The following is a 47824-nucleotide window of genomic DNA, read 5'->3' on the forward strand; positions in this document are numbered from 1 at the left end:
GAGCTGCGTCCAAAGCGCCGAAAATACCCTCACCGTGTCGTCAAATTGGTCATTCCGAAACCAGAAAGCCTCCGCCCGTGCTCCAGGCGCGTCTATCGGCTCGCTGGTGACGGATCCGGGCTAAAGCCGCGCCATGATCCGCACTCTGTGCATGACCGCCACCGCCCTCTTCGCGACCGCCTGTGCCAGCACGGATCGCGCGCCGGCACCGCCCGGTTCCGACGCAGCGCCGGTCGTCGCCGCCGATCCGCATTCCTACGCCAATACCTCGGCCTTCGCCACGCAGCATTTCGTACTCGATCTGAGCGTGGACTTCGAGCGGCGCGTGCTCGCCGGGCATGTGGTGCTGCAGCTCGAACGCCGCGACGCGAGCGCGCGCACCCTGGTGCTCGACACACGCGATCTCGACATCCGCGCGGTCTCGGTAGGGCCGCGCGGCGCGGCGCTGACGCCGACGGCGTTCTCGCTCGATGCGCGCGACCCGATACTCGGCTCGGCGCTGCGCATCGAGCTGCCGCCGTCGGCCGACACCGTGCGCATCGACTACGCGACGCGGCCCGAGGCCTCGGGCCTGCAGTGGCTGAGCGCCGAGCAGACCACCGACAAGCGGCACCCGTTCCTGTTCACGCAGTCGCAGGCGATCCATGCACGCAGTTGGATTCCGCTGCAGGACACGCCGCAGATCCGCAGCAGCTTCGAGGCGCGCATCCGCACGCCGGCACCGCTGCTCGCGGTGATGGCGGCGCAGATGGAGCTCGATCCTACGCGCGACGGCGATTACCACTTCACCATGCCGCAGCCGATTCCGTCATACCTCGTCGCACTCGCCGTCGGCGATCTGCGCTTTCGTCCGATGAGCGCGCGCACCGGAATCTATGCCGAGCCTTCGGTGGTCGAGCGCGCCGCCCAAGAGTTCGAGGACACCGAGGCGATGATGCAGCGCGCGGAGGCGATTTACGGCCCCTATCGCTGGGGCCGCTACGACTTGCTGATCCTGCCGCCGGCGTTCCCCTACGGCGGCATGGAGAACCCGCGGCTGACCTTTGCGACGCCGACGGTGATCGCCGGCGACAAGTCGCTGGTGTCGCTGGTCGCACACGAGCTGGCGCATTCTTGGTCCGGCAACCTGGTGACCAATGCGAGCTGGAACGACTTCTGGCTCAACGAGGGTTTCACCAATCACCTGACCTACCGGATCATGGAGGAGGTCTACGGCGCCGACCGCGGCGCGCAGGAACGCGCGCTCGGTGCCAACGACCTCAAGGAAACGCTCGCGCGGCTGACGCGCGACGACGACAAGACCCTGCTGCCGGATCTCACCGGGCGCGATCCCGACGACAACGTCACCGACGTCCCCTATGAGCGCGGGGCGCTGTTCCTCGCCTATCTCGAAAACCGCTTCGGTCGCGAGACCTTCGATGCCTTCCTGCGCAAGTGGTTCGATGCGCATGCCTTCCAGAGCGTGACCACACCGCAGTTCATCGCCTTTCTCGAACGCGAGCTGCTGCAGCCGAATCCCGGCGTCGTGACCGCGGCGCAGATCGACGCCTGGCTGCGCTCGCCGACGATGCCGGCCGACACGCTGTGGCCGCAGTCGCAGGCTTTCGCGCAGGTGGATGCCGCACGCGGCGTGTTTCTCGCCGGCGGCGATCCGGCGCAACTCGCAGTCGGCGGCTGGAGCACGCGCCAGTGGCAGTACTTCCTCGACGGCATGCCCGAGCGGCTCGACGCCGCGCAGTTGCAGGCCCTCGATGCGGCTTTCGATCTGTCGAACGGCCGCAACGCGGCGATCGCGGCGCGCTGGTTCTGCATCGTCGCGCGCAATGCCTATGCGCCGGCGTATGCGGCGATGGAGCGGCACCTCAAGTCGATCGGGCGCATGCTGTTGATCGTGCCGGTGTACCGCGAGCTGGCGAAGACGCCTTCTGGCAGCGCGTTGGCGCGGCGCATCTATGACGAGGCGCGCGCCGGCTACCACCCGATCGCACGCGACGCGATCGCCCAAGTGCTGTCACTTTGAGATCTGTCTCACAGCGTCCCCCGCATCGGGGGGTGCGCGCGCACGGCTCGCCGGTTCATGCTGGCGGCGTCCCTCTTTCCGGCTTGACCCATGGACGACGCGGCGCGGCACCGAAACGAAGTGTTGACCCACGTGCGCGAGCTGGTGGCCGCCATCGAGCGGGCGACGACCGGGCTTGCGCCCGGTCCGCGCCGGCTGCTCATCGGTGTCGAAGCGTTCTGGGAAGCCAGCTATCGCCGGCGTGAGGCGCTTCGCGGCCTGATCGAACGGGCCGACGCGCTCCAGGCGCGCGAGCGCCTCGCGCGCTGCGGCCACGTGCTCGAACGCATGTTTGCGCTCGAGCTGCGCGCCTGCGGGCTGGCGCGCGCGGAGTCGCTGGCCGCGGACCTGGCGCCGGAGATCGGCGCCGTCGTCCGCGCCGAGCGCCTCGCCGGTCAGCGTCTGCCGGCGCTGCGGCGGCGGCTGATCGGCTTCATCGAGAGCCGGACCGGTCTGCCGGCGCTGTGGTCGGCGTGGACGGTGGCTTGCGCGCCGGCACGACCGCGAACGGCTGCGCCAGCACCGGCGTGCGCACGCGCAGCGCCGGACGGCGTGCGAGCGCATCGAGCAGCGGCTTCAGGTTGACCGCGATCGGCATCGGCCGTAGCGGCTCATCCAATGGCCGGGTGAAATCGTCCCAGTGCGTGAGCACGACCTCGCGCGCTTCGAGCGGATCGACCACGGCGCGCACATAGGCCTCGGCATCGCCGACCAGCGCCGCGCCGAGCAGCACCGTATCGGCGCGCACGGCGTCGAGCGCCCCGGCCACGTAGCCTGCACTGCCGTGATGTAGCACGCTGCCCAGGCGATGCTCGACCAGAATCGAGTAGGTGCCGCCCTGGCGGTAGTCGAGATAGCGCGCCGGCGGACGCAGCGGCGCGTCGATCTCGCCGGTGGGCGCACCCCCGGTGGCACCGGCGTGGCGGCTTTCGATGAAGCGCACAAAAAACGGCCCCAGCGACAGCGCGGCGCCGTCGCTGGCGTCGCGCAGCTGCGCCGCTGCCAGCCCGGCGCCGCGACCGATCTGCAGCGTGCTCGGCGAGCCGGCGAGCACGGCGCCCGTGCGGCGCGCGACCACGCCGGCGTCCATCGCATGGTCGTAGTGCGAGTGCGAGACCAGCACGGCGTGCAGGCGGTCGATGCCAGCGCGCGCGAGCCACTGCGCGATGCGCGCCTCGTCCGGTGCGATCGACGCGTTCTGCACGAGCGGCCAGTAACCCGGCGGCCGGGTGAAGAAGGGGTCGATCATCAAGGCATCATCGCCGTGGCGGATCAAGACCGCGGTGACGCCGAACCAGGTCACGCTCAGCGTATCGATACCCGCTGCGACTTCAGCCTCGACCGGTTGCACGTGCTCGGCGAGACGCCGCGCGTCCGCGGCCGGTCGCCACAGCAGCAGCCAGACGCAAAGGCCGGCGGCGCCGAGCAGCAGCGCCGCCAGCATGGCGGCAGTGAGGCGGCGCGCGCGCACGTCGTCGTGTCTAGAAATCGCCCCAGCGGCGACGGCGATGGCTGCGCAGGATCCACGGCAGGATCAGCCCGAACAGCGTGCCGACGCCGACCAGCCCCGCGCCGGTGAGCATGGTGCGGCGCCGCGCCTTGTGTTCGTTGAAGCGCCGCTCGGCGTCTTCGGCACTGCGCTGCAGCGCCTCGATCTGCGCACGCAGCCTATCGTTCTCGCCCGCCAATTCGAGCGCCGGACGCGCCTCGGCGAGTGCGGACTGGGCGTCGCCGAGCTGGCTTTCGAGTTCGCGAATGCGCTGGCGCGCCGTGGTGAGTTCGCGACGCACCTGGTCGAGCACATCGCGCGCCGCTGGCTCCTCGGTGAGGTAGCGCGCGGTGACCCAGGCCTCGCGGCCATCTTCGGTGCGGATGCGCGCGAAGCTCTGCTCCCCGAGCGATTCGAGCAGGGTGACGCGATCGCCGCTCTTGATCGTGCCGAGATAGGTGGCGTCGTTGCGCGGACCGTCACGCAGCGTGAGGGTGATCTCGTCGCTGACGTACCGCGTGCGTTCCTGGGCGTGCGCGGATGTGACCAGGACCGACAGACAAAGCAAAGCGCAAGGGATGGGGGATTTCATGGCCGGGGGAGTCTAGCAACGCATCCCCGTGCGCAAAACCCGCCACGCGCACATCGGCTTCAGCAGCGATTCAGGCGCTCTGCGCGTGATGCCAGCCAGCGTGGTCGATCTGCGCGTCGATACCCGCGAGGATCGCGGCACGGATCGCGGGCGGCACCGGCGTCTTGCCGTGCGCATCGATCATCACGTAAACGGTCTCCGAACGTGCGAGCAGGGCGTCCGCGCCGGCGCGGCGGAATTCGCAGGCGATCGAGAACGAACTGTTGCCGACGTGCAGACCGCGCACCGTCACTTCGAGCACATCGTCGAAGCGCGCCGGCGATTTCCATTCGGTGGTCTGCTTGACGAGCTGATAGTCGAAACTGCCGTCGACCAGGGCCTCGCCGAAACCAAGCGCGCGCAGGTATTCGGTGACGGCCAGATCGGTGTAGTCACCGTAGCGCGCGTTGAACACGACCTTCTGCGCGTCGCATTCACCGTAGCGCACGCGCAGGTAGTAGCGGAAGGCCACGACTCAGTGCACCTTGCGCGACTTGCCGGCGAGACGTTCGGCGTCGGCTCTGGCCTTGACCCCGCCGGCGTGGGTATCGCGCGGACCGCGGCCGCCGAAGCGCCACGGCTGCGGCTTGCTCAGCGGCTGTTTGAACGCGCTCTTCTTCGGCGCCGGCTTGGTCGATTGCGGCGGCTCGTTCTTCGTGCTCATGCGAAGATCCTCGATGGACGGCGCATTCTAGAGCAGCAGCAGCCGCACGTCGGCGAGCAAGCGGCTCAAGTGCACGATGAAGCGCGCCGCATAGGCGCCGTCGATCACACGATGATCGTAGGACAGCGACAGGGGGCACAGCAGGCGCGGCTGGAAGGTCTTGCCGTCCCACACCGGTTTGATTTCGGCTTTCGACACACCGAGGATGCCCACTTCCGGCGCATTGACGATCGGCGTGAAGTAGCCGCCGCCGATGCCGCCGAGCGAGGAGATCGAAAAGCAGCCGCCCTTCATCTCGTCGGGCTTGAGTTTTCCGTCGCGCGCCTTCTTGGCGAGCGCGGCGCATTCGGCGGACAGCTCGGCGATGCCCTTACCCCAGACATCGCGCACCACCGGCACGACCAAGCCATTGGGCGTGTCGGCGGCAAAACCGATATGACAGTACTGCTTCATCACCAGGCTCTCGCCGTCGGCCGAGAGCGAAGCGTTGAACTCGGGGAAGGCTTTGAGCGCGCAGGCGACCGCTTTCATCAGGATCGGCAGCAGGGTCAGCTTGGGCCCGCCCGATGCGGCGAGCTCCGCGCTCTGCTGCTTGCGAAAGGCCTCGAGCTCGGTGATGTCGGCGTCGATCGTCTGGGTGACGTGCGGGATGTTGAGCCAGGCGCGCGACAGATGCGCGGCCGATAGCTTGCGGATGCGTGCCAGCGGCTTGGTCTCGACGGCGCCGAACAGCGCGAAGTCCACCGCCGGAATCGGCGGAATGCCCGTGCCGCCGGTGCTGCTTGGCGCAGCGCCCTTGGCGGATGAAGCCAGGCGCGTCTTGACGAAGGCCTGCACGTCCTCGATGAGGATGCGTCCGCGCGGACCGCTGCCTTTGAGCTGCGCGAGATCGACACCGAGTTCGCGGGCGAACTTGCGCGTCGCCGGGCCGGCGTACGGGGGCGCGGGATCCGGGAGGGCATCCGCCGGGCTCATGCCTGCGCGACCGCTCGACGATGACGCGTTCGCCAGGGCCAGCGATGACGCGCGGTCGGCGCGAGTCTCGCGAGCGCCGGGCCGCGGGCCGGACGACGAACTCGGCTGCACCAGGGGCGGCACAGCTTGGGTCCGTTCAGGAACCGGTCGTGCGTTGTCTCCCGCGTCCTCCCCGCTCGCCGAGGTTTCCAGCACACACACCGCATCGCCTTGCGACACCTTGTCGCCGAGCTTGAGCCTGAGGTCACGCACGGTGCCGGATGCCGGCGACGGAACTTCCATCGTCGCCTTGTCGGATTCGAGCACCAAGAGCGGTTGGTCTTTCTCGACCGCATCGCCATCGGCGACGAGCACGTCGATCACCGGAACGCCGGTGTAGTCGCCGATGTCCGGAATCTTCACCTCGACGCGGACGCTGCTCATCGGTGTCGCGGACGATGCCGGCGGCGCGCCGCGCTGCGCGTTGCGCTCGGCTTGCGCTGGCGTTGACGGGGGCTGCGCTGCGGATGGGGCCTGTGGCGCGGCTGCCCGCGTCTCTTCGCCCTCGAGTTCGCAGATCACGGTGCCCTTCGACACCTTGTCGCCGACTTTGAGTCTGAGACCACGGACCGTGCCCGCCGCCGGCGAGGGCACTTCCATCGTCGCCTTGTCGGATTCGAGCACCAAGAGCGGTTGATCCTTTTGGACGTGCTCACCGTCGGCGACGAGCACGTCGATGACCGGCACGTCGTCATAACCGCCGATGTCCGGAACCTTCACCTCGGTTTTGTTCATGCCTGATACCCCCGCAAAGGCTTGCGTGCCGGAAGCTCGTGTGTCATCGGCAGGCGCCGTTCAGCTCACCCAGGGCGCGCTGCGGTTCGGCTTGATGCCGTAGATCTTGATTGCCTGGGTCACGCGCTCGGCCGGCACGCGCCCGAGCTCGGCAAGGGCCTTGAGCGCCTTGACGACGATCCAGCGGCGGTCGATCTCGAAGAAGTCGCGCAGCGCCGGGCGGTTATCGGAGCGGCCGAAGCCGTCGGTGCCGAGCACGTGGTAGGGCATGGGCACGTAGGGCCGGATCTGTTCGGCATGGGCGCGGATCCAATCGGTCGATGCGATCGCCGGCCCGGTCATGCCGCCGAGGCATTCCTGCACATAGCTCTTGCGCGGCTCGTCCTCGGGGTGCAGCAGATTCCAGCGTTCCACGTCGCGGCCGTCGCGCGCCAGTTCGCTGAAGCTCGGCACGCTCCAGACATCGCTGGTCACGCCCCATTCCTCCTTGAGCAGATCGGCGGCGGCGATGACCTCGCGCAGGATCGAGCCGGAGCCGAGCAGTTGCACATGCGCCACGGCCGCCCGTGCTTCCGAGCGCAGCAGGTACATGCCGCGGAGGATGCCCTTCTCGACGCCCGGCGGCATCGATGGATGTGCGTAATTCTCGTTATAAAGCGTGATGTAGTAGTAATGATCACGATGCTCGACATACATCTCGCGCATGCCGTGCTGCAGGATCACCGCGAGCTCGTAGGCATAGGCCGGGTCATAGGCGCGGCAGTTCGGCACCATCGCCGCCATCACCTGCGAATGCCCGTCCTGGTGCTGCAGGCCCTCGCCGTTGAGCGTGGTGCGGCCGGCGGTCGCGCCGAGCAGAAAGCCGCGTGCGCGCATGTCGCCGGCGGCGTAGGCCAGGTCGGCGACGCGCTGGAAGCCGAACATCGAGTAGTAGATGTAGAACGGCAGCAGCGAGATGCCATGGTTGGCATAGCTCGTCGCCGCGGCGATCCATGACGACATCGCGCCGGCCTCGGTGATACCCTCCTCCAGCACCTGGCCCTTGATGTCCTCCTTGTAGAACGCGAGCTGGTCGGCGTCTTCCGGGTTGTACTTCTGGCCGACGACCGAGTAGATGCCGAGCGAGCGGAACATGCCTTCCATGCCAAAGGTGCGCGCCTCATCCGGCACGATCGGCACCACGCGCTGACCGATGGCTTTGTCGCGGCACAGCATCTGCAACAGTTGCACGAAGGCCATCGTCGTCGAGATCTCGCGCTCGCCGGAGCCCTGCAGGATCTTGTCGAAGGCCGACAGCGGCGGAATCTCCAGCGTCTCGTTGTTGGGCCGACGCTGCGGCAGAAAACCGCCGAGCTGTGCGCGACGTTCTTTCAGATAGCGGATTTCCGGAGAATCCTCCGGTGGGCGGTAGAACGGCGTGTTGGCGATCTGGTCGTCGGAGATCGGAATGCGGAAACGGTCGCGGAAGGCCTTGAGCGCTTCCTCGCCCATTTTCTTTTGTTGGTGCGTGATGTTCTGGCCTTCGCCGGCCTCGCCCATGCCGTAGCCCTTCACGGTCTTGGCCAGAATCACCGTCGGTGAGCCGGTGTGTTTCGACGCTGCCGCGTAGGCCGCGTAGATCTTGTGCGGGTCGTGGCCGCCGCGATTCAGGCGCGCGATGTCCTCGTCGGACATCGTGCTGACCAGCCGCTGCAGCTCGGGGTACTTGCCGAAGAAATGTTCGCGCGTGTACTTGCCGCCCTTGGCCTTGTAGCTCTGGTACTCGCCGTCCACGGTCTCGTTGAAGGCCTGCAGCAGCTTGCCGGAGCCGTCCTGGGCGATCAGCGCGTCCCACAATCCGCCCCAGATCACCTTGATGACGTTCCAGCCGGCGCCGCGGAATACGCCTTCGAGTTCCTGGATGATCTTGCCGTTGCCGCGCACCGGACCGTCCAGGCGCTGCAGATTGCAATTGACGACGAAGATCAGATTGTCGAGCTGCTCGCGGGCGGCGATGTCGATCGCGCCCAGCGACTCGGGCTCGTCCATTTCACCGTCGCCGCAGAAGCACCAGACCTTGCGGCCGCTCATGTCTTTGATGCCGCGGTTGTGCAGGTACTTCATCAGGCGAGCCTGGTAGATCGCCATGATCGGTCCGAGGCCCATCGACACGGTCGCGAACTGCCAGAAATCCGGCATCAGCCACGGGTGCGGATAGCTCGACAGTCCCGGCTGCAGCGCCTCCATGCGAAAACGCTGCAACTGCGCCTCGCTCAGGCGCCCTTCGAGAAACGCGCGCGCATAGATACCCGGGGTGCAATGCCCCTGGATGTAGACCAGATCGGCACCCAGCGGGTGGTCCGGTCCTTTCCAGAAATGATTGAAGCCGACGTCGTAGAGCGTCGCCGCCGACGCGAAGCTGGCGATGTGGCCGCCGATGCCGGCGTGCTCGCGGTTGGCGTTGACCACCATCGCCATCGCGTTCCAGCGAATGATCGAGCGGATCTTCCATTCGAGCGCGTGATCGCCCGGCGAGCGTTCTTCGAGGTGCGGCGGAATGGTGTTGATGTACGCAGTGTTGGCCGAGTACGGAATGTGCATGCCGCTGCGGCGCGCCTTCTCGGTCAAGGTCTCCAGCAAGTAGTGCACGCGCTCGGGGCCGGCGTGCTCCAGCACGGCCTGCAGCGCATCGAGCCACTCTCGGGTTTCTTGCGGATCGGCGTCCGGCAACGCCGTCGTCGGTAAGGCTTGATTCACGGCGGACTCCTCCACGCGGCACGCTAACGGCATGACTGTAGACCTGCGTCCATTCATACGTCCAATATATGAATAATGATCAATTCATCTGTTTAAGATATCGATCATGGAGCTGCGGCATCTGCGCTACTTCGTCGCCGTCGCCGAAACGCGCCATTTCACGCGCGCGGCGCGTGCGCTGGGCATCGGCCAGCCGCCGCTGTCGCAACAGATCCAGGCGCTGGAGCGCGAGCTCGGCACGCCGCTGTTCTTGCGCAAGCCGCGGGCCGTCACGCTGACCGCCGCCGGCGAGGCCCTGCTGGTGGATGCGCGTCGCATCCTGCGCGATGCCGAACGCGCCGCCGAACACGTGCGCCGCGTCGCACGCGGCGAGTCCGGGCGCCTGCGCGTCGGCATGATCAACTCCGCGCCCTTCCACCCGCTGATTCCGCGCGTGATCCGCGAGTACCGCCGGACCTACCCGCAGGTCGCACTGACCCTCGACGAGGGCCCGACGCCGACGCTGGCCGCAGCGGTGCGCGACGACGTGCTCGACGTCGCCTTCGTCCGGCCGCTGCTCGACAGCGAGCCCGACCTTGCGAGCGAAGTCGTCGCCGACGAGGACATGGTCGTCGCCCTGCCGAGCGGCCATCCGCTGGCGCGGCGTGCGGTGGTGCCGCTGCTGGCGCTGTCGATCGAACCTTTCGTGCTGTTCCCGCGCGCCGTCGGCGCCGGGCTGCACGACGAGATCCTCGGCGCCTGCCGTGCCGCGGGCTTTTCTCCGCGCATCGTGCAGGAGGCTTCGCAGGTGACCTCGATCGTCAATCTCGTCGCTGCCGGCCTGGGCGTGTCGATCGTGCCGGCGTCGATGCAGCAGATCCACGGCGACGGCGTCGCCTATCGGCCGATCCGCAAGCCGACGCCCAAAGCCCGGCTGTCGCTGATCTTTCGCGACGGCGACCGCCATGCGGTGCAGCTCGCGCAACTGCTCGCATTGACGCGCAGGCTGGCGCGCGGCTGATCTGCGGATAAGCTGTGCGTCGCATCCGCTGCGGGAGTACGACGCATGGCGAGCAAACCCGAGCGCGTCGACGACGTCGAACGCGCCGTCGATCGCATCCTCGAGACCGTCGGCCGAAAGATCGTGCTGGGGCTGCCGCTGGGCTTGGGTAAACCGGTCGAGCTGGTCAATGCGCTGTACCGGCGGGCGCAGCGGGATGCGTCGATCAGCTTGCGCATCCTCACCGCCTTGTCGCTGGAAAAGCCGTTCGGCTCCAGCCGCATCGAACAGGCCTTCCTCGATCCTTTCGTCGCGCGCGTGTTCGCCGGCGTGCCGGATTTGCTCTATGTGCGGGATCTGCGTGAGAACAAGCTGCCCGCGAACGTCGAGATCTGCGAGTTCTACTTTCGGCCGGGCTCCATGCTCGGCAACCCTCATGCGCAGATGCGCTACGTCAGCAGCAACTACACGCACGCGGCGCGCGACGTGTTCGAACAGGGCTGCAATGTCGTCGCGCAGCTGGTGTGCAGGCGTGGCGAGAACGCGGACGAACGGTTGAGCCTGTCGTGCAATCCCGACACCGGGCCCGAGCTGTTGCGGATGCTGCGGGCGAGCGGGCGCGAGCACATGGCGATCGCGCTGGTGAACCAGAACCTGCCGTACATGGCGCACGATGCCGAAGTCGCTCCGGCGGAATTCGATCTCATCATCGACGATCCGCGCTACAGCAGCGCGCTGTTCCCGACACCGAAGATGGCGGTGACCACGCCCGACTATCACATCGGCCTGTACGCGAGCAGCCTGGTGCGGGACGGTGGCACGCTGCAGCTCGGCATCGGCAGCCTGGGCGATGCCATCGTCTACGCACTGATCCAGCGTCACGCGCGCAACGCGAGCTATCGCGCCGCACTCGATGCGATCGGCGCCTTGCAGCGGCATGGCGCGCTGATCGAGCGCATCGGCGGCGCCTCTGGCTTCGAGCAGGGTCTGTACGGCGCCACCGAGATGTTCGTCGACGGCTTCTGGCAGCTCATGCGCGCCGGCATCCTCAAGCGTCGCGTCTACGACTTTTGGTCGCTGCAGGAATTGATCAACGGCGGCGACTGCGATCCCAACGCACTGACGCCGGCGGTGCTCGACGGCTTCGAGCGCCTCGGCGTGCGCGTGCTCCGCGGCAAGGATTTCGACGTGCTGCAGCACCACGGCCTGTTCCGCGACGACACGCGCTACGACGAGGGTCACTTGATCGCCCCCGATGGCGAACGCGTGATCGCCAACGTCGCCGATCCGGCCGCGCGCGCGGTGATGGCGCGCTGCCTCGGCCGGCGCCTGCGCAACGGCATCGTGCTGCACGCTGGTTTCTTCCTGGGACCCTCCGACTTCTACGCGGGCCTGCGCGAGATGAGCCAGGCCGAGCGCGACACGATCTGCATGACCGGCGTCGACAAGACCAACCAGCTCGATTTCAATCCTCGCCTGTACCGCGCGCAGCGCCGCGACGCGCGATTCATCAACAGCGGCATGATGGCGACGTTGTCCGGCGCCGTGTGCTCGGACGGTCTCGACAACGGCCAGGTCGTCTCCGGCGTCGGCGGCCAGTACAACTTCATCGCGCAGGCGCACCAGATTCCGGGCGGGCGCTCGATCCTGATGGTGCGCTCGACACGCGAAGACAGCGCCGGCCGCGTCACCAGCAACATCGTCTTCAACTACGGCCACCTGACGATTCCGCGCCACCTGCGCGACATCGTCATCACCGAGTACGGCATCGCCGATCTGCGCTCGCGGACCGACGCCGAGGTCGCCAAGGCCATGATCGGCATCGCCGATTCACGCTTCCAGCGCGAGCTGCTCGCACAGGCGCAGCGTGCGGGCAAGATCGAGCGCGGCTGGACGATTCCCGAGCCCTTTTGCGACAACACGCCGGAGCGACTGGAGCGTCAGCTCGGCGCGCTGCGCTCCGCATCGGCGGATCACGATCCGTATCCCGCGTTCCCGTTCGGCTGCGACTTCACCGACGAGGAACTCGTGCTCGGCAAGGCGCTGAAAACCATCGCGCGTCAGGCCAAGACTACGCCGAAGTGGAAGCTGCTGACGACAGCGCTCATGCGCTCGCTCCGCGGCACGCCGGAGGCGATGCGACCCTATCTCAGACGCGTCGGCCTCGACCAGCCGGCGTCAATGCAGGATCGCGTGGCGCGTGCGCTGCTGTTCGACGCGCTGCGGGCCGAGGGTTCGTTTTGAATCAAGCCTTGCGTCTCGCCGGCATCTCGATCGGCTGCGGGTCGAAGCCACGCGAGAGAAGCCAGTCGCGCAGTGCGAAGCCAGTCGCGGCCGGCCAGTAGCGCGCCTTCTCGGGTGGCACGCGGATGTATTCGGCGAGTTCTTCGCCGAGGCGGATCTCGCCGCGCGCGGGCACGTGGTAGGCGATGATCAACTGGTTCATGCGCTCGAAGCTGTAGTGGCCGATCAGCGTCGCGGTCTCGCCCTTGAGCCCGAGTTCTTCCTCGACCTCGCGCAGCACCGCTTCGTGCGGAAGCTCGTTGCGTTCGAGAAAGCCGGTGACCAGGCCGAAGAAACGGTGGGTCCACAGCTTGTTACGCGCCAGCACCACCTCGCCGTCGTGCTCGACCACGGCGGCGACGACCGGCGTCGGGTTGTCCCACCAGACGAAGCCGCATTGCGCATCGGCGCAGGCCTGGCGCGCGAAGCCGCCTTCGGTGCGGGTCTGCAGGGGTTGGGCGCAACGCGGGCAGTAGCGGTAGATCGTGGTCATGCGGCGGTCTCGATGTCGCCGGCATGTTAGCCGCGTTGGCCCGCTCAGCGCAGGTCGTTGCGCTGCATCCAGTCCATGGCCACGGCGACCAGTTCACCGATGCGTGGATCGGACGTACCCTGCAGGTGACCGCCGGGCTCGTCGATGCGCTCGACGCGCGCATCGGAGGCCTGCAAGGCCGACCACAGGGTCTCGGTCGCGTGTGCCGGAATCAGCTCGTCGTCGCCGGCGACGATCATGAGCGCGCGCTGGTGCGCCCCGAGCCGCGGCGCGTAACGCTCCGGCGCCGGCAGCCGCAAGCCCCAGGTCAGCAGATTGGCGAAGCCCTGGGCCGGCCAACGCATCCAGGCATGGCCGGCACGTCCCGCAGCCCGCGCGAGCTGATGTCCGATCACCCGCCGGATCTCGCCGAAGCCGTGCACGATCACCAGGCCCGGCAAATCCAGCTCCACCGCCGAGATCGTCGCGAATGGCGCGCCGAGACTGGCACCGACGATGGTGATGCGCGCACCATCGATGTCGGCGCGCGCGCGAAGATGCGCGCTCAGATGACGGATGCCCTCGAAGGTCTCGTCGATGCCGCGCGCCATCGCCGGGATGTGGCGCAGCGTGCCGGGAAACTCGAAATCGCGCGGTGGATCGAAAGGGTAGTCGAAACTCGCCGCGGCGATCGGCAAGTCCTGCGGTACCGCGTCGAGCACCGTCGCCGCGCCACGCAAACCGCCGAACAGCATCACCGCCGGCAGTGGGCCGTCCGGGTGCATCGGCCGCCGGATCTCGATGCGGATCTCGCGACCACTGGCGAGCGCGAGGTCGATGCGCTCGACCACGCGCGCGGATACCGCCGGCGCCGACATCAAGAGCGCCAGCGTCAGTACGACGTCAGCCCGGCGGCGCCACATCGCTCGCCTGCGCACGCACGTCGAGCGCCCGCGCCCGCGCAATGCTGCGGGGAAGAAGGTCGGTGAGTTCTCCGGCACGCATGCAGGCGAGCTTACTTGCCGATGCAAAAGCGCGAGAACACGGCGCCGAGCAGATCCTCGCTGGTCACCCGGCCGGTGATTTCGCCGAGCGCCTCGTGGGCCAGCCGCAGTTCCTCGGCGGCGAGCTCGGCGTTCGCGCCTTCGCCGAGTCGCGCTTTTGCAGCGGAAACGAAGCCGAGCGTGCGCCGCAGCGCATCGACATGACGGGCACGCGCCGAGAAGGCGGTCTCGGTGCGCTCATCGAATCCGGCGAGGCGGTGCAGTTCGCGGATCAGGAGCTCGATGCCGGCACCGGTGGCTGCCGACAGATGCAGATGGACCAGCCCGTCGCGCTCGGCGCGTGCCGGGACAAGACCATGCAGATCGCATTTGTTGTGTACGACGATGCGCAGCAGGTCCGCGCGCAGGTCCCGCAGCAGGGCCTCGTCGGCCGCATCGAGGCACTCTCCGGCATCGCTGACGAACAACACCAGCTCGGCGCGATCCTGCGCCGCGCGCGCGCGCCGCACACCTTCACGCTCGACCGCGTCTTCGGTCTCGCGCAGCCCGGCCGTGTCGATCAGCGTCAGCGGCAGGCCATCGAGATCGATGTGCTCGCGCAGCACGTCGCGCGTCGTGCCGGCGATGTCCGTGACGATCGCGACCTCGGCGCCGGCGAGGCGGTTGAGCAGTGTCGACTTGCCGACGTTGGGCCGGCCGGCGAGGGCGACGACGAAACCGTCGCGCAGGCGTCGACCGCGACCGCTGTCGGCGAGCAATCGTTGCAGGTCCTCGCACAGCGCTTGGATGCGCGCGTGCAGGGTCGCGTCGGCGAGCCAGTCGATGTCTTCGTCCGCGAAGTCGAGTGCGCCTTCGACGTGAACCCTGAGCTCGAGCAGCGTATCCGCGAGCGCTCGCACGCGTTGCGACAGCGCGCCGTCGAGCGAGCGCTGCGCGGCGCGCACCGCGGCGCGGCTGCCGGCATCGATCAGATCGGCAATCGCCTCGGCTTGTGCGAGGTCGATGCGGTCGTTGAGAAACGCGCGCTCGGAGAACTCGCCCGGGCGGGCGACGCGGGCGCCGTGGCCACAGGCGGCATCGACCAGCCATTGCAGGACGACGGGACCGCCGTGGGCATGCAGTTCGACCACATCCTCGCCAGTGAATGAGGCGGGTGCGGGAAAACACAGCACCAGTCCCTGGTCGATGGTTGCGCCTTGGGCGTCGCGCAGGCGCCGCAGCGCGGCCATCCGTGGCGCCGGCAGGCGGCCGGCGATGCGCGCGGCGATCGCAAACGCCTGCGGACCGGACAAGCGCACGACACCGATGCCGCCGCGACCGGCCGCGGTGGCGATGGCGACGATCGTGTCGGTGGTGTTCACCCGGATATCGTTTGCCCGCCGTCCATGGCGCGACAGTGTGCCATCGCGTCCGCAGACGATGACGTCCATCATCGTCTAGACGCTACTGCTCACCGCTTGGCCGTCTTCGCCGCTTCTTCGCGGTCCAGCTTGCGCATGATGTACCACTGCTGCGCGATGCCGATCAGATTCGACGTGAACCAGTAGAGCACGAGGCCCGACTGAAAGAACGCGAAGAAGGCCGTGAGCATGATCGGCATGATGTTCATGATCTTCTGCTGCATCGGGTCCATGACCTGCTGGCCCGAGAGCTTCTGCTGCACGAACATCGACACGCCGAACAGCACCGGCAGCACGAAGTACGGATCCGGCGAAGTCAGGTCCTGCAGCCACAGCGCGAACGGCGCCTGGCGCAGCTCCACCGATTCGAGCAGCACCCAGTACAGAGCGATGAACACCGGGAACTGCACCAAGAGCGGCCAGCAACCGGCGAGCGGGTTGAAACCTTCCTTCTTGTACAAGTCCATCATCGCCTTTTGCAGGCGTTCGCGGTCGTCGCCGTAGCGCTCCTTGATGTCCTGGATCTTCGGCGCGAATTTCCTCATCTTCGCCATCGAGCGGTACTGCGCTTCCGACAGCTTGTACATCGCCGCCTTGACCAGCAGCGTGAGCAGGATAATCGCCACGCCCCAGTTGCCGGTCAGCGCGTGAAACTTGTCGAGCAGCCAGAACAACGGCTCGGAGATCGGCGTGAGGATGCCGTAGTCCAGCGTCAGGTCGAATCCGGGCGCGATCTTGGTGACGCGGTCCTGCAGTTTGGGGCCGAGATACAGGCCGGTTTCGAAGCGCGCGCTGGCGCCGGGCTCGATGGTCTTTGCCTGACCGACCACCTGCGCCATGAAGCTCTGGCCCGACGCCGGCCTGGCGACGAAGGTCGCGACCTGATCTTGCGGCGGCAGGATGGCCGCGACGAAGTAGTGCTGCAGCATCGCGATCCAGCCACCGGTCTGGCGTCGCTCGTAGGCATCTTCGGCGAGGTCTTCGAGCGCAGTCTTCTTGAAGCGGTAGCTGCCTGCGACATCCTTTTGCTCGTAGAAGCCGACACCGGTGAACGTGGCGACGAACGGCGGTTCGTCTCCGGCCTTGAACGGCGTGCGCACCAGGCGCGCGTAGGGGCTGGCAACCACGGGTGTATCGCCGCGGTTGTCGAACTCGTGAATCAAATCGACGCGGTAATCGCCGCGATGAAAGCGGTAGATCTTGCGCGCGAGGTAACCGGGCGCGGCGTTTACCAGCACCACGTCCAGATGCGCGGCGCCGTCGGCGAGACGGTAGTCCTGCTGGTCGGCGGTGAAACGCGAATGGTGCGTGACCAAGGCCTCCTGCGTGCCGGCCAGGCCGCTCTGCAGCACAAACAGGCGTCCGGCGCGATCGTCGAGCAAGGCCAGCGGCGTATCCGGCTGATCCTTGGACACCGGATAACCCGGCAGTTCCAGGCGCCGTAGCTCGCCGCCATCGAGGCTGATCTCGGCGCGCAGCACATCGGTCTGGACGCGCACGCGCGCAGCGTTCGCGGCGCGGCCGTCGGCGACGTCTGGAGTATCGGCCTGCAGTTGCGCGGTCGGCACGTCGGCCGGCGTTGCGGCAGTTACGCCGGCCTGGCTCGGCAGCACCGGCGCCGCGGTCTCGGACGACGGTGCTGGAGGCACTGCGTAATCCTTCTGCCAGGCCTGATACATGAAGAACAGGACGACGCCGAGCAGCGCGATCAGGATGAAGCGACGGTTTTCCATGGGCAGGGTTCAGGCGTGGCGGTGATCGTCATGCGAGCAGGCGATGCCGCCGCGTTCTTCGGGCAGCGGATCGTAACCGCCGGGTTGGAGCGGATGACAACGGGCGAGCCGGCGCACAGCGAGCCAGATCCCGCGCCAGGGTCCGAAGCGCTGGATCGCTTCGAGCGCATACTGCGAACAGCTCGGGTAGAAGCGGCAGCGCGGGCCGAACAGCGGACTGAGCAGCCGCTGGTAGCCGCGAATCAGAGCGGTCAGGAGCGAGGTGACGAGGCCGCGATGCGAGTCCACAGGCGCTCCAGGCTATGGTCGAGTTCGGCGGCGCTGAGCTCGGCGCAGCCGCTTCGCGCGAGGATCACCACGTCGACCGCCGGCAGGCACGGCTGGTGTGCACGGAAACTTTCGCGGATCTTGCGTTTGATGCGGTTGCGCTGCGTGGCCAAACCCACGGCTTTCTTGGCGATGGCCAGGCCCAGCCGCGGATGACCGAGGGTGTTTGCGCTGACCGCCGCCGTCAGCCAGCGCTCGTGGTGACGCTTGCCGGTACTGAGCGTGGCCTGGAACTCGCCGGGCTTGGTCAGGCGGGCGCGCCGCGGAAAGCGCGCCATGGGTCACGGGTGATCGCGCTTAAGGCACGAGACGCTTGCGGCCCTTGGCGCGGCGGCGGGCCAGCACCTGGCGGCCTGCCTTGGTCGCCATGCGCGCGCGGAATCCGTGCGTGCGCTTACGGCGCAGTTTCTTGGGTTGATAGGTGCGCTTGGACATGACATCACCCGCCGGTCTCGACTTCTCAAAAGGGCGCGGAGTTTAGCGGGCGGCCCGGATGCGTTCAAGCCAGCGCCTGCGCTGGCTGTGGATAAGCCGCAACCGAAGTCTTAGACTGCGGGGCCGACGTGCCGGTCGCGGCGTGTCGGCCATGACTCGTGTTCCTTCGACAAGCACCCGCATGTATCAAGAGGATCTTTGGGCGCAGTCCGTGCGTTGGCTGGAAGGTGAGCTACCGGACAAGGACGTCAATACCTGGCTGCGCCCCCTGCACGCGGTGCTGGGCGAGGGTCGCCTGTTGCTTTTGGCGCCGAATCGTCTGGTGCTCGATCGCGTGCGCGATGAGTTTCTTGCCAAGATCGAGCACGCCGTACGGGTCGTCCACGGCGCCGACGCACCCAAGGTCGAACTCGGCGTCGGAGCCGCGGAGTCTCGTCCAGCCAATGGCGTGGCCAGCTCGGACGAGCCGACCAGCGCGCCGGTGTCGGGCAAGCTCAATCCCGATTACACCTTCGGCAATTTCATCGAGGGCAAGTCGAATGCGCACGCGCGCGCCGCGGCGCAGCACGTCGTCGAGACGCCGGGCGGGGCCTACAACCCGCTGCTGATCTACGGCGCCTCGGGTCTTGGCAAGACGCACTTGATGCACGCGGTTGGCAACGCCATCGTCGCACGCAATCCGCGTGCGCGCATCGCTTATCTGGGCGCCGAGCAGTGGATGAACCACTTCACCGCAGCGATCCGGCACGGCCGCACCGAGGAGTTCAAGCATTTGTACCGTTCGGTGGATGCGCTGCTGATCGACGACATCCACTTCTTCGCGCACAAGGAACGCACCCAGGAGGAGTTCTTCCACACGTTCAACGCACTGATCGACGCGCGCAAGCAGATCGTGCTGACCTCCGATCGCTACCCCAAGGAGATCGATGGCGTCGACGAGCGGCTCAAATCGCGCTTCACCTGGGGCCTGTCGGTCGCCGTCGAGCCGCCGGACCTGGAAACGCGCATGGCGATTTTGATCGCCAAGGCCGAAGCCAACCGGGTTCAGCTCCCCCGGGAAGTCGCGTTGTTCGTCGCCCAGCGGGTGCGCTCGAACGTGCGCGAACTCGAAGGCGCGTTGCTGCGCCTGACGGCGAGCTCGCGTCTGCGCGGCGAGGCGCTGACCGTCGAGTTCGCGCGCAACACGCTCAAGGACCTGCTCGCGGCCTACGAGCGCTTGGTCACCATCGACAACATCAAGCGCACGGTCGCGAGCTACTACAACATCCGCGTCGGCGACCTGAACTCGCCGCGACGCACGCGTTCGCTGGCGCGACCCCGGCAGGTGGCGATGGCCCTGGCCAAGGAACTCACCCAGCACAGCCTGCCCGAGATCGGCGAGGCGTTCGGCAAGGATCACACCACTGTGTTGCACGCCTGCCGCAAAGTCAGTGCGCTGCGGCAAACGGACCTGAAGATCCGGGAGGATTACGAGAATCTGCAGCGCCAACTGGGGGCTTGAAACGCTGTGGGAGCGCCGTTTGACGAGCAGCGGAACGCGCGTTGAATGAGCTGTGGACAGAATCGCTCCAAAGCTTATGCACAACCGATGCGGCGCGCCGCACACTCCAAAAAGATCCGAGTGTTGTTGCGTTAGATGCTGTTTTCAATGGAGTTTTTGAACTTGTTCAGTGCAGGACGGGTGCCGTACTTCTGCTGTAACTGATAGTTGATCAGAGAACCGAGGACGTGATGAGCTCATGAAACTGCAAGCCGGAAGAAACGAATTGCTGTCGGCCTTGACGGCGGTCATCGGTGTGGTGGAGCGCCGACAAACCCTGCCCGTGCTATCGAACGTCCTGCTCGAAGTCCAAGAGGACGAACTGGTCGTGACCGCCACCGATCTGGAGATCGAGCTCCAGGCGCGGGCGCGTGTGCAGAATCTCGCGCCCGGCAGAGCCACGGTACCGGCACGCAAGCTGTTCGACATCTGTCGCGGTTTACCCGAGGGCGCCGAACTCAACATCGAGGCGGGCGGCGACAAGGCCGTGCTCAAATCCGGCCGCAGCCGTTACTCGCTCGCCGGCCTTCGTGCGGAGGAGTTTCCGGCGATGGGCCGGGCCGATGACGGCCAGTCGCTCACACTCCCGCGCCGGGAGCTCAAGACTCTGATCGAGAAGACGCACTTCGCGATGGCGCAGCAGGACGTGCGCTACTACCTCAACGGTATGCTGCTCGAGGTGGCGCCGCAGCGGGTGCGCACGGTCGCCACCGACGGTCACCGTCTGGCGCTGAGCGAACGGGAACGGCAGACCGGGTGGAGTCAGCGCAGTCAGGTCATCGTGCCGCGCAAGGCGGTGCTGGAACTCCTGCGCCTGCTCGACAGCAGCGAGGAGGCGGTGCAGATCAAACTCAGCACTGGACAGATCGAGGTCGATCTCGACGGGGTGCGATTGACGTCCAAGCTCATCGACGGTCGCTTTCCGGACTACGAGCGCGTGATCCCGGAAACCGGGGACAAGCGCCTCGAGGCCGATCGCGAAACGGTGCGTCGCGCACTGATGCGAACGGCGATCCTGTCCAATGAAAAGTTCCGCGGCGTGCGTCTTAGTATCGATGGCGACAGGCTCAACCTGCAGACCCACAATCCCGAGCATGAGGAGGCCGAGGAGGAACTGGAGGTGAGCTTCGAGGGTTCGGCGATCGAGATTGGGTTCAATGTGAACTACCTGCTCGATGCCCTTGGTGCCCTCGACGGTGACCGCTTCGTGATGGAATTGAAGAATGCGGATTCAAGCGGGTTGATTCACGGTGCGGGCGATCGCACGAGCAAGTATGTCGTGATGCCGATGCGCCTGTGAACGTGAGGTCATGATGCGGTTGCTTCAGCTTCGCGCTGAGAACTACCGCCTGTTTCACGAGCTGAGCCTGCAGCCCCGGTGCAGGCTCAGTTTCGTTTTCGGCGCCAATGCCGCAGGCAAGACCAGCCTGCTCGAAGCGATCTACACGCTCTCGCGCGGCAAATCGTTTCGTGGCAGCGCGCAGGCCGAACTCGCCGGCAGTGTCGGGCGTCATTGGCGGGTGACCGGCCGTGTCGCCACGAACGAAGACGCACCGACGCATCATCTGGGCGTGCAATGGCAGGACGGGATGACCCGGTTGCGCCTCGACGGGCGTGAGGCCACCAGCCTGGATTTGCTGGATGCGCTGATCGTGCAGATTCTTGAACCGGGCATGCACCGCATGCTGCAGGACGGCCCGACCTACCGCCGCAGCTTTCTCGACTGGGGTGTGTTCCACGTGGAACCGTCGTTCTTGCCGACGTGGCGGCGCTATCGGCGAGCACTGCGTCAGCGCAATCAAGTGCTACGGCAAACAGGCAGTGATCGCCAGTTGGCGGTTTGGGAACCGGAGTTGGCGGCCAGTGGCGAACGCTTGACGGAGCTGCGCCGACAACACATCGATGCGCTGGGCCCCGCCGTCGCGGCCCGTCTGGCGCGCTTGTTCGACGAGGGGCCCTGGCAATTCGAATTGCAGCCCGGCTGGCCGCAAGGACTGACACTCGCCGAGGCCCTGGTGCGCGGGCGCGACCAAGACCGTCGCCATGGCGCGACGCAGATGGGTCCACATCGGGCGGAGGTCCGCATCCGGGTGAACGATCGCGGCATCAAGCACCGCATCAGCCGCGGTCAGCAGAAGTTGCTGATCGCCGCGATGCTGCTGGCGCAGAGCGAGGCCGTCGCCGAGGCTGCCGGTCGATATCCCATCCTGCTCGTCGACGATTTCGGTGCCGAACTGGCCGAGCGCTATCAGACGGCCTTGCTCAAGGAACTGCAACACTATCCGGGACAGGTGATCGCGACTGCATTCGAGCGTAGTGGAGTGCTGCGGCACATCGACGACGCGTCGATGTTCCACGTGGAACGTGGCGTGCTACGAGCTCTCGATTGACCGTCCAGCGGCGTCGGCCAGAGCCTCGTTGAATGGTAAAATCCCGGATTCACATGCGGTTCACGACCATGACGCCGAAATCCAACGCCGCTGCCTACGACGAATCCAGCATCCAACAACTCGAAGGTCTGGAAGCGGTGCGCAAGCGGCCGGGGATGTATATCGGCGACACCTCGGACGGCACCGGCTTGCATCACATGGTCTTCGAGGTCGTGGACAACGCCGTCGACGAGGCCTTGGCCGGCCATTGTGACGACATCGCGGTCACCATTCACATCGACAACTCGATCTCCGTGATCGACAACGGCCGCGGAATTCCGGTCGGCATCAAGTTCGACGACAAGCACGAGCCCAAGCGCAGCGCCGCCGAGATCGTCATGTGCGTGTTGCACGCCGGCGGCAAGTTCAATCAGAACAGCTACAAAGTCTCCGGCGGTTTGCACGGCGTCGGCGTGTCCTGTGTCAACGCCTTGTCGGAATGGCTCAAGCTCACGGTGCGCCGTGACGGCAAAAAGCATTTCATGGAGTTCCGCCGCGGCAATCCCGTCGATCGCGTGGTCGAGATTCAGAACGGTGTCGCGGTCTCGCCGCTGAGAATCGTCGGCGACACCGACCAGCGCGGCACCGAGGTGCACTTTCTGGCGGACCCGGCGATCTTCGGCAAGATCGAGTACCACTATGAGGTGCTGGCCAAGCGTCTGCGTGAGCTGTCCTTCCTCAACAACGGTGTGCGCATCCGCCTGATCGACGAGCGTTCCGGCAAACAGGAGGACTTTGCGTTTGCCGGCGGCGTGCGCGGGTTCGTCGAGTACATCAACCGCTCCAAGACGGTGCTGCACCCGACGGTGTTCCATGCGAGCGGGGTCTCCCGAGTTCCGGTCGGTTCCGGTGAACCGGTGCCGGTGACCGTCGAGGTCGCGATGCAGTGGAACGACAGCTATGCCGAGCAGGTGCTGTGTTTCACCAACAACATTCCGCAGTCGGACGGCGGCACCCATCTGACCGGACTGCGCGCGGCGATGACGCGCGTGATCAACAAGTTCATCGACGAAAACGAGTTCGCGAAGAAGGCCAAGGTCGACATCAGCGGCGACGACATGCGCGAAGGCTTGGTTTGCGTGCTGTCGGTGAAGATGCCCGATCCGAAGTTCTCGTCGCAGACCAAGATGAAGCTGGTGTCGAGCGAAGCGCGGCCGGCGGTCGAAGAGGTCGTCGCCGAGAAGCTGGCCGAGTTCCTGCTGGAACGACCCAACGAAGCCAAGACCATCTGTAGCAAGATCGTCGAGGCAGCCGCCGCGCGCGAGGCCGCGCGCAAGGCGCGCGAGATGACGCGACGCAAGGGGGTCATGGATGGCATCGGCCTGCCCGGCAAGCTCGCCGACTGTCAGGAGAAGGACCCGGCCAAGTCCGAGCTGTTCTTGGTCGAGGGCGACTCGGCCGGCGGTTCCGCCAAGCAGGGCCGTGACCGCCAGTTCCAGGCGATCCTGCCGCTGAAGGGCAAGATCCTCAACGTCGAGCGTGCCAGGCTTGAAAAAATGCTTTCAAGTCAAGAAGTTGCAACGCTCATCACGGCGCTCGGCTGCGGCATCGGCAAGGACGATTTCAAGCTGGAGAAGCTGCGCTACCACCGCATCATCATCATGACCGACGCCGACGTCGACGGCGCGCACATCCGCACACTGCTGCTGACCTTCTTCTACCGGCACATGTACACGCTGATCGAGCGTGGCCACGTCTATATCGCGCAACCACCGCTGTACAAACTCAAGTCCGGCAAGTCCGAGACCTACGTCAAGGATGACCGCGAGCTCGAACAATGGTTGCTCGGCTGCGCCCTGGACGGCGCCGCGCTCGGCGAGTTGGCGCCCAGCGCGTTCGAGCACCTGGTGCGCGAATACGCGGCGACCGGCGACGTGATCCAGCGTTTGTCGCGGCGCTACGACGGCCATGTGCTGGGCACCTTGGCGCGGCTCGCTCCGCTGCCCATGAACGATGCCGACGACCTCGCGGCCTGGGCAGGGCGTTACCAGCAGGCCCTCGACGGCGAGGGCCATCGCGGCCGCTATGTGGTGCAGGCACGCCTCGGCGCCGAAGGGCCACGATTGGAAATCGAGCATCGCCTGCACGGCAACGTCCAGCGCTATCACTTCAACAGTGATTTCTTCGCGGGTCCCGAATACGGCCGCATCGCCGCGCTGCGCAACGAGATCGCGCGCGCAATGCCGGGGCCTGCCGTCGTGCGGCGCGGCGAGCGCAGTGCCGAGGTGACCGACTTCGACGCCGCCTATGCCTGGCTGCTCGCGGAGGCGCGTCGCGGCTTGCACGTGCAGCGCTACAAGGGTCTGGGCGAAATGAATCCGGAGCAGTTGCGTGAGACCACGCTCGATCCCAAGAACCGGCGCCTGATCAAGGTCGATGTCGAGGACGCCGTCGCCGCCGATCAGATCTTCACGACGCTGATGGGCGAACAGGTCGAGCCGCGCCGCGAGTTCATCGAGAAGAACGCACTGCTGGTCGGCAATCTCGACCTGTGAGGCAAGGCCCCGCGTGACGACGGGGTTCGTCAGCGCGACGATCGCCGCTACACTGCTGCCGACCCATGGGTGGAGGAGAGGGTTGCATGCGTATCGGCATCGTCGCGGATGCTAGCTGCGACTTACCCGCGGACTTCTACCGCGAGCACGGCATCGGCGTACTGCCGGTGGCGATCCGCCTCGGTGACGAGACCCTGGTCGACGAACGCGATCCGGCGGCGACGCTGCGTTTTTATGCCGAGCAACTGGCCGACAAGGGCGTGGATGCGGAAACCGTGCCGCTGTCCGCCGAGCAGATCCGCAACCGCTTTCTCGAGCGCCTCGTGCTCGACTACGACTACGTGTTCTGCATCACCATCACCGCCACGCGCAGCCCCATCTTTGATCACGCCACCAAGGCCTCGTTCGCGATCCTCACCGATTACAAGACGCCGCGCAGCGCCGCGGGCATCAGCGGACCTTTTGCGCTACGCGTGGTGGACTCCAGAAACATGTTCTGCGGCAGCGGCGTGCTCGTCGCCGAAGCGGCACGATTGGTGCGCCAGGGCGCACAGCCCAACGAGATTCGCAAGCGGCTCGACGAGCTGCGCGATCACGTCTGCGGCTACATGGTGCCGGGCGATCTGTATTACATCCGCAACCGCGGCATCAAGAAGGGCGAGAAGAGCGTCGGCCTGATCAGCTATGCGATTGGCTCGGCGCTCGACATCAAACCGGTGATCCTGTGTTACCGCGGCGAGACCCAGCCGATCGCCAAGATCCGCGGTTATGAGCGCGCGGTCGAGCGCATGTTCGAGCACGTCGCCCGTCAGATCGAGCTCGGCATCGACACGCGCCACGTCTGCATCAGCTACGGTGGCGACCCGACGCTGGTCGCGGGCCTGCCCGGCTACGAGCGACTGGCGAGCGCGGCACGCGACCACCGCATCGATATCCTCACCAGCATCATGTCGGCCACCGCGGCCGTCAACACCGGCGCGCGCTGCGTCGCCATCGCCTACGGCGGGGAGCTGCGCAGCTTCGGCGGTTGAGCGCCGCCGGTCGCGGTCTGCCGCCGCCACGACCAGGAGATCCAGGCCCATGAAGACACTGGCGCTGCACAACCTCAAAGGCGGTGTCGGCAAGACCGCGGCGGCGGTGAACCTCGCCTATCTGGCCGCCGCCAACGACGTGCGCACGCTGCTCTGGGATCTGGACCCGCAGGGCGCCGCGAGCTGGTACTTCCACGGCGAGCCGCAGGACTGCACGGCCAAAGACCTGCTCCGCGGTCCGCCCTCGACCATCAGCCGACTGGTGGTGCCGTCGCCTTATCGGCAGCTCGACCTGGTCCCTGCGGATTTCTCCTACCGCTATCTCGACATCCTGCTGCGCAAGATCGAACCGCCGCGCGCGGCCTTGCAGCGTCTGCTCAAGCCCTTTGCCGGCCAGTACCGGCTTGCAGTGCTCGATTGCCCGCCCAGCCTGTCGCACCTGGCCGACAACGTCTTTTCCGCCGCCGATCTCGTCGCGGTACCCGTCGTGCCGACGTTTCTGTCGCTGCGCGCGCTCGAACAGGTGCAGGCCTACTTCCAGCAAGAGGGCTTCGACGCCAAGAAGCTACGACCGTTCTATTCGATGGCCGATCGCCGCCGCAGCTTGCATCGCGAGCTGCTGGAACGCCCACCGCGGGCGATGGCGCGCGCGTTCAAGGCGGTGATCCCCTACGCCGCGATGGTCGAGCGCATGGGCGAACGCCGGGCGCCCATGGCCGTCTACGCGCCGAGCGAGGACCCGGCGCTGCTGGCCTATGCCGAGCTATGGCTGGAAGTCAGTGCGGCGCTGGCGCTCTAGGAGCCTGGGCGGCGGGCAAACCTGGCAGGCGAGGCAAAGCCGTTTCGAGGCAGGTTTCGCGTCGGTTTGAGCGCAATAGCGGGTTCTATTGGCTGAAAAGCAACGTGGAAAGATGCCCGCAACGGCGAAGCCGCAGTCGCGCGTTTTTTCCGCCCAGGCTCCCGGCAGCGTGAACGGCATCACGCGGGCTCGCCACACGGGATTGCGGTTGCCCCTGATGACGCCCACACTGCGATGACCGGGTGCGCAATCCCGCCATCCGACGCTGTTGAACGCGGGGGCAAGTCATGAACATGCATACAGTGAGTCGAGTCCGCACGAATATGCGCGGTATCTTTTGCGCCGCCGTCGTGATGCTCGCGGCCTGCGGCGGTGGTGGCAATGACGGTCCGGCGCCGACGCCCGCGCCCACACCCACACCGGGATCGACGACGATCAGTCCCAGCGACGCCAATGCCGTGATGCAGGCACTCGCCGTGAAAATCGGCGGCGTCGAAGGTCAGCTCGGTCAAGGCGACATCCCGGCACAGACGGCGGAGGACCCGAAGATCGAGTCCGTCGGTGCCGAAACGCCAGCGAGCAATGGCTCGACGGCGCAGGTGCCGATCACGATCAACGCCAGCCAAGCGCTGCAGGCGTTGTTCCTCAAGGTGCCCGGCTCCGACAGCCTGATCACCGTGAACCTGGGTGGCGCGGGCAAGTCCGCTTTGCGAGAGCAACAGGCGGCGTTCGCGGCGAACGGCAAGCCCAAGGCCGAGCAGACCTTCAACATCGAGATCACGCTGCCGACCAACATCGAGCAGGGCCGGTTCAGCGTCGACATCGCCGTTCGCGATGCCACCGGCAACGTGTCCAACACCGGGCGCGGCGTCATCGTCGTCGGCCAGGTTGGAACCGGAAAGCTACAATTCTCGTTGAGCTGGGACGCCGGCGTCGATCTCGATCTGCACGTCACCGAACCGGACGGTAACCAGATCTACTACGCCAATCCGGGGCCGTCGACCAGCGGCGGCAGGCTGGACATCGATGACCTCAATGGCCCCGAGCCCAGCGACAGGCCTCCCGGCGAGCCCGAGGGCGTGGAAAACATCTTCTGGCAGAATGCCGCGCCGACCGGGACCTACGTCGTGCGCGTCGACTATTTCAGCGGCTCGCAGGCCGCGAACTTTGTCGTGACCGTCTCAGCGGACGGCCAGATTCTCGACACGATCTCGCGCGCCAACTTCCAGAGCGGGTGCGTGCGCGTGTACACGCTCGACTACGGCGGCAGCGCGACGAACTCGACCGGTACCGTCTCGCCCGGGCTAACGCCAGACCCGGCCGGTCCCTGTGGCGGGGCGGTTGCGCCCTGAATGACGATGGCGGCGGGTCGGGCCGTCGCAGGCCCAACCCGCGCTTACTGCGCCGAAGCGTCGACGAGCGCCTGAAGCCTCTGCAGGCGCTGCTTCAGCTCAGCCTCGTCTGCCGCCGTCACCGTCGCATGGCCGACCTTGCGCTGCGGCTTGGGCGTCTTGCCGTAGTGATGGATGTGCACGCCAGGGATGGCGGCAAGGTCCGCGTCCGCCGGCGGATGGCCGATGAAGTTGACCATCACGCTCGGGCCGCGCAAGGCGGTCGAGCCCAGTGGCAGGCCGGTGATCGCACGCAGGTGGTTCTCGAACTGCGAGCATTCGGCCCCTTCGATGGTCCAGTGCCCAGAGTTGTGCACGCGCGGCGCGATCTCGTTGGCGAGCAGGTGGCCGTCGGCGACGAAGAACTCGAAGGCGAGCACGCCGGTGTAGTCGAGGTGCTCGACCACGCGACGAGCGTAATCCTCGGCCTCGGACTGCAGCGGGTCGTTCGCGCGCGGCGTCGCCACGCGCAGGATGCCGTCGCGATGCACGTTCTCGACCACCGGGTAGAACGCGAGTTCGCCGCGCCTGCCACGCACCGCAAGGCACGATAGCTCGCGTTCGAACGGCACGAAGGCCTCGAGGATCAGCTTCGCCGAGCCGCTGGACGCACCGAGCTTTTGCCATGCGGCATCGACGTCGGCCGCTGCGCGCAGCAGCGCCTGGCCTTTGCCGTCGTAACCAAGGCGCCGGGTCTTGAGCACGGCCGGCAGTCCGATGTGGCGAACCGCTAGATCCAGCGCCTCGCGCGTGGCCACCGGCATGTAGCGCGGTACCGGGATCCCGAGCTGGTCGAAGAGCTGCTTTTCGGACAAGCGGTCCTGTCCGACGCTGAGCGCCAACGGGGCCGGCAGCAGCGGCACGCGGTGGGCGACGAACTCGGCGGTCTTGGCCGGCACGTTTTCGAACTCGTAGGTCGCGATGTCGATCTGGCGGCAGAACTCGGCGAGCGCGTTCTCGTCCTCGTAAGCGGCGTAGAGGTGCTCGCCCAGCGGCGCTGCGCAGGCTTCGGGTGCCGGATCGAGAAAGACAAAGTCCAGATCCAGCGGATAGCCGGCCAGAGCGAGCATGCGCCCGAGCTGACCGGCGCCGAGAATGCCGATCTTCATTTCACGTCCAGGGGTTGGTCGTCATCGAGCACGGCCTGCGTCTGCTGACGGCGCCAGGCCGCGAGTCGGCGTGCCAGCGCCTGGTCCTCGTTGGCGACGATGGCGGCGGCGAGCAGCGCGGCGTTGACCGCGCCGGCGCGGCCGATCGCGAGCGTGCCGACCGGAATGCCGGCGGGCATCTGCACGATCGACAACAGCGAATCCAGACCGTTGAGCGCCTTGGACTGCACCGGCACGCCGAGCACCGGCACCAGGGTCTTGGCTGCGCACATGCCCGGCAGATGCGCAGCGCCACCGGCGCCGGCGATGATCGCCTTGAGGCCGCGGCGCTGAGCGCTGTCGGCGTACTCGAACAGCAGATCCGGAGTGCGGTGCGCGGAAACGATGCGCGCCTCGTGGGCGATGCCGAGCTCATCGAGTGTGCGCACGGCATGCGCCATCGTCTCCCAATCCGAGCGGGAGCCCATGATGACGCCAACCAACGGCGGAGATTTCTTCGGCACTTGTGCTTGCCCGAGGCGGCGGGAAAGCGCGGAATTATCTCACCAGAGCCGCGCGAACGCATGGGGGCGGCCGGCAAGCGCCGACCGGGCCGCGGAAAATCGAGATAACAAATCAACCAAAGATCGTTTATCTACGACTTCATCACTAGCGCCCGATCAGGTCGAATTCCACACTGACATCGGCTGCGATGCGGATCTCGCCGGCGTTGATGCCCATCTGCGGATTGCCGCCGGCGTCCAGCGCCGCCTCGGCGCGCATCGCCATCATCTTGTACGGCTGCGGCGGCGGCAGCGCTTGTCCGGCTTCGCGCACGACGCGGGCGCTACCGAGTTTCACACCCAGGGCGCCGGCCAGCGCCTGGGCGCGTGCCTGGGCGTCCTTGGCGGCGCGCACGAGCGCCTCACGCACGAGCGCGTCGGCTTCGCTGGATTCGAGCATCGGCGGATGCACGTGATTCACGCCGGCCTCGGTCGCACCGAGAATCACGTCGCCGAGCCGGTCGAGCTTGCGCACCAGCACCTGGATGTCGCGGCGCGCGCGGTAGCCGACCAGCTTCTGCTGGCGCGCCGCTTCGTCCCAGACGTATTCGGGCTGCAGCGAGATGCCGGTGGTGGAGATGTCCCGGTCATCCACGCCGATGCTGCCGAGCGTCTCCAGATAGCGGCGCACGATGCGGTTGACCTCGGCCTCGGCGGCCTTGACCTCGCCATCCAGCGCATCGACCGCGAGCGACAGGCGCGCACGGTCGGGCAGGGTCGTGACTTCGCCATGGCCACTGACGGCGATCGTCGGCGGTTCGCTCAGCGGTTGCGCGGCGCTGGCCGTGGCGCAACACCAAGCCGCGAGCGCGACGGAAAGACCACGAACGAAGTTCTTCATGTTCCGGATTCCGGTGGTGGGGGATCGATGCTGCCGCAGCTGCACCGGCTCTTGCCTGAACGCCGCGGCGGCGCAAGCGGGGTCGAGCCGCGTTCTCGAACGGATCATGCCAGTTCCGACACCGCGCGGATGCGGCCCAGACCCCGCGCGATTAAACTTGGTTCCCCGTTTTTGCTGTCAGGCGCGGCTGCGCCAGTCCCCGAGCCGCAATGAGTGCCACCTACGAACCCGTCACCCTGAGCCGGGATGTCATCGGCATCCTGATCCCGCAGGGCACCAAGGTCGAGCTGCCAGAAGGCGCCAGCGGCGCGATCACCCAGGCCCTCGGCGGCAGCTTCACGGTGCAGGTCGAAGGCCATCTGTTCCGCATCGATGGCAAGGATGCCGATGCGATCGGCAAGGAGGTCCAGAAAGGGCCCGAGGTGCCCGCCGACGCCACCGACGCCGAGATCGAGCAGGCGATCTGGACGCAACTGCATCGCTGCTACGACCCGGAAATCCCGGTCGACATCGTCGAGCTGGGTCTGATCTACGAATGCAAGGTGGAGCCGCTCGGCGAGGGTCAGCGCCGCGCCAAGATCCGCATGACCCTGACCGCGCCGGGCTGCGGCATGGGCGAGATTCTCGTCGAGGACGTCAAATCCAAGGTGCTGGCGCTGCCGACCATCACCGAGGCCGATGTCGAGCTGGTGTTCGATCCGCCGTGGAACCAGTCGATGATGTCCGACACCGCCAAGCTCGCGACCGGCATGTTCTGAAGCGAGAAGGAAATCGGCGCCATGTCGGAGACGGTCACCCGCGGCATCCGCATCATCGTGCAGCCGCGCTATGTGGCGGAGCAATCCGATCCGGAAAACCGGCAGTACCTGTTCGCCTACCACATCACCATCCGCAACGAAGGCGACGAGACCGTGCAACTGCTGTCGCGGCACTGGATCATCACCGCCGGCGACGGCAGGGTCGAGGAAGTGCGCGGCCCCGGCGTCGTCGGCTACCAGCCGGTGCTGCGGCCCGGCGAGGAATTCCAGTACACCAGCGGCTGTCCGCTCGACACGGCCGTCGGCACCATGCACGGTGCGTTTCAAATGGTCGTGCAGGCCAGCGGCGAAGCCTTCGACGCGCACATCCGCCCCTTTTGTCTGGCGGTCCCGGGCGCGCTGAACTAAACGAAGCCGCGACTGCCCGCACCGTCACTCCCCCGGGGGCGCCGCGCCGGCGTCGAGCGCACGGCGCGCCTTGCGCATGCGCGCGGCGACGGTCAGTTCGTCGGCGAGGTAGGCGAAAAACGACTTGAGCACACCGCGCTCGAGGTCGGGTTCAAGACCATCGGCGAGGCGGAACAGTTGCTGGTAGTACCAGCCCTGCTGGCCGAGCACGTTGACCAGCTTGATGAAGAACAGCGGACTCGCACCCGACAGCCAGCGTGCCTTGCCCAGCTTGAGCGTCTTTTCATAGCGCGGCGCTTCGTCCGTCTCGCGGGCGAGCAGACGCTTGGGAAAATCGGGGTCGGTGCACAGCGGGCGGCCGAGGCCGATCACATCGCAGCACCCGCTGACGAGCGCCTCCTCCATGCCGGCGCGCGTGCGAAAGCCACCCGTGACCATCAGCGGCATCGTCGCGATCTTGCGGATGCGCTCGGCATAGTCGAGGAAGTAAGCCTCGCGCAGGCGCGTACTGTGCCGCTGCGGCTCGACGGCGGAATCGTCGCGGCCGGAGTAGCCGAGTAGGCGCGGCTGTTCGTAGGTGCCGCCGGAAATCTCCAGCAGATCGATCTTCTCGGCGTTGAGCAGCTCGACCACGCGCAGGCAATCGTCGTTGGAGAACCCGCCCTTGCGGAAGTCGTCGGAATTGAGCTTGACCGCGACCGGGAAATCGTCACCGACCGCGGCGCGCGTCGCACGCACGGTCTCGATCAAAAAGCGCGCACGGTTGTCGATGCTGCCGCCCCAGGCATCGGTGCGGACGTTGGTGACCGGTGACAGGAAGGAACTCAGCAGATAGCCGTGCGCGGAATGGATCTGCACGCCGGTGAAGCCGGCTTCGCGGGCGGTGCGCGCCACACGCGCGAAGCGCTGGATGAAATCGAGGATCTCGTCCTCGCGCAGTTCGCGCGGCTTCGCGTAATTGCCGAACAGTTCGAGCTGCACCGCCGACGGACCCAGCGGCTCCGTGGTGACGTAGCGCGGCGATTGACGGCCGGCGTGCGAGATTTGCATCCACAGATGATTGCCGGCGACGGTACCGGCCCTGGCCCAGTCCTTGAGCCGGGCGATGCCGCCATTGCCGTCGATGGCGACGTTGCCGGGGCGTTCGAGCACGCGCCGGTCGATCTGCACATTGCCGGTGATCAGCAGCCCCGCGCCGCCCTCGCTCCAGCGCCGGTAAAGCGTCACGTGACGCGCGGTCGCGCGCAGCCAGGGATCGGCGATGCCCTCGGTCATCGCCGCCTTGCACAGACGATTCGGGAGCGTCACCCCGCAGGGCAGCCGCAGCGGCTGCGCGATGGGATCGGTCATGGGTGTTGGCCTGCTGTCGTTGGCATGCGTGGGCGGCAGTCTGTAAGGCCGCGGCGGCCGCGGCAACACCCGATGCGCGTGTCTTGCGCCCGCGCTGCCGTCAATGCCCCCGACTGCGGCACCGGGACTCAGCGTTGACAGCGCGGGCAGTAGAACGAAGAGCGCTGGCCGATGACGATGCGCCGGATCGGTGTGGCACAGACGTGGCAAGTCTCGCCGTTACGGCCGTAGACGGCGAGCGCCTGCTGGAAGTAACCGGACGCACCGTCGGCGCCGGCGAAGTCGCGCAGCGTCGTGCCGCCCAGCCTCACCGCTTCGGCGAGCACCTCGCGGATCTGCGCGGCCAGGCGCGTGCACTCGGCGCGCGTGAGCCGACCGGCGGCGCGCGTCGGCCGAATGCCGGCACGAAACAGCGCCTCGGTCGCGTAGATGTTGCCGGCGCCGACGACGATGCGCCCGTCCATGACGAAGCTCTTGACCGCGGCGCTGCGCCCGCGCGAGGCGCGAAACAGATACGCGCCGTCGAAGTCGTCCGAGAACGGTTCCGGCCCCATGTCGCGCAGCAGCACATGCTCGGTTTCGGTAGCCGGCCACCACAGCATCGCGCCGAATCGCCGTGGATCGTGGAAGCGCACGATCCGCCCGCTGTCGAGTTGCCAGTCGACGTGATCGTGCTTGCGCACCGGGGCATCTGGATCGAGCACGAAAAGGCGGCCACTCATGCCCAGATGCAGGATCACGCGATCGCCGCTGTCGAGCACGACGATCAGATACTTGCCGCGCCGGTCGATGTACTCGACGCGCCGGCTTGCGAGCTTGGTCGGCAGCTCCGGCGGGATCGGCCAGCGCAGCCGCGGTTCGCGCACCACGGCGGCGTCGATGCGGCGGTGTTGCAGATACGGAGTCAGACCGCGGCGAACGGTCTCGACTTCGGGCAGCTCCGGCATGGCGATATCAAGTCCGCAGATGCACAGCGATGAACCTGGCGGTGCCGCTCATCCGCGTTCATCCGTGTGCATCTGCGGATGAGGTTACTGCGCGGTCGCCGTCGTACTGGGCGTCGCCGTCGGACTCGGTGTCGGGGTCGGCGAAGGCGTCGGTTCGGGCAGCTTCGTCAGCTTGTCGAGTTCCGCCTTCGAGACCGTGTAGCGCACGCCGTAGGCGGGATTGTCGATCTTGAGTTGTGGCTCGCGCTCGACGATGCGCAGGTTCAGCTCGCCGTCGGCGAGCAGGATGCGCACCGGCTCGCCGGCGTCGCCGGCATCGGCCGGGCGCTTGGCGTTCCACATCGCACGGACCTTCTGCCAGGCCTGCACCAGGGTCTCGATGCGTGCGGGCTCGGCATCGGGCTGCTCGGGCGAGGTCCAGGTGCCGCCTTCGGCTTCGCGCGTCACGGTGAGTCCCGGCAGCTCGATGCGGCGGATCTCGGCGCCGTCCGGCAGCAGCGCTTTGGCTACGAGGTCGCTGTAGTCGGCGTCGAGCGCCGCGCTCGGTGGATCGAGCACCAGGGCCACCTGCTCGCCGCTGCGCACGTAACGGCGATGCTCGATCGGCTCGGTGTCGCCGAAGGCCAGCTCGATGTCGTTGAGCGTGATGCGGTAGCGCGGCGGATCGAGCTTGAGCTCGGCCAGATCCACGTCGCCAACGGCCAGACTGCGCTTGATGTCGAGGGTCGCGAGATTGACCAGGCTGGCGACCTCGAATTCGTCGGCTGGCGCCTCGACCGGTTCCACCAAGCGCCAGCGTCCATCCTGTTTCTGCAGGCGGATCGGCGGCTGCTCGGGATGATCGATGCGAATCGAGGTGATCGCGTCCTGCGCGAGCGGCGTCAGCGGCGGGAACACCTCGTCCTGCTCCCGGCTGAACCACAGCAGCGCGCCCAGCCCAGCGACGGCGACGGCGAGCGCAATGTTCAGATGCGAGCGCTTCATCGATGTCCCCTATCGGCGGCGACGCACGGCCCAGCGCGCGACGCCGAAGCCGAGCAGCGACAGCGGCAGCAGCAGCACGAAGATCACCGAGATCGTCATCGTCGCCCAGCCCGGCAGGTAGAGCATGGTGTCGGGCGCGGCCTTGACGTCGATGTTGAGCTGCGCGTCGCGGCTCGCCAGCCACTGCACGATGTTGAGGCCGAGCTGCTGGTTGCCGAGTTCGCCGATGTAGGCATCGGCGAGGAAATCGGCGTCACCGACCAGTACCACGCGCTGCGGACGCGCAGCCTCCGGCTTGGCCTTGGCCGCGGCGTCAGACGCTGCGGCATCGGCAGCCTCGCCTGCGGTTTTGTCCGGCGCCGGCGGCGTGTACGAGCGCGTCAGCGTCACGCCGATGTTCAACGGGCCGCGGATGTCGCCCTCGTCGAGCGCGACGGTGCCGGCCTCGATGTTGCCGGTCTCGAGCCAGGCCGCATCCGAGGTCTTGAGCATCGGCTGCAGCGTCCAGCCCTCTGCCCCACTGCCGGCGATCGAACGCACCAACGGGAACAGCGTGACGAGATCGAGTCCGCGCGTGACCGGATTCGGCGGATAGCCGATCGCGGCGAAGAAGCCCGGATGCCCGGTGCCGAGCAACTGGTACTCCGGCAGGATGGCGTAGCCGTTCTGCCATTCGATGCCCAGATCCTGGGCCAGTGGCTCGATGCCGGCAGGGAAATCCGGGTCGGCCAGCCACAGCAGATTGCCGCCGTTTTTCACGTACTCGCGGATCAGTTCGACCTCGCCGTCGAACAGCTTCGCCGTCGGCGAGGCGATCACCAGCACGCTGGTGTTGTCGGGAATCGCGGGGTTCTGCACCAGGTTCAGGCTCTGGACCTTCAGGCCCTTGTCGCGCAGCGCCTGAGCGAAGCGCGCGTAGCTCGCCGGGCCCTGCCCCGTGATCGCGCGCTCGCCGTGGCCTTCGAGAAAGACGACGAACTGTTCACCCGAGTACGACAGCCGCTGCAGTGCCGTGGTGATGCTCTGCTCGGTGGTCGCGCGCAGGTTCTCGCGGCGACCCTGGTACTCGACCACGACCTCGCCGATGAAATTGATGTTGAACTCGCGCACCTTCTGCGGCGAGACGCTGGGATCCACGTACTCGATGCGGATGTCCTTCTTCTCGCGCAAGTACTTGCCGAGGTCTTGCTCGACCGCACGCCGCGTGTCGGCGCCGCTGGGCGCGAACACGTAGAAGGTCACCGGGCCGGTCAGCGAATCGAGCAGCTGCACGCTGGCGTCGGTCAGCGTGTTGCGCTTGTTCGCGGTCCAGTCGAGCTCGGCCTTGAAACGCACCGAGACGAAGCCGAGCAGCACGATTACCGCGGCGACGAGCACGCCGTTGCCGAGCTGCTGCCACAGAATCTGTTTTTTGTTCATCGGTTCTGTCCCCCGATCAGTTCCGTTCCATGTCCAGCCGCAGCACCGTCAGCGACAGGAACAGCGTCGAGAACAGCAGGTAGTAGATCGCGTCGGCGGTGTCGAAGACGCCGCGGCGCAGGCTCTCGTAGTGGTCGATCAGCGACAGATAGCCGAACAGCTCCTTGAAGGGGATCGAGTCGTTGTACGCGAGGATGTTCAGCAGCCACACCACGAGCAGCAGGCCGAAGCTGCCGACGGCGGCGATGGTCGGCTCGCGCGTGCAGGCGGAGACGAACATGCCGGCAGCGCCGAAGGACATCATCAGCAGGAACAGGCCGAGCAGGCCGGCGGCAATGCGGCCCCAATCGAGATCGGTCGACCAGTTCAGCGACAGCGGCATCAGCGCCATCAGCACGATCACGACGGCGACGAAGCCGAGCAGGCCGACGAACTTGCCGAGCACGATCTCGGTGAGCGACACCGGCGCCGAGAACAGCAGCGTCAGGCTGTTGGATTTGCGCTCCTCGGCGAACAGCCGCATCGTCATCAGCGGCATGACCAGCAGCAGCAGGATGGTGGCAAAGCCGTACAGCGAGCCGCCGATGTAGTCGGAGACGCCGAACTGGTTGCCGGACAGGCCGGCGTTGTTCGCGTAATCGACCAGCAGGTTGATGAACACGAAGCCCATGATGAATTGCACGATCGCGAGCACCGCCCAGGCCAGCGGCGACAAAAAGATGCGGCGCAGCTCGTAGCGCGCGATGTTCAGGACGTTGCTCATCAGGCCGCCTCCTTCTCGATGTCACCGGACGTGAGCTCGACGAAAATCTCTTCGAGCGTGCGCGACTGAGCGCTGAGCTCGTACAGCCCCCAGTTGCCGCGCGCCGCGGCCTCGGCGAGCGCCTCGCGCGGATCGGCGCCGTCCGCCGCCTCGATGCGAAAGCGACCGGCCTCGAGCGCCTGCACGCGGCGCACGCCGACGATACTTTCGAGCGCGGCCGCCGCCGGCGGACGACGCAGACCAAGGGTGATGGCGCCGACGCCGACGCTGCGCGTCGTGTCCAGTGATTCGTTGTAGACCACCTGACCGCGCGCGATGATCATCACGCGCGAACACACGGCCTGGATCTCCGGCAGGATGTGGCTCGACAGGATGACGCTGTGGTTGGCGCCCAGATCTTTGATCAGCTTGCGGATCTCGCGGATCTGGATGGGATCGAGGCCGACCGTCGGCTCGTCGAGGATCACCACCGGCGGACGATGGATGATGGCCTGGGCGATGCCGACGCGCTGCTGGTAGCCCTTGGACAGATTGCCGACCAGCCGATGCCCGACGTCGACGAGGCCGCAGTCGCGCTTGGCCGAGGCCACCGCCGCATCGCGATCGGCCTTGGCGACGCCGTGCAGGCCGGCCGCGTAGCGCAGGTACTCGTCGACGGTCAGCTCCGGGTACACCGGCGGCTGCTCGGGCAGATAGCCCAGATGCCGTTTGGCTGCCTTCGGCTCCTCGCGCAGCGAGACGCCCTTGATCAGGGTCTCGCCGTCGCTGGGCGCGAGATTGCCGGTGAGCATCTTCATCGTCGTCGACTTGCCGGCGCCATTGGGGCCGAGCAGGCCGAGGATCTCCCCCTTGCGCAGCGTGAGATCGAGTTTCTCGACGGCCACGGTCGGTCCAAAGCGGCGCGTGAGTCCACGCGCCTCGATCAGGACTTCGCTATCCATATCCCCTTGTCGGTGTTGTCGGAAAGACGGCGCAGTCTGGGACAGACCAAGCGCCGGCGAGTTCCAAAACCGCGGCCGCGATTCTAGGCACGGCGACCGGGGAATCAAGCCGGGATCGCGGCGGCCGCTGCGGTCAGTAGAGCCGCGGCAGTCCCTCGGGCCGGCGGCGAAAGCGCTTGTAACCCCACCAGTACTGTTCGAGGCAGTCGCGTGCGCAGCGCTCCAGTCCGGCGTTCATCGCCGCGACCGCGGTCTGCAGATCCTCGCTGTCGATGCCCGGCGGCGCGGGGAAACAGTGGGCGACGAAGCCGCGTCCCCAGCTCAGGCGCTCGCCGTAGAAGAACACCACCGGTGCTCCGGTTTTGCGCACCAGCTTGGCGACCAGCGTCGGCGAATGTGCCGGCTGATCGAAGAACGGCGCGAACACGCCGCGACCGGGTGGCGGATCCTGATCCGGCATGAAGTAGATGGTCTCGCCCCGCCGCAGCGCGTCGAGCAGAGGCCGGCCGACGGCACCGTCGGCGGCCAGCATGCGGCCACCGAAACGACAGCGCCCCGCGGTCGCGATCTCGTCGAGCACGCCGCCCTGGCGCTTGTACAGGCCGGTGGCCGGATGCTGCTTCGAGTACGGAATCGCCACCGATTCCCAATTGCCCTGGTGCAGGGTCAAAAGGATCAGCCCCTTGTTCTGCGCCAGCGCGGCGTCGAGGTGCTCACGCCCGCGCCATTCGCGGACCAGGCCGAGCACGCGCCGTTCCGGCGCCAGCCAGATCACCGCCATCTCGACGATGGTCTTCATCTCGTGACACAGCGAGCGCCGCACCAGGCGCCGGCGCGCATCCGGCGGCATCCCGGGCAGGCACAGCCGCAGGTTGATCTCGGCGGCGCGGCGCCGGCTGTTGGGGATGAGCCACAACAGCCAGCCGACCAGGTTGCCGAACCCCTGCAGCACCGGCAGCGGCAGGCGCGCGAGAATGTGGAACAGGATACGCATGGCGCGCCATTATGCGCTGCCGGCGCAAAGCGGCCCGCGGCCGCACCGGCTCCCCGGCAACGGGCGCCGGCAAGCTACAGGATGCAGGAGGCGTGAGAGGCGGGAAAAAAGTGCCCGGCGCGGGCCGGGCATGAAGGGAGGAGGAAAAAACCATGTTGCCCCGCCCGGTCGATTCAGGGGAACCAGACGGAACGAGTCCAGTGTGGCGCGTCGCGCACCGACGCGATGTCCGCACCGACACCCGTCGAGCTGTAGGAAATGGCTGATGGAGCAAGGATGATCGCGCTGCTGCAACGGGTGCTCCGCGCGTCCGTGACCATCGAGGACCGTGTGCACGCCCGCATCGGCAAGGGCCTCTTGGTACTGGTCGGCGTGCGCCCGGAGGACGGCGAAGCCCAAGCGGCGCGGCTGCTCGATCGGCTGCTCGGCTACCGCGTGTTCGCCGACGACGCCGGACGGATGAACCGCTCGCTGCGCGACTGCGGCGGCGGTCTGCTGCTGGTGCCGCAGTTCACCCTGGCCGCCGACACGGCGCGCGGCAGTCGCCCCGGGTTTTCGACGGCGGCGCCGCCCGATCAGGCGCGACGGCTGTTCGAGTCCCTGGTCGCGCGGGCGCAAGACGCGTGGCCGCAGACCGCCGCCGGGGTGTTCGGCGCCGACATGCAGGTCGAGCTGGTCAACGACGGTCCGGTGACGTTCTGGCTGGAAGCGCGCTGAACCACGGCACGACCCCCTGAGGCTAAGCCTGCGATAAGATCGGCTCGCATCCGCGCGTCAGCATTTGCCGTAACGATTCGTCAGAATTCGTCGTATCCGCGGCCCGGCGAGCGCGAACGTGACCCTGGAGGGAAAGTCAGCATGTCCTTGATGTTCCTGCCGAGGCTCGCCCTCACGCTGGCCGCGGGGCTCGTGGTGGCCGCCTGCGGCGACTCCACCCCCGCAGGCGCGCCGGTGCCACCTCCCGTGGGCGGCGGCGCCGGCGGTTGTCCGCCCGCCGGAGAGAGCATCGTCGTCGCCGAGCTCGCGGGCACGACGCCGGTTGCCGCCGAGGGCGTGGCCCTGGGCGGGGATCAGCCCGAACACACGATCCGCGTGCCGAGCGGCTGTGACATCGCGCAATTGGTGGTGCGGTTGCGCTGGGACCTCGCGGCCGAGGATCTCGATCTGGAGGTGTATTTTCCCGACGGCAGCCTCGCCAGCACCTCGGCCGATTTCAATCTGCTGGAGGGCGCCGCCGAGGAGATCGCCACGGTCGGCAATCCGCCGCCCGGCGATTACCGCGTGCGTGTGATCGGCTATGTGAGTACCGGTACGGCTTACGACCTGCTCGCCTCGGCCGAAGGTGGCGACACGGTGCTGCCGCCCGCCGATCTCGGCGGACTCGCCGCTGGCCCGGCGCCGCGCGTCGTCGTGGCCGTGATCGATTCGGGCATCAATCCTTACCATGCCTACTTTCATGCCGGCAGCCCGATCTACCCGCAGGGCGCACCACCGTCGGCGGTGACCCGCGACGTGCTCGCGGAGTTCGGCATCCCGGCGCAATGCGTGATCGAACTGACCCGGACCGGCGATTTCGCGGCCGACTTCGCGGCCGATGTGGCCAGCGGTCAGTGGCGCAAGGCGGATTTCTGCGAGCTGGTCTGGTTCAAGGGGACCAATGTGCTGGCCAAATCCTTCGCCGCCGGCACCACGGTGATCCTGCCGGACGACGAGGGCGATACCCACGGGGTCGGCACCGCGGCGGCCGTGCTCGGCGCCAATCCCGAAGCCATCGTGCTGTTCCTCGAAGGCATCGGCGACGCCGCCGAGACGTATGCCTTCACCCACCCGGCCGTCGATCTGGTCAGCACCTCGTATGGCGCGCCAGGCAGCCTGCCGCTGCCCGGCCACATCAACATGAGCTTCACCGGGACCTACGCCAACGGCAAGCTGCATTTCGGCGCCTGTGACAACTCACCGTCGAGCTGTGTGCAGGATGGGACCGGCGGTCCGTGGTGGAGCATCGGCATCGCCGGCTTCGAGGAAACCGCCGATAACGAGCCGGCCGGCTCCTCCGGCGGACGCCAGTCGCTGTCCGGCAATCTGGTCGATTTCATCGCCGACTTCACCCAGACCTTGCCGTATTGCATGGCCTGCGAGGACGGTTACGACGATTTCGTCGGCGGGACCAGCTTCGCGACGCCGCGCAGCGCCGGCACGGCATCGAAAATCCTGCTCGCCGCCCGTCGGACCGTCGGTCACGTTCGCGGGATTCGCCCGGGTACGCTGCCGCAGATGCCGCCGGCGATGGTCGCCGGCGCCGGCCTCAACATCAGCAACTGGCAGCTGCGGCGCGCGCTCGAGCAGGCGGCGTGGATCCCCGAGTTCGGCGATTACGATCCGCTGGCCGGCGTCCAGGAATTCGGCCCCGGGTACCCCATTCCACCGGCGGCGGCCGCCAGCGTCATCGGCTGGGGCGTGCTGACGCCGGCGCCCGAGGCCGGCGTGGTCGAACGCGCGCTCGGTGCGCTCGGCCTTCGCGCGGCCCCGCCCGCCAAGGATCCCAGCTACTGTCGGTTCCAGACCGCGCTGATCCAGGCGCGCAAGCTGTACTGGGATTACGGCAACGTCGACAGCGAGACCTACCTCGACCCGCCGTCACCGGACCCTTTCGTCTATTGCGACTGAGCCGGGCGGAATCGAACGGTGGTTCAAATCGACCGGCGCCGGGAGTACCATAGCGGCCCCTTCGCGTCAGCCCAGGGCCCGATGGCTGCCCGCACCGCCAGCGTCCAACGCGACACCCGCGAAACCCAGATCCGCGTCAGCCTGAACCTCGACGGTTCGGGCGAGGCTCGTCTGGCCACCGGCATCGCGTTTCTCGATCACATGCTCGACCAGGTCGCGCGCCATGGCCTGATCGACCTCGACATCCAGGCCAAGGGCGATCGCGAGATCGACGACCACCATACCGTCGAAGACATCGGCATCACGCTCGGCCAAGCCTTCGATCGTGCGATCGGCGACAAGAAAGGCATCGTGCGCTACGGACACAGCTACGTGCCGCTCGATGAGGCGCTGTCGCGCGTCGTCGTCGACCTGTCCGGACGTCCGGGGCTCGAGTACTTCGTCGAGTTCCCGCGGGCGCGCATCGGCGCGTTCGACGTCGACCTGTTTCGCGAGTTCTTCCAGGGCTTCGTCAACCATGCCAAGGTGACCCTGCACATCGACAACCTGCGCGGGCGCAACGCGCATCACATCGTCGAGACCGTGTTCAAGGCCTTCGGTCGCGCGCTGCGCATGGCCTGTTCAGCGGACCCGCGCATGGGCGACGTTACGCCATCCACCAAGGGCAGTCTCTGAGCCAGGCCCGCGCGCTCGGCCCGGCGCCGCGCGGCGACCACGCGACCTCACCATGGCAGCATCCATCGGCGTCATCGACTACGGCATGGGCAATCTGCACTCGCTGGGCAAGGCGCTCGAGCGCGTCAGTGGCGCCAGCCGCGTCATCGTCAGTTACGACACAGAGGTGCTGAAGCACTGTGACCGGCTCGTGCTGCCCGGGGTCGGTGGCGTGCGCGAGTGCATGAACGAGCTGCGCCGCTTGGAGCTCAACCAGTTGGTTGCCGAGGCCGCGCGTGAAAAGCCCATGCTCGGCATCTGTCTGGGCATGCAAGTCATGCTCGAATGGAGCGACGAGAACGGCGGCGTGCCGGCACTGGGCCTGTTCCCCGGCAAGGTCGTGCGCTTTCCCGATCCCGCGCCGGACGCGCGCGGCGAGCGCCTGAAGGTGCCGCACATGGGCTGGAACCGTGTCCACCAGAGTCGTCCCCATCCGCTGTGGGAGGGCGTGCCGGATGAGGCCTGGTTCTATTTCGTGCACAGCTACCACGCATCCCCGGCCAATTCCGCCCACGTGCTCGGGACCGCCGAATACGGACATGCCTTTGCCGCGGCCATCGCGCGCGACAACATCGCCGCCTTCCAGTTTCACCCGGAAAAGTCGCAGAGCACCGGCATGACGCTGCTCGGCAACTTCGCGCACTGGAGTCCCTGACCGGATCGCCGATCCGGACCGAGTTGCCAGAGGCGGCCGAATTGGGCACAGTTCGGGCGAGTCAGGCATCGAAGCATCATCAGCCATTCCCATCGGGCCGCATTGCGCATCGAACCGACCCCTTCCCTGACAACCGTCCCAGCCTCATGCTGTTGATTCCCGCGATCGATTTGAAAGGCGGCCAGTGCGTGCGTCTGCGCCAGGGCCGCATGGACGACGTGACGGTCTTCTCCGACGAGCCGGTCGGCGTCGCCAAGCGCTGGGCCGACGAGGGTGCGGAACGCATCCACATCGTCGACCTCGACGGCGCGGTCAAGGGTCAACCGATCAACGTCGCCGTGATCGAACAGATCGCCGCCGCAGTGAAGGTGCCGGTGCAGGTTGGCGGCGGCATCCGCGACGAAGAGACGGTGCAGCGCTATCTCAACGCCGGCGTGCAGTACGTGATCATCGGCACCAAGGCCGTCAACGCGCCGCACTTCCTGCACGATCTGTGTCTGGAATTCCCGCGCCATATCATCGTCAGCCTCGACGCCAAGGACGGCCGCGTCGCCCTCAATGGCTGGGCCAAGCTCACCGGGCACGACGTGATCGAGACCGCGCTGCACTGCGAGCGCGACGGCGTAGAGGCGATCATCTACACCGACATCGCCAGGGACGGCATGATGCAGGGCTTCAACGTCGAGGCGACGCGCAATCTGGCGCGAGCGCTCAAGACGCCGGTACTGGCCTCGGGCGGCATCAGCTCGCTGGACGACATTCGCACGCTCAAGGAACTCGAGTCCGATGGCGTCGCCGGCGCCGTCATCGGCCGCGCGCTCTATCAGGGCGCGCTCGACTTCAAGCAAGCGATCAAGATCGCACGCGGCTGAACACCGCGACGCGGCGCGCCGGCCGCATTCCGCTCCAGGTATTCAACGTGCTCGCCAAACGCATCATCCCCTGTCTCGACATCGACCGCGGCCGCGTCGTCAAGGGCATCAAGTTCGAAGACGTGCAGGACGCCGGCGATCCGGTCGAGGTCGCGCGCAAGTATGACCAGCAGGGTGCCGACGAGCTGGTGTTCCTCGACATCACCGCCAGCCACGAGGCGCGGCCGATCCTGTTCCAGACGGTGGAAAAGGTCGCGCGCGAGATCTACATCCCGCTGACCGTGGGCGGCGGCGTACGCACCTGCGCCGACGTGCGCTGCCTGCTGTCGGCCGGTGCCGACAAGGTCAGCATCAATACCGCCGCGGTCGAGAACCCGGACTTCGTCACCGAGGCCGGTAGCCGATACGGCGTGCAGTGCATCGTCGTCGCCATCGACGCCAAGCGCGTCGTGCCGAAAAAGCCGCCGCTGGTGCGCAAAGCGGCGCGCAGCGAGGCGCCGCGCTGGGAAGTCTTCACCCACGGCGGCCGCAGGGCGACCGGGCTCGACGCGGTGGAATGGGCGGTGAAGATGGTCGAGCACGGCGCCGGCGAACTGCTGGTCACCAGCATGGACCGCGACGGCACCAAGGCCGGTTACGACATCGAACTGCTCGAGGCTATCTCGGCCGCGGTCAGCGTGCCGGTGATCGCCTCCGGCGGCGTCGGCACGCTGCAACACCTGCACGATGGGTTGATGCGGGGCCATGCCGACGCGGTGCTCGCTGCGAGCATCTTCCACCACGGCACCTACAGTATCGGCGAGGCCAAGCGCTTCCTCGCCGACAAGGGCGTCCACGTCCGGCTCTGAACCGCTGCGGCCGCGGGGAGTACACTTGTCTTCCGACGGTAATCCACGGATGGCAGGCTTGATCCCTCCCGGCGACATGATCGGCGAGCTGTACCGCGTGCTCCAGGACCGCAAGACCGCGGACCCGGGTGCGTCGTACGTCGCCAGCCTTTACCGCAAGGGTTCGGACGCGATCCTCAAGAAAATCGGCGAGGAAGCCGCCGAGACGCTGATCGCCGCGAAAAACCCGGACGATGAAGCCCTGGTGCGTGAGCTCGCTGACCTGTGGTTCCACACGCTGGTGCTGATGGCCCAACGCGACATCGAGCCCGCGCGCGTGACCGGCGAGCTGGCGCGCCGCTTCGGTACGTCGGGCCATGCCGAAAAGGCGGCCAGGCCGCGCACGTCCTAGCAAAGAGGTGATGAGATGGGTTCCCTGAGTATTGGTCATTGGCTGATCGTGCTGCTGATCGTGCTGCTGATCTTCGGCACCAAGAAGCTGCGCAACTTGGGCGGCGATCTGGGCGGCGCGATCAAGAACTTCCGCGCCTCGATGCGCGAGGGCGAGGCCGACGCCAAGGCGTCGAGCGAGCCGCTCGCCGGCGGCGATACGGCGCAGACCGACGGCGCCGCCAAGCGCGACGACGGCAAGGCTTGATCGGCGCCGCGAGGTGCGCCGCGTATGTTCGACTTCAGCTTCGCCGAGATCGCGCTGTGCATGGTCATCGCGCTGATCGTGCTCGGCCCCGAGAAGCTGCCCAAGGTCGCGCGCACGGTCGGCCGCTGGGCCGGCCAGGCGCGCGGCTACCTGCGCAATTTCACCGCCGAACTGGATCGCGAGGCGAGGCTGTCCGAACTCAAGAAGCAGCTCGACGAAGCCAACCGCATCGTGCGCGAGCAGAACCGTGCGCTGAACTCGGCGATCGAAAAAACCGTCTCCGAACTCGGCAAGGACACGCCGCCGAAGTCCTGAGTCCATGAGCGAATCCGAACCCGACAGCCCGCAGCGCGAGCAGCCGCTGATCGCGCACCTTCTGGAGCTGCGCGACCGCCTGCTCAAGATCGTCTGGGGCGTGCTGCTGGTGTTCCTGCCGCTGATGGCCTTCGCCAAGGAGCTCTATGCCTGGCTGGCGCAGCCGCTTTTGCGCATGCTGCCCGAAGGTACCTCGATGATCGCCACCGAGGTCGCCTCGCCGTTCTTCACACCGATCAAGCTCGCCGCGCTGGTCGCCTTCGTCGTCGCGATGCCGTGGGTGCTTTATCAGGTCTGGGCCTTCGTCGCGCCGGGCCTGTACAAGAACGAGCGCCGCCTGGTCGTACCGCTGCTGGTGTCGAGCACCCTGCTGTTCTACGCCGGCATCGCCTTCGCGTACTTTCTCGTGCTGCCAACGGTGTTCAAGTTCATCATCGGCATCGCCCCCGAGGGCGTCGCGGTGATGACCGACATCGCCAAGTATCTGGACTTCGTGCTCGCGCTGTTCCTCGCCTTCGGCTTCGCCTTCGAGACGCCGGTCGCGCTGGTGCTGATGGTCAAGACCGGCTTCGTCACCCCGGCCAAGCTCGGCGAGGCGCGCGAGTACGTGCTGGTCGGCGCCTTCGTCGTCGGCGCCATCTTCACGCCGCCGGACATCGTCTCGCAGATCATGTTGGCGGTGCCGGTGTATCTGCTCTATGAGCTCGGCATCGTCGCCGCGCGTATCCTGGTGCCGGGCAGTCGCGAGGTCGAGGCGCAGCGCGAGCAGAACAGGGGCGCTTGACGACGCGCGCACGATCGACGGCGCGAGCGCCGCAACCGGCGTGTCGATCGGCAACGGCGCGCAACCGCAACCCAGGAACGAGTCATGGACCGTAGTCGCATCCAGAACTTCATCGCCGGCCTGTGGGACGACGAAATCGTCGCGCAGCTCACCGAGTACATCCGCATCCCCAACAAGTCGCCGCTGTTCGATCCGCAGTGGCAGCAGCACGGCTACATGGACGACGCGGTGCGCCTGATGGAGCGCTGGGCGCGGGCCAAGCTCGGCGCGCTGCCGGGGGCGACGCTGGACGTGATCCGCCTGCCCGGGCGCACGCCGCTGATCTTCATCGACATCCCCGCGGCCAACGGCGGCCGCGACGATGACGTGGTGATGCTCTACGGCCATCTCGACAAGCAGCCGGAGATGGACGGCTGGGCCGACGGCACGGGGCCGTGGACGCCGGTGCTCAAGGACGACAAGCTCTACGGCCGCGGCGGCGCCGACGACGGTTACGCGATCTTCGGTTCGCTCGCCGCGCTGCTGGCGCTGCGCGAGCAGCAACTGCCGCAGTCACGCTGCGTGGTGCTGATCGAGGCCTGCGAGGAATCCGGCAGCTATGACCTGCCGCATTACGTCGATCATCTTGCGCCGCGTCTTGGCCAGCCCTCGCTGGTCGTGTGCCTGGACTCCGGCTGCGGCAACTACGACCAGCTCTGGCTGACGACCAGCCTGCGTGGCCTGGTCGGCGGCAATCTGCGTGTCGACGTGCTGACCGAGGGTGTGCACTCGGGCGATGCCTCCGGCATCGTGCCGTCGAGCTTTCGCGTGCTGCGGCAGATCTTGTCGCGCCTCGAGGACGAGACCAGCGGCGAGATCCGCGCTCGCGACTTTCACGTCGAGATTCCGCCGCAGCGTATCGAGCAGGCGAAGCTGGCCGCGGCCGTGCTCGGCGCGGCGGTCTACAGCAAGTTCCCGTTCGTCGACGGTATGCGACCGGCGGCCGAGGATCTCACCGAACTCGTGCTCAACCGCACCTGGCGGCCCCAGCTCGCGGTCACCGGCGCCGCCGGTCTGCCGGCACTCGCCGACGCCGGCAACGTGCTGCGCCCGTACACCGCGGTGAAGCTGTCGCTGCGCATTCCGCCGACGCTCGATGGCAAGAAGGCCGCGGCCGCGCTCAAGCGCATCGTCGAATCCGATCCGCCGTACGGGGCGAAGGTGCGCTTCGAGGGCGAGAAGTCCGGCAGCGGCTGGAACGCGCCGCAACTCGCGCCGTGGCTGGAGGCGGCCGTCGACGCCGCGTCGCGCGCCTATTTCGGTGCGCCCCCCGTCTACATGGGCGAGGGCGGTACGATCCCCTTCATGGGCATGCTCGGCGAGAAGTTCCCGGACGCGCAGTTCCTCGTCACCGGCGTGCTCGGCCCGCACTCCAACGCCCACGGCCCCAACGAGTTCCTGCACATCCCGACCGGCAAGCGCGTGAGCATGGTCGTCGCCGACATCGTCGCGCGACACGCGCAGCAGAGCTAGCCCGGATCCGTCACCAGCGAGCCGATAGACGCGCCTGGAGCACGGGCGGAGGCTTTCTGGTTTCGGAATGACCAATTTGACGACACGGTGAGGGTATTTTCGGCGCTTTGGACGCAGC

Annotated in this window: 46 protein-coding genes; 23 read left to right on the top strand and 23 right to left on the bottom strand. The window is 67.0% G+C overall.

The features are described from left to right. Window positions 1-151 precede the first annotated feature (151 nt). Complete coding sequence (locus ABSH63_RS13190; protein WP_352890339.1) at window positions 152-2020, top strand: M1 family metallopeptidase; 1869 nt, start codon at window positions 152-154, stop codon at window positions 2018-2020. A 472-nt stretch (window positions 2021-2492) separates the two neighbouring features. Here the strand turns inward: ABSH63_RS13190 and ABSH63_RS13195 are convergent, their stop codons facing one another. From ABSH63_RS13195 to aceE, 6 genes are all read right to left on the bottom strand, one after another. Beyond that, window positions 2493-3503 carry an MBL fold metallo-hydrolase gene (locus ABSH63_RS13195; protein ID WP_352890340.1) on the bottom strand — a complete coding sequence of 337 codons (1011 nt, stop codon included), beginning with the start codon at window positions 3501-3503 and terminating at the stop codon, window positions 2493-2495. A 37-nt stretch (window positions 3504-3540) separates the two neighbouring features. After that, a complete protein-coding gene (locus tag ABSH63_RS13200) occupies window positions 3541-4140 on the bottom strand; it encodes a TIGR04211 family SH3 domain-containing protein (protein ID WP_352890341.1) in 600 nt (199 codons plus the stop codon). Window positions 4141-4210: 70 nt separating this feature from the next. Continuing rightward, window positions 4211-4651, bottom strand: a complete 441-nt coding sequence (locus ABSH63_RS13205) for an acyl-CoA thioesterase (RefSeq protein WP_352890342.1) — start codon at window positions 4649-4651, stop codon at window positions 4211-4213. Between the two features lie 3 nt (window positions 4652-4654). Beyond that, window positions 4655-4843: a hypothetical protein gene (locus tag ABSH63_RS13210; RefSeq protein WP_352890343.1), complete on the bottom strand. Its 189-nt coding sequence runs from the start codon at window positions 4841-4843 to the stop codon at window positions 4655-4657. Between the two features lie 27 nt (window positions 4844-4870). Further along, a complete protein-coding gene (aceF, locus tag ABSH63_RS13215) occupies window positions 4871-6592 on the bottom strand; it encodes a dihydrolipoyllysine-residue acetyltransferase (RefSeq protein WP_352890344.1) in 1722 nt (573 codons plus the stop codon). Between the two features lie 60 nt (window positions 6593-6652). After that, window positions 6653-9328, bottom strand: a complete 2676-nt coding sequence (gene aceE / locus ABSH63_RS13220) for a pyruvate dehydrogenase (acetyl-transferring), homodimeric type (RefSeq protein WP_352890345.1) — start codon at window positions 9326-9328, stop codon at window positions 6653-6655. 106 nt (window positions 9329-9434) lie between these two features. Here aceE and ABSH63_RS13225 point away from each other — a divergent pair, with 106 nt between their 5' ends. Both ABSH63_RS13225 and ABSH63_RS13230 read left to right on the top strand, forming a co-directional pair. Next, window positions 9435-10328, top strand: a complete 894-nt coding sequence (locus ABSH63_RS13225) for a LysR family transcriptional regulator (RefSeq protein ID WP_352890346.1) — start codon at window positions 9435-9437, stop codon at window positions 10326-10328. A gap of 45 nt (window positions 10329-10373) precedes the next feature. Beyond that, window positions 10374-12551: an acetyl-CoA hydrolase/transferase C-terminal domain-containing protein gene (locus ABSH63_RS13230; protein WP_352890347.1), complete on the top strand. Its 2178-nt coding sequence runs from the start codon at window positions 10374-10376 to the stop codon at window positions 12549-12551. A 1-nt stretch (window position 12552) separates the two neighbouring features. On the opposite strand, the gene ABSH63_RS13235 is transcribed toward ABSH63_RS13230, so the two are convergent. The 7 genes from ABSH63_RS13235 to rpmH all read right to left on the bottom strand — a co-directional run bounded on the left by ABSH63_RS13235 (window position 12553) and on the right by rpmH (window position 17961). Further along, complete coding sequence (locus tag ABSH63_RS13235; protein WP_352890348.1) at window positions 12553-13083, bottom strand: NUDIX domain-containing protein; 531 nt, start codon at window positions 13081-13083, stop codon at window positions 12553-12555. 44 nt (window positions 13084-13127) lie between these two features. After that, window positions 13128-13985 carry an alpha/beta hydrolase family protein gene (locus ABSH63_RS13240; RefSeq protein WP_352890349.1) on the bottom strand — a complete coding sequence of 286 codons (858 nt, stop codon included), beginning with the start codon at window positions 13983-13985 and terminating at the stop codon, window positions 13128-13130. A 92-nt stretch (window positions 13986-14077) separates the two neighbouring features. Continuing rightward, window positions 14078-15433 carry a tRNA uridine-5-carboxymethylaminomethyl(34) synthesis GTPase MnmE gene (gene mnmE, locus ABSH63_RS13245; RefSeq protein ID WP_352890383.1) on the bottom strand — a complete coding sequence of 452 codons (1356 nt, stop codon included), beginning with the start codon at window positions 15431-15433 and terminating at the stop codon, window positions 14078-14080. Between the two features lie 83 nt (window positions 15434-15516). Further along, window positions 15517-17199 (bottom strand): membrane protein insertase YidC, encoded by a 1683-nt coding sequence (yidC, locus tag ABSH63_RS13250; RefSeq protein WP_352890350.1) that lies wholly within the window; start codon window positions 17197-17199, stop codon window positions 15517-15519. A gap of 9 nt (window positions 17200-17208) precedes the next feature. Beyond that, window positions 17209-17487, bottom strand: a complete 279-nt coding sequence (yidD, locus tag ABSH63_RS13255; RefSeq protein WP_352890351.1) for a membrane protein insertion efficiency factor YidD — start codon at window positions 17485-17487, stop codon at window positions 17209-17211. Continuing rightward, a complete protein-coding gene (gene rnpA, locus ABSH63_RS13260; protein WP_352890352.1) occupies window positions 17451-17804 on the bottom strand; it encodes a ribonuclease P protein component in 354 nt (117 codons plus the stop codon). The genes yidD and rnpA overlap by 37 nt, the downstream gene beginning before the upstream one ends. A 19-nt stretch (window positions 17805-17823) precedes the next feature. Beyond that, window positions 17824-17961 (bottom strand): 50S ribosomal protein L34, encoded by a 138-nt coding sequence (gene rpmH, locus ABSH63_RS13265; protein ID WP_352890353.1) that lies wholly within the window; start codon window positions 17959-17961, stop codon window positions 17824-17826. Window positions 17962-18142: 181 nt separating this feature from the next. Between rpmH and dnaA the strand changes: the two genes are divergently transcribed. The 7 genes from dnaA (at window position 18143) to ABSH63_RS13300 (ending at window position 27607) form a co-directional block, all read left to right on the top strand. After that, window positions 18143-19462 carry a chromosomal replication initiator protein DnaA gene (gene dnaA, locus ABSH63_RS13270; RefSeq protein WP_352890384.1) on the top strand — a complete coding sequence of 440 codons (1320 nt, stop codon included), beginning with the start codon at window positions 18143-18145 and terminating at the stop codon, window positions 19460-19462. A 238-nt stretch (window positions 19463-19700) separates the two neighbouring features. Then, window positions 19701-20801, top strand: a complete 1101-nt coding sequence (dnaN, locus tag ABSH63_RS13275) for a DNA polymerase III subunit beta (protein ID WP_352890354.1) — start codon at window positions 19701-19703, stop codon at window positions 20799-20801. A gap of 10 nt (window positions 20802-20811) precedes the next feature. Continuing rightward, window positions 20812-21891: a DNA replication/repair protein RecF gene (gene recF, locus ABSH63_RS13280; protein WP_352890355.1), complete on the top strand. Its 1080-nt coding sequence runs from the start codon at window positions 20812-20814 to the stop codon at window positions 21889-21891. Between the two features lie 53 nt (window positions 21892-21944). Further along, window positions 21945-24425: a DNA topoisomerase (ATP-hydrolyzing) subunit B gene (gene gyrB / locus ABSH63_RS13285; RefSeq protein ID WP_352890356.1), complete on the top strand. Its 2481-nt coding sequence runs from the start codon at window positions 21945-21947 to the stop codon at window positions 24423-24425. Between the two features lie 86 nt (window positions 24426-24511). Beyond that, window positions 24512-25456, top strand: a complete 945-nt coding sequence (locus tag ABSH63_RS13290; protein ID WP_352890357.1) for a DegV family protein — start codon at window positions 24512-24514, stop codon at window positions 25454-25456. 49 nt (window positions 25457-25505) lie between these two features. After that, complete coding sequence (locus tag ABSH63_RS13295; RefSeq protein ID WP_352890358.1) at window positions 25506-26255, top strand: ParA family protein; 750 nt, start codon at window positions 25506-25508, stop codon at window positions 26253-26255. Between the two features lie 287 nt (window positions 26256-26542). Then, the gene (locus ABSH63_RS13300; protein WP_352890359.1) at window positions 26543-27607 is read left to right on the top strand and encodes a YfaP family protein; all 1065 of its coding nucleotides are present in this window, start codon (window positions 26543-26545) and stop codon (window positions 27605-27607) included. A 44-nt stretch (window positions 27608-27651) separates the two neighbouring features. Here ABSH63_RS13300 and ABSH63_RS13305 read toward each other — a convergent pair whose 3' ends face one another. From ABSH63_RS13305 to ABSH63_RS13315, 3 genes are all read right to left on the bottom strand, one after another. Next, window positions 27652-28755 carry a 5-(carboxyamino)imidazole ribonucleotide synthase gene (locus tag ABSH63_RS13305; RefSeq protein WP_352890360.1) on the bottom strand — a complete coding sequence of 368 codons (1104 nt, stop codon included), beginning with the start codon at window positions 28753-28755 and terminating at the stop codon, window positions 27652-27654. Continuing rightward, window positions 28752-29222, bottom strand: coding sequence for a 5-(carboxyamino)imidazole ribonucleotide mutase (gene purE / locus ABSH63_RS13310; protein WP_352890361.1), 471 nt, complete (start codon window positions 29220-29222; stop codon window positions 28752-28754). Before purE ends, ABSH63_RS13305 begins: the two co-directional genes overlap by 4 nt. A gap of 181 nt (window positions 29223-29403) precedes the next feature. Further along, window positions 29404-30138 carry an SIMPL domain-containing protein gene (locus ABSH63_RS13315; RefSeq protein WP_352890362.1) on the bottom strand — a complete coding sequence of 245 codons (735 nt, stop codon included), beginning with the start codon at window positions 30136-30138 and terminating at the stop codon, window positions 29404-29406. Between the two features lie 209 nt (window positions 30139-30347). On the opposite strand from ABSH63_RS13315, the gene sufT reads away from it, so the two are divergent. Both sufT and apaG read left to right on the top strand, forming a co-directional pair. Further along, window positions 30348-30896: a putative Fe-S cluster assembly protein SufT gene (sufT, locus tag ABSH63_RS13320; RefSeq protein WP_352890363.1), complete on the top strand. Its 549-nt coding sequence runs from the start codon at window positions 30348-30350 to the stop codon at window positions 30894-30896. A gap of 21 nt (window positions 30897-30917) precedes the next feature. Then, window positions 30918-31304, top strand: coding sequence for a Co2+/Mg2+ efflux protein ApaG (apaG, locus tag ABSH63_RS13325; RefSeq protein ID WP_352890364.1), 387 nt, complete (start codon window positions 30918-30920; stop codon window positions 31302-31304). A gap of 24 nt (window positions 31305-31328) precedes the next feature. Here apaG and ABSH63_RS13330 read toward each other — a convergent pair whose 3' ends face one another. The 7 genes from ABSH63_RS13330 to ABSH63_RS13360 form a co-directional block, all read right to left on the bottom strand. Continuing rightward, the gene (locus ABSH63_RS13330; protein WP_352890365.1) at window positions 31329-32654 is read right to left on the bottom strand and encodes an NADH:flavin oxidoreductase/NADH oxidase family protein; all 1326 of its coding nucleotides are present in this window, start codon (window positions 32652-32654) and stop codon (window positions 31329-31331) included. A 128-nt stretch (window positions 32655-32782) separates the two neighbouring features. Then, a complete protein-coding gene (mutM, locus tag ABSH63_RS13335; protein WP_352890366.1) occupies window positions 32783-33601 on the bottom strand; it encodes a bifunctional DNA-formamidopyrimidine glycosylase/DNA-(apurinic or apyrimidinic site) lyase in 819 nt (272 codons plus the stop codon). 84 nt (window positions 33602-33685) lie between these two features. Continuing rightward, window positions 33686-34585, bottom strand: a complete 900-nt coding sequence (locus ABSH63_RS13340; RefSeq protein WP_352890367.1) for a DUF4340 domain-containing protein — start codon at window positions 34583-34585, stop codon at window positions 33686-33688. 9 nt (window positions 34586-34594) lie between these two features. Continuing rightward, entirely contained in the window at window positions 34595-36004 is a 1410-nt protein-coding gene (locus ABSH63_RS13345) for a GldG family protein (RefSeq protein ID WP_352890368.1), read from the bottom strand. Window positions 36005-36020: 16 nt separating this feature from the next. Continuing rightward, window positions 36021-36767 carry an ABC transporter permease gene (locus tag ABSH63_RS13350; protein WP_352890369.1) on the bottom strand — a complete coding sequence of 249 codons (747 nt, stop codon included), beginning with the start codon at window positions 36765-36767 and terminating at the stop codon, window positions 36021-36023. Then, window positions 36767-37708, bottom strand: a complete 942-nt coding sequence (locus ABSH63_RS13355; RefSeq protein WP_352890370.1) for an ABC transporter ATP-binding protein — start codon at window positions 37706-37708, stop codon at window positions 36767-36769. The genes ABSH63_RS13350 and ABSH63_RS13355 overlap by 1 nt, the downstream gene beginning before the upstream one ends. Window positions 37709-37841: 133 nt before the next feature. Next, a complete protein-coding gene (locus ABSH63_RS13360) occupies window positions 37842-38702 on the bottom strand; it encodes a lysophospholipid acyltransferase family protein (protein WP_352890371.1) in 861 nt (286 codons plus the stop codon). Between the two features lie 276 nt (window positions 38703-38978). Between ABSH63_RS13360 and dtd the strand changes: the two genes are divergently transcribed. From dtd to ABSH63_RS13415, 11 genes are all read left to right on the top strand, one after another. Beyond that, window positions 38979-39419: a D-aminoacyl-tRNA deacylase gene (gene dtd, locus ABSH63_RS13365; RefSeq protein ID WP_352890372.1), complete on the top strand. Its 441-nt coding sequence runs from the start codon at window positions 38979-38981 to the stop codon at window positions 39417-39419. A gap of 141 nt (window positions 39420-39560) precedes the next feature. After that, the gene (locus tag ABSH63_RS13370; RefSeq protein WP_352890373.1) at window positions 39561-41369 is read left to right on the top strand and encodes a hypothetical protein; all 1809 of its coding nucleotides are present in this window, start codon (window positions 39561-39563) and stop codon (window positions 41367-41369) included. A gap of 81 nt (window positions 41370-41450) precedes the next feature. Then, entirely contained in the window at window positions 41451-42044 is a 594-nt protein-coding gene (hisB, locus tag ABSH63_RS13375) for an imidazoleglycerol-phosphate dehydratase HisB (protein WP_352890374.1), read from the top strand. A gap of 52 nt (window positions 42045-42096) precedes the next feature. Then, complete coding sequence (gene hisH, locus ABSH63_RS13380) at window positions 42097-42738, top strand: imidazole glycerol phosphate synthase subunit HisH (protein WP_352890375.1); 642 nt, start codon at window positions 42097-42099, stop codon at window positions 42736-42738. A gap of 146 nt (window positions 42739-42884) precedes the next feature. Then, entirely contained in the window at window positions 42885-43610 is a 726-nt protein-coding gene (gene hisA / locus ABSH63_RS13385) for a 1-(5-phosphoribosyl)-5-[(5-phosphoribosylamino)methylideneamino]imidazole-4-carboxamide isomerase (protein ID WP_352890376.1), read from the top strand. A 47-nt stretch (window positions 43611-43657) separates the two neighbouring features. Further along, the gene (gene hisF, locus ABSH63_RS13390; protein ID WP_352890377.1) at window positions 43658-44458 is read left to right on the top strand and encodes an imidazole glycerol phosphate synthase subunit HisF; all 801 of its coding nucleotides are present in this window, start codon (window positions 43658-43660) and stop codon (window positions 44456-44458) included. Between the two features lie 49 nt (window positions 44459-44507). After that, window positions 44508-44849, top strand: coding sequence for a phosphoribosyl-ATP diphosphatase (locus ABSH63_RS13395; protein ID WP_352890378.1), 342 nt, complete (start codon window positions 44508-44510; stop codon window positions 44847-44849). A 15-nt stretch (window positions 44850-44864) separates the two neighbouring features. After that, on the top strand, window positions 44865-45095 hold the full coding sequence (gene tatA / locus ABSH63_RS13400; protein ID WP_352890379.1) for a Sec-independent protein translocase subunit TatA: 231 nt from the start codon (window positions 44865-44867) through the stop codon (window positions 45093-45095). A gap of 24 nt (window positions 45096-45119) precedes the next feature. Next, window positions 45120-45410, top strand: coding sequence for a Sec-independent protein translocase protein TatB (gene tatB / locus ABSH63_RS13405; protein WP_352890380.1), 291 nt, complete (start codon window positions 45120-45122; stop codon window positions 45408-45410). A gap of 4 nt (window positions 45411-45414) precedes the next feature. Further along, entirely contained in the window at window positions 45415-46194 is a 780-nt protein-coding gene (tatC, locus tag ABSH63_RS13410) for a twin-arginine translocase subunit TatC (RefSeq protein WP_352890381.1), read from the top strand. Between the two features lie 84 nt (window positions 46195-46278). Further along, complete coding sequence (locus ABSH63_RS13415; RefSeq protein ID WP_352890382.1) at window positions 46279-47706, top strand: M20 family metallopeptidase; 1428 nt, start codon at window positions 46279-46281, stop codon at window positions 47704-47706. Window positions 47707-47824: the final 118 nt, after the last annotated feature.

Origin of the sequence: Sinimarinibacterium thermocellulolyticum, assembly GCF_040327995.1 — a bacterium.
In the GTDB taxonomy this organism is placed as follows: domain Bacteria; phylum Pseudomonadota; class Gammaproteobacteria; order Nevskiales; family Nevskiaceae; genus Solimonas; species Solimonas thermocellulolyticum.

What these genes read in the sequence shown, in the direction of transcription:
- ABSH63_RS13190 (WP_352890339.1), top strand. Translation starts at nt 152, where the DNA reads ATGACCGCCACCGCCCTCTTCGCGACCGCCTGTGCCAGCACGGATCGC.
- ABSH63_RS13195 (WP_352890340.1), bottom strand. Translation starts at nt 3,503, where the DNA reads ATGCTGGCGGCGCTGCTGCTCGGCGCCGCCGGCCTTTGCGTCTGGCTG.
- ABSH63_RS13200 (WP_352890341.1), bottom strand. Translation starts at nt 4,140, where the DNA reads ATGAAATCCCCCATCCCTTGCGCTTTGCTTTGTCTGTCGGTCCTGGTC.
- ABSH63_RS13210 (WP_352890343.1), bottom strand. Translation starts at nt 4,843, where the DNA reads ATGAGCACGAAGAACGAGCCGCCGCAATCGACCAAGCCGGCGCCGAAG.
- aceF (WP_352890344.1), bottom strand. Translation starts at nt 6,592, where the DNA reads ATGAACAAAACCGAGGTGAAGGTTCCGGACATCGGCGGTTATGACGAC.
- ABSH63_RS13225 (WP_352890346.1), top strand. Translation starts at nt 9,435, where the DNA reads ATGGAGCTGCGGCATCTGCGCTACTTCGTCGCCGTCGCCGAAACGCGC.
- ABSH63_RS13230 (WP_352890347.1), top strand. Translation starts at nt 10,374, where the DNA reads ATGGCGAGCAAACCCGAGCGCGTCGACGACGTCGAACGCGCCGTCGAT.
- ABSH63_RS13235 (WP_352890348.1), bottom strand. Translation starts at nt 13,083, where the DNA reads ATGACCACGATCTACCGCTACTGCCCGCGTTGCGCCCAACCCCTGCAG.
- ABSH63_RS13240 (WP_352890349.1), bottom strand. Translation starts at nt 13,985, where the DNA reads ATGTGGCGCCGCCGGGCTGACGTCGTACTGACGCTGGCGCTCTTGATG.
- yidC (WP_352890350.1), bottom strand. Translation starts at nt 17,199, where the DNA reads ATGGAAAACCGTCGCTTCATCCTGATCGCGCTGCTCGGCGTCGTCCTG.
- rnpA (WP_352890352.1), bottom strand. Translation starts at nt 17,804, where the DNA reads ATGGCGCGCTTTCCGCGGCGCGCCCGCCTGACCAAGCCCGGCGAGTTC.
- rpmH (WP_352890353.1), bottom strand. Translation starts at nt 17,961, where the DNA reads ATGTCCAAGCGCACCTATCAACCCAAGAAACTGCGCCGTAAGCGCACG.
- dnaA (WP_352890384.1), top strand. Translation starts at nt 18,143, where the DNA reads ATGTATCAAGAGGATCTTTGGGCGCAGTCCGTGCGTTGGCTGGAAGGT.
- dnaN (WP_352890354.1), top strand. Translation starts at nt 19,701, where the DNA reads ATGAAACTGCAAGCCGGAAGAAACGAATTGCTGTCGGCCTTGACGGCG.
- recF (WP_352890355.1), top strand. Translation starts at nt 20,812, where the DNA reads ATGATGCGGTTGCTTCAGCTTCGCGCTGAGAACTACCGCCTGTTTCAC.
- gyrB (WP_352890356.1), top strand. Translation starts at nt 21,945, where the DNA reads ATGCGGTTCACGACCATGACGCCGAAATCCAACGCCGCTGCCTACGAC.
- ABSH63_RS13290 (WP_352890357.1), top strand. Translation starts at nt 24,512, where the DNA reads ATGCGTATCGGCATCGTCGCGGATGCTAGCTGCGACTTACCCGCGGAC.
- ABSH63_RS13295 (WP_352890358.1), top strand. Translation starts at nt 25,506, where the DNA reads ATGAAGACACTGGCGCTGCACAACCTCAAAGGCGGTGTCGGCAAGACC.
- ABSH63_RS13300 (WP_352890359.1), top strand. Translation starts at nt 26,543, where the DNA reads ATGAACATGCATACAGTGAGTCGAGTCCGCACGAATATGCGCGGTATC.
- ABSH63_RS13305 (WP_352890360.1), bottom strand. Translation starts at nt 28,755, where the DNA reads ATGAAGATCGGCATTCTCGGCGCCGGTCAGCTCGGGCGCATGCTCGCT.
- purE (WP_352890361.1), bottom strand. Translation starts at nt 29,222, where the DNA reads ATGGGCTCCCGCTCGGATTGGGAGACGATGGCGCATGCCGTGCGCACA.
- ABSH63_RS13315 (WP_352890362.1), bottom strand. Translation starts at nt 30,138, where the DNA reads ATGAAGAACTTCGTTCGTGGTCTTTCCGTCGCGCTCGCGGCTTGGTGT.
- sufT (WP_352890363.1), top strand. Translation starts at nt 30,348, where the DNA reads ATGAGTGCCACCTACGAACCCGTCACCCTGAGCCGGGATGTCATCGGC.
- apaG (WP_352890364.1), top strand. Translation starts at nt 30,918, where the DNA reads ATGTCGGAGACGGTCACCCGCGGCATCCGCATCATCGTGCAGCCGCGC.
- ABSH63_RS13330 (WP_352890365.1), bottom strand. Translation starts at nt 32,654, where the DNA reads ATGACCGATCCCATCGCGCAGCCGCTGCGGCTGCCCTGCGGGGTGACG.
- mutM (WP_352890366.1), bottom strand. Translation starts at nt 33,601, where the DNA reads ATGCCGGAGCTGCCCGAAGTCGAGACCGTTCGCCGCGGTCTGACTCCG.
- ABSH63_RS13340 (WP_352890367.1), bottom strand. Translation starts at nt 34,585, where the DNA reads ATGAAGCGCTCGCATCTGAACATTGCGCTCGCCGTCGCCGTCGCTGGG.
- ABSH63_RS13345 (WP_352890368.1), bottom strand. Translation starts at nt 36,004, where the DNA reads ATGAACAAAAAACAGATTCTGTGGCAGCAGCTCGGCAACGGCGTGCTC.
- ABSH63_RS13350 (WP_352890369.1), bottom strand. Translation starts at nt 36,767, where the DNA reads ATGAGCAACGTCCTGAACATCGCGCGCTACGAGCTGCGCCGCATCTTT.
- ABSH63_RS13355 (WP_352890370.1), bottom strand. Translation starts at nt 37,708, where the DNA reads ATGGATAGCGAAGTCCTGATCGAGGCGCGTGGACTCACGCGCCGCTTT.
- ABSH63_RS13360 (WP_352890371.1), bottom strand. Translation starts at nt 38,702, where the DNA reads ATGCGTATCCTGTTCCACATTCTCGCGCGCCTGCCGCTGCCGGTGCTG.
- dtd (WP_352890372.1), top strand. Translation starts at nt 38,979, where the DNA reads ATGATCGCGCTGCTGCAACGGGTGCTCCGCGCGTCCGTGACCATCGAG.
- ABSH63_RS13370 (WP_352890373.1), top strand. Translation starts at nt 39,561, where the DNA reads ATGTCCTTGATGTTCCTGCCGAGGCTCGCCCTCACGCTGGCCGCGGGG.
- hisB (WP_352890374.1), top strand. Translation starts at nt 41,451, where the DNA reads ATGGCTGCCCGCACCGCCAGCGTCCAACGCGACACCCGCGAAACCCAG.
- hisH (WP_352890375.1), top strand. Translation starts at nt 42,097, where the DNA reads ATGGCAGCATCCATCGGCGTCATCGACTACGGCATGGGCAATCTGCAC.
- hisA (WP_352890376.1), top strand. Translation starts at nt 42,885, where the DNA reads ATGCTGTTGATTCCCGCGATCGATTTGAAAGGCGGCCAGTGCGTGCGT.
- ABSH63_RS13395 (WP_352890378.1), top strand. Translation starts at nt 44,508, where the DNA reads ATGGCAGGCTTGATCCCTCCCGGCGACATGATCGGCGAGCTGTACCGC.
- tatA (WP_352890379.1), top strand. Translation starts at nt 44,865, where the DNA reads ATGGGTTCCCTGAGTATTGGTCATTGGCTGATCGTGCTGCTGATCGTG.
- tatB (WP_352890380.1), top strand. Translation starts at nt 45,120, where the DNA reads ATGTTCGACTTCAGCTTCGCCGAGATCGCGCTGTGCATGGTCATCGCG.
- tatC (WP_352890381.1), top strand. Translation starts at nt 45,415, where the DNA reads ATGAGCGAATCCGAACCCGACAGCCCGCAGCGCGAGCAGCCGCTGATC.
- ABSH63_RS13415 (WP_352890382.1), top strand. Translation starts at nt 46,279, where the DNA reads ATGGACCGTAGTCGCATCCAGAACTTCATCGCCGGCCTGTGGGACGAC.